The 57,671-nt window shown below is 41.3% G+C and carries 48 protein-coding genes and 5 pseudogenes (2 of these 53 cut by a window edge); 25 read left to right on the top strand and 28 right to left on the bottom strand.

Annotation, left to right across the window (positions count from 1 at the left end; all coding sequences use genetic code 11):
- From ACX27_RS07010 to ACX27_RS06990, 5 genes are all read right to left on the bottom strand, one after another.
- Window positions 1-692, bottom strand: partial view of a ribulose bisphosphate carboxylase small subunit gene (locus tag ACX27_RS07010; protein WP_062290171.1) — the 5' portion only. 559 nt of this gene lie to the left of the window's left edge; the window shows 692 of its 1,251 coding nt (coding positions 1-692); its start codon is at window positions 690-692; its stop codon lies beyond the left edge, outside the window.
- 87 nt (window positions 693-779) lie between these two features.
- A complete protein-coding gene (locus ACX27_RS07005; protein ID WP_062290168.1) occupies window positions 780-1,166 on the bottom strand; it encodes a type II toxin-antitoxin system VapC family toxin in 387 nt (128 codons plus the stop codon).
- Window positions 1,166-1,390 carry a type II toxin-antitoxin system Phd/YefM family antitoxin gene (locus ACX27_RS07000; protein WP_062290165.1) on the bottom strand — a complete coding sequence of 75 codons (225 nt, stop codon included), beginning with the start codon at window positions 1,388-1,390 and terminating at the stop codon, window positions 1,166-1,168. The genes ACX27_RS07005 and ACX27_RS07000 overlap by 1 nt, the downstream gene beginning before the upstream one ends.
- 45 nt (window positions 1,391-1,435) lie before the next feature.
- Window positions 1,436-2,116, bottom strand: a complete 681-nt coding sequence (locus tag ACX27_RS06995; RefSeq protein WP_062290162.1) for a Uma2 family endonuclease — start codon at window positions 2,114-2,116, stop codon at window positions 1,436-1,438.
- Between the two features lie 47 nt (window positions 2,117-2,163).
- Complete coding sequence (locus ACX27_RS06990; protein ID WP_235526536.1) at window positions 2,164-2,736, bottom strand: GDSL-type esterase/lipase family protein; 573 nt, start codon at window positions 2,734-2,736, stop codon at window positions 2,164-2,166.
- 303 nt (window positions 2,737-3,039) lie between these two features.
- Between ACX27_RS06990 and ACX27_RS06985 the strand changes: the two genes are divergently transcribed.
- Together ACX27_RS06985 and ACX27_RS33465 are read left to right on the top strand one after the other, a co-directional pair.
- Window positions 3,040-3,888 (top strand): FAD-dependent oxidoreductase, encoded by an 849-nt coding sequence (locus tag ACX27_RS06985; protein WP_235526535.1) that lies wholly within the window; start codon window positions 3,040-3,042, stop codon window positions 3,886-3,888.
- Window positions 3,854-4,336 carry an FAD-dependent oxidoreductase gene (locus ACX27_RS33465; protein WP_235526534.1) on the top strand — a complete coding sequence of 161 codons (483 nt, stop codon included), beginning with the start codon at window positions 3,854-3,856 and terminating at the stop codon, window positions 4,334-4,336. Before ACX27_RS06985 ends, ACX27_RS33465 begins: the two co-directional genes overlap by 35 nt.
- 45 nt (window positions 4,337-4,381) lie before the next feature.
- Here the strand turns inward: ACX27_RS33465 and ACX27_RS06980 are convergent, their stop codons facing one another.
- The gene (locus ACX27_RS06980) at window positions 4,382-4,918 is read right to left on the bottom strand and encodes an MgtC/SapB family protein (protein ID WP_062290156.1); all 537 of its coding nucleotides are present in this window, start codon (window positions 4,916-4,918) and stop codon (window positions 4,382-4,384) included.
- Between the two features lie 421 nt (window positions 4,919-5,339).
- Here ACX27_RS06980 and ssuD point away from each other — a divergent pair, with 421 nt between their 5' ends.
- The 3 genes from ssuD to ssuE are packed head-to-tail and all read left to right on the top strand — an operon-like array spanning window position 5,340 to window position 7,730.
- Window positions 5,340-6,500, top strand: a complete 1,161-nt coding sequence (gene ssuD / locus ACX27_RS06975) for an FMNH2-dependent alkanesulfonate monooxygenase (RefSeq protein WP_062290153.1) — start codon at window positions 5,340-5,342, stop codon at window positions 6,498-6,500.
- A 28-nt stretch (window positions 6,501-6,528) separates the two neighbouring features.
- A complete protein-coding gene (locus ACX27_RS06970; protein WP_062290150.1) occupies window positions 6,529-7,134 on the top strand; it encodes a beta-class carbonic anhydrase in 606 nt (201 codons plus the stop codon).
- A 29-nt stretch (window positions 7,135-7,163) separates the two neighbouring features.
- Window positions 7,164-7,730 carry an NADPH-dependent FMN reductase gene (gene ssuE, locus ACX27_RS06965; protein ID WP_062290146.1) on the top strand — a complete coding sequence of 189 codons (567 nt, stop codon included), beginning with the start codon at window positions 7,164-7,166 and terminating at the stop codon, window positions 7,728-7,730.
- 232 nt (window positions 7,731-7,962) lie between these two features.
- On the opposite strand, the gene mgtE is transcribed toward ssuE, so the two are convergent.
- Entirely contained in the window at window positions 7,963-9,363 is a 1,401-nt protein-coding gene (gene mgtE, locus ACX27_RS06960) for a magnesium transporter (protein ID WP_062290143.1), read from the bottom strand.
- A gap of 459 nt (window positions 9,364-9,822) precedes the next feature.
- Here mgtE and ACX27_RS06955 point away from each other — a divergent pair, with 459 nt between their 5' ends.
- Entirely contained in the window at window positions 9,823-15,342 is a 5,520-nt protein-coding gene (locus tag ACX27_RS06955) for a translocation/assembly module TamB domain-containing protein (RefSeq protein WP_062290140.1), read from the top strand.
- A 195-nt stretch (window positions 15,343-15,537) separates the two neighbouring features.
- On the opposite strand, the gene ACX27_RS06950 is transcribed toward ACX27_RS06955, so the two are convergent.
- From ACX27_RS06950 to ACX27_RS06930, 5 genes are all read right to left on the bottom strand, one after another.
- Window positions 15,538-16,407: a hypothetical protein gene (locus tag ACX27_RS06950; protein WP_062290137.1), complete on the bottom strand. Its 870-nt coding sequence runs from the start codon at window positions 16,405-16,407 to the stop codon at window positions 15,538-15,540.
- 211 nt (window positions 16,408-16,618) lie between these two features.
- Window positions 16,619-16,939, bottom strand: a complete 321-nt coding sequence (locus ACX27_RS06945; protein ID WP_144427412.1) for an NAD(P)-binding protein — start codon at window positions 16,937-16,939, stop codon at window positions 16,619-16,621.
- 25 nt (window positions 16,940-16,964) lie between these two features.
- Window positions 16,965-17,666 (bottom strand): DUF3473 domain-containing protein, encoded by a 702-nt coding sequence (locus ACX27_RS06940; protein ID WP_235526653.1) that lies wholly within the window; start codon window positions 17,664-17,666, stop codon window positions 16,965-16,967.
- The gene (locus ACX27_RS06935) at window positions 17,644-17,865 is read right to left on the bottom strand and encodes a hypothetical protein (RefSeq protein WP_062290128.1); all 222 of its coding nucleotides are present in this window, start codon (window positions 17,863-17,865) and stop codon (window positions 17,644-17,646) included. The genes ACX27_RS06940 and ACX27_RS06935 overlap by 23 nt, the downstream gene beginning before the upstream one ends.
- 125 nt (window positions 17,866-17,990) lie before the next feature.
- Window positions 17,991-18,839 carry a WecB/TagA/CpsF family glycosyltransferase gene (locus ACX27_RS06930; RefSeq protein WP_235526533.1) on the bottom strand — a complete coding sequence of 283 codons (849 nt, stop codon included), beginning with the start codon at window positions 18,837-18,839 and terminating at the stop codon, window positions 17,991-17,993.
- Between the two features lie 696 nt (window positions 18,840-19,535).
- On the opposite strand from ACX27_RS06930, the gene ACX27_RS06925 reads away from it, so the two are divergent.
- The 4 genes and pseudogenes from ACX27_RS06925 (at window position 19,536) to ACX27_RS06910 (ending at window position 22,627) form a co-directional block, all read left to right on the top strand.
- Window positions 19,536-20,294 carry an ATP-binding cassette domain-containing protein gene (locus ACX27_RS06925; RefSeq protein WP_062290125.1) on the top strand — a complete coding sequence of 253 codons (759 nt, stop codon included), beginning with the start codon at window positions 19,536-19,538 and terminating at the stop codon, window positions 20,292-20,294.
- Window positions 20,291-20,920: an ABC transporter permease gene (locus tag ACX27_RS06920; RefSeq protein ID WP_062290122.1), complete on the top strand. Its 630-nt coding sequence runs from the start codon at window positions 20,291-20,293 to the stop codon at window positions 20,918-20,920. Before ACX27_RS06925 ends, ACX27_RS06920 begins: the two co-directional genes overlap by 4 nt.
- 3 nt (window positions 20,921-20,923) lie before the next feature.
- The gene (locus tag ACX27_RS06915; protein WP_062290119.1) at window positions 20,924-21,883 is read left to right on the top strand and encodes a glycine betaine ABC transporter substrate-binding protein; all 960 of its coding nucleotides are present in this window, start codon (window positions 20,924-20,926) and stop codon (window positions 21,881-21,883) included.
- 26 nt (window positions 21,884-21,909) lie between these two features.
- Window positions 21,910-22,627: pseudogene (locus ACX27_RS06910) on the top strand (phytochelatin synthase family protein).
- Between the two features lie 162 nt (window positions 22,628-22,789).
- Here the strand turns inward: ACX27_RS06910 and ACX27_RS06905 are convergent.
- The 4 genes from ACX27_RS06905 to ACX27_RS06890 all read right to left on the bottom strand — a co-directional run bounded on the left by ACX27_RS06905 (window position 22,790) and on the right by ACX27_RS06890 (window position 27,625).
- The gene (locus ACX27_RS06905; protein ID WP_062290116.1) at window positions 22,790-23,221 is read right to left on the bottom strand and encodes a DUF6006 family protein; all 432 of its coding nucleotides are present in this window, start codon (window positions 23,219-23,221) and stop codon (window positions 22,790-22,792) included.
- A gap of 283 nt (window positions 23,222-23,504) precedes the next feature.
- Window positions 23,505-25,517 carry a transketolase gene (tkt, locus tag ACX27_RS06900; protein ID WP_062290114.1) on the bottom strand — a complete coding sequence of 671 codons (2,013 nt, stop codon included), beginning with the start codon at window positions 25,515-25,517 and terminating at the stop codon, window positions 23,505-23,507.
- Window positions 25,518-25,892: 375 nt separating this feature from the next.
- Entirely contained in the window at window positions 25,893-27,140 is a 1,248-nt protein-coding gene (fabF, locus tag ACX27_RS06895; RefSeq protein ID WP_062290111.1) for a beta-ketoacyl-ACP synthase II, read from the bottom strand.
- A 233-nt stretch (window positions 27,141-27,373) separates the two neighbouring features.
- Window positions 27,374-27,625, bottom strand: coding sequence for an acyl carrier protein (locus ACX27_RS06890; protein WP_062290108.1), 252 nt, complete (start codon window positions 27,623-27,625; stop codon window positions 27,374-27,376).
- Between the two features lie 325 nt (window positions 27,626-27,950).
- Between ACX27_RS06890 and ACX27_RS06885 the strand changes: the two genes are divergently transcribed.
- Window positions 27,951-28,907, top strand: coding sequence for a CoB--CoM heterodisulfide reductase iron-sulfur subunit B family protein (locus tag ACX27_RS06885; RefSeq protein WP_062290105.1), 957 nt, complete (start codon window positions 27,951-27,953; stop codon window positions 28,905-28,907).
- A gap of 97 nt (window positions 28,908-29,004) precedes the next feature.
- Here the strand turns inward: ACX27_RS06885 and lpxD are convergent, their stop codons facing one another.
- The 5 genes from lpxD to ACX27_RS06860 all read right to left on the bottom strand — a co-directional run bounded on the left by lpxD (window position 29,005) and on the right by ACX27_RS06860 (window position 33,402).
- Window positions 29,005-30,039 (bottom strand): UDP-3-O-(3-hydroxymyristoyl)glucosamine N-acyltransferase, encoded by a 1,035-nt coding sequence (gene lpxD / locus ACX27_RS06880; RefSeq protein ID WP_062290101.1) that lies wholly within the window; start codon window positions 30,037-30,039, stop codon window positions 29,005-29,007.
- A gap of 182 nt (window positions 30,040-30,221) precedes the next feature.
- A complete protein-coding gene (locus ACX27_RS06875) occupies window positions 30,222-31,292 on the bottom strand; it encodes a hypothetical protein (RefSeq protein WP_062290098.1) in 1,071 nt (356 codons plus the stop codon).
- Between the two features lie 203 nt (window positions 31,293-31,495).
- A complete protein-coding gene (locus ACX27_RS06870) occupies window positions 31,496-32,728 on the bottom strand; it encodes a BaiN/RdsA family NAD(P)/FAD-dependent oxidoreductase (protein WP_062298197.1) in 1,233 nt (410 codons plus the stop codon).
- A gap of 111 nt (window positions 32,729-32,839) precedes the next feature.
- Window positions 32,840-33,004, bottom strand: coding sequence for a rubredoxin (rd, locus tag ACX27_RS06865; RefSeq protein WP_062290095.1), 165 nt, complete (start codon window positions 33,002-33,004; stop codon window positions 32,840-32,842).
- A gap of 203 nt (window positions 33,005-33,207) precedes the next feature.
- The gene (locus ACX27_RS06860) at window positions 33,208-33,402 is read right to left on the bottom strand and encodes a hypothetical protein (protein ID WP_062290092.1); all 195 of its coding nucleotides are present in this window, start codon (window positions 33,400-33,402) and stop codon (window positions 33,208-33,210) included.
- 269 nt (window positions 33,403-33,671) lie between these two features.
- On the opposite strand from ACX27_RS06860, the gene ACX27_RS06855 reads away from it, so the two are divergent.
- Entirely contained in the window at window positions 33,672-34,226 is a 555-nt protein-coding gene (locus ACX27_RS06855; protein ID WP_062290089.1) for an SRPBCC family protein, read from the top strand.
- Window positions 34,227-34,685: 459 nt separating this feature from the next.
- Window positions 34,686-35,384: a hypothetical protein gene (locus tag ACX27_RS06850; RefSeq protein WP_062290086.1), complete on the top strand. Its 699-nt coding sequence runs from the start codon at window positions 34,686-34,688 to the stop codon at window positions 35,382-35,384.
- Window positions 35,385-35,625: 241 nt separating this feature from the next.
- Here the strand turns inward: ACX27_RS06850 and crtO are convergent, their stop codons facing one another.
- From crtO to ACX27_RS06835, 3 genes and pseudogenes are all read right to left on the bottom strand, one after another.
- A complete protein-coding gene (gene crtO / locus ACX27_RS06845) occupies window positions 35,626-37,320 on the bottom strand; it encodes a beta-carotene ketolase CrtO (RefSeq protein WP_062290083.1) in 1,695 nt (564 codons plus the stop codon).
- Between the two features lie 104 nt (window positions 37,321-37,424).
- Window positions 37,425-38,183, bottom strand: coding sequence for an LmeA family phospholipid-binding protein (locus ACX27_RS06840; protein ID WP_062290080.1), 759 nt, complete (start codon window positions 38,181-38,183; stop codon window positions 37,425-37,427).
- A gap of 314 nt (window positions 38,184-38,497) precedes the next feature.
- Window positions 38,498-39,884, bottom strand: a pseudogene (locus ACX27_RS06835) (cytochrome P450).
- Between the two features lie 232 nt (window positions 39,885-40,116).
- Between ACX27_RS06835 and ACX27_RS06830 the strand changes: the two are divergent.
- Both ACX27_RS06830 and ACX27_RS06825 read left to right on the top strand, forming a co-directional pair.
- On the top strand, window positions 40,117-42,330 hold the full coding sequence (locus ACX27_RS06830) for a phosphoketolase family protein (protein WP_062290077.1): 2,214 nt from the start codon (window positions 40,117-40,119) through the stop codon (window positions 42,328-42,330).
- Window positions 42,331-42,408: 78 nt separating this feature from the next.
- Complete coding sequence (locus ACX27_RS06825) at window positions 42,409-43,866, top strand: hypothetical protein (protein WP_062290074.1); 1,458 nt, start codon at window positions 42,409-42,411, stop codon at window positions 43,864-43,866.
- Between the two features lie 16 nt (window positions 43,867-43,882).
- On the opposite strand, the gene ACX27_RS32275 is transcribed toward ACX27_RS06825, so the two are convergent.
- Complete coding sequence (locus tag ACX27_RS32275) at window positions 43,883-44,035, bottom strand: hypothetical protein (protein WP_158507351.1); 153 nt, start codon at window positions 44,033-44,035, stop codon at window positions 43,883-43,885.
- Window positions 44,036-44,210: 175 nt separating this feature from the next.
- Between ACX27_RS32275 and ACX27_RS06820 the strand changes: the two genes are divergently transcribed.
- Complete coding sequence (locus ACX27_RS06820; RefSeq protein WP_062290071.1) at window positions 44,211-45,092, top strand: SDH family Clp fold serine proteinase; 882 nt, start codon at window positions 44,211-44,213, stop codon at window positions 45,090-45,092.
- A gap of 95 nt (window positions 45,093-45,187) precedes the next feature.
- Here ACX27_RS06820 and ACX27_RS06815 read toward each other — a convergent pair whose 3' ends face one another.
- Complete coding sequence (locus tag ACX27_RS06815; RefSeq protein ID WP_062290067.1) at window positions 45,188-45,838, bottom strand: peptidoglycan-binding domain-containing protein; 651 nt, start codon at window positions 45,836-45,838, stop codon at window positions 45,188-45,190.
- 239 nt (window positions 45,839-46,077) lie between these two features.
- Between ACX27_RS06815 and ACX27_RS06810 the strand changes: the two are divergent.
- The 9 genes and pseudogenes from ACX27_RS06810 (at window position 46,078) to ACX27_RS06780 (ending at window position 55,189) form a co-directional block, all read left to right on the top strand.
- Window positions 46,078-47,533 (top strand): annotated as a pseudogene (locus ACX27_RS06810) (hypothetical protein).
- A gap of 403 nt (window positions 47,534-47,936) precedes the next feature.
- On the top strand, window positions 47,937-48,398 hold the full coding sequence (gene rimP / locus ACX27_RS06805; protein ID WP_062290064.1) for a ribosome maturation factor RimP: 462 nt from the start codon (window positions 47,937-47,939) through the stop codon (window positions 48,396-48,398).
- A gap of 177 nt (window positions 48,399-48,575) precedes the next feature.
- Window positions 48,576-49,889 (top strand): annotated as a pseudogene (gene nusA / locus ACX27_RS06800) (transcription termination factor NusA).
- Between the two features lie 321 nt (window positions 49,890-50,210).
- Window positions 50,211-50,487, top strand: a pseudogene (locus ACX27_RS30710) (YlxR family protein).
- Window positions 50,488-50,601: 114 nt separating this feature from the next.
- A complete protein-coding gene (locus tag ACX27_RS32685) occupies window positions 50,602-50,829 on the top strand; it encodes a hypothetical protein (RefSeq protein WP_162491112.1) in 228 nt (75 codons plus the stop codon).
- Window positions 50,830-50,963: 134 nt separating this feature from the next.
- Window positions 50,964-51,152, top strand: a complete 189-nt coding sequence (locus ACX27_RS35650; protein ID WP_418006778.1) for a translation initiation factor IF-2 N-terminal domain-containing protein — start codon at window positions 50,964-50,966, stop codon at window positions 51,150-51,152.
- Window positions 51,127-54,078 carry a translation initiation factor IF-2 gene (gene infB / locus ACX27_RS06790; protein ID WP_418006777.1) on the top strand — a complete coding sequence of 984 codons (2,952 nt, stop codon included), beginning with the start codon at window positions 51,127-51,129 and terminating at the stop codon, window positions 54,076-54,078. Before ACX27_RS35650 ends, infB begins: the two co-directional genes overlap by 26 nt.
- Window positions 54,079-54,249: 171 nt before the next feature.
- A complete protein-coding gene (locus ACX27_RS06785) occupies window positions 54,250-54,879 on the top strand; it encodes a low-complexity tail membrane protein (RefSeq protein ID WP_062290058.1) in 630 nt (209 codons plus the stop codon).
- Between the two features lie 112 nt (window positions 54,880-54,991).
- Window positions 54,992-55,189, top strand: coding sequence for a hypothetical protein (locus tag ACX27_RS06780; protein ID WP_062298195.1), 198 nt, complete (start codon window positions 54,992-54,994; stop codon window positions 55,187-55,189).
- A gap of 130 nt (window positions 55,190-55,319) precedes the next feature.
- Here ACX27_RS06780 and ACX27_RS06775 read toward each other — a convergent pair whose 3' ends face one another.
- Together ACX27_RS06775 and ACX27_RS06770 are read right to left on the bottom strand one after the other, a co-directional pair.
- Window positions 55,320-57,500 carry a GumC family protein gene (locus ACX27_RS06775; protein ID WP_062290056.1) on the bottom strand — a complete coding sequence of 727 codons (2,181 nt, stop codon included), beginning with the start codon at window positions 57,498-57,500 and terminating at the stop codon, window positions 55,320-55,322.
- 66 nt (window positions 57,501-57,566) lie between these two features.
- Window positions 57,567-57,671, bottom strand: partial view of a polysaccharide biosynthesis/export family protein gene (locus ACX27_RS06770; protein ID WP_062290053.1) — the 3' portion only. Its footprint extends 1,305 nt past the window's final position; the window shows 105 of its 1,410 coding nt (coding positions 1,306-1,410); its start codon lies beyond the right edge, outside the window — the gene reads right to left on this strand; the stop codon is at window positions 57,567-57,569.

Genomic DNA, 57,671 nt, shown 5'->3' with positions numbered 1-57,671 from the left:
CGGATTTGTTCATCATAAATTCGAGAACGCAACGCACTAAAAAAATCAATTGATTGATTAGGAAAAGTATCAACTAACTTTTCCACATCTCGGTTAGAGAGTCCATCTGGTGCAAAAATTCCGCCGACAATTCCAACTTTGTCATCACGGTTAGGTTCCCAATAAAACTTTTCCATTCGTCCGTCTCGAATTAACGGCGCATACAAAGTGGAAAAATCATTACCTGTAACAATAATTGGTACACGTCTGATGGGATTTGCATCATAGCTTCCCGGTAACTGCACATCTGTGGGATTGTCCGCAATATTCATCAATGTGGCATTTACCAACTGTGTGTTTACAGTATATTGAGTTCCTTCATCAAAGCGGCCTGCACCTGCATCTAAATCGTTAATCATCAGCACGCACATTTTACCGCGCACTTTAATCAGTTCTGCTGTTTCTCGATAGCGTAGCCGAATCAACCGCGCTGGGTCTCCTGCGTCTGGACTTTCTAATTCGCCACCAGAGATGAGTGTCACTTCCACACCCATTTTTTCAAAAGCTAATTCACACTGAAAGGTTTTCCCTTCACCTTTGCGTCCATGAATGCCTAAAATCAAAGGAACCCTCACACCAGGAAGATTTAAGAAGTTCTTAGTGATGTGAACAGCAATTTTATCCAAAAATCGAGGAGCAATATAATAACTCATAACCATCCCTGGTGAAGACTGATTAAATAATGCTAAGTTTTTTTGGTAACTAATGTTTACTAATCTTGCGGTAGAATTTCAGCATCGCTACCACAAACGCTTGATGAGATAAGCATCAAAAATTGTATCAGCACTTAATATAGGTAAATTTTCTACTATTGCCTGAGCAATTAACATTCGGTCAAAAGGGTCACGATGGTATAATGGCAGTTGGGAAACAGTACTAACGTGACTAATTTTGATATCTAATACACTGAAGTCATTAACACTAATTTGCTGAGTAATTAACATTTCTAATGGGAGATTGAAAGTTAACTTTCCTATGCCCTGCTTAATTCCCATTTCCCAAATACTAGCAATGCTGAGAAAAACTTTATTATCATCATCATTAATTAGTTCTAGTACTTGATTACTGAGCCTTACATTATCTGTGACATACCAGATAAAAGTATGTGTATCCATCAACAAAAGCACTACATATACTCCTGAAAATCTTCTAAAGGCGCGTCAAAGTCATCAGCCATAGTGATTAAACCCTTTGCACTTCCTGGTTGACGACGGCGTTTAACTGGTAAGATAGGCATTAATTTCACGGCTGGCAGATTATCTTTTGTGATAATGATTTCTTCACCATCAAGCGCCGCTTCGATTAATTCTGATAAGTGTTGAGATGCTTCAGCTAAATTAATTTGCTGCATAAAAAATACCTTTTGCTAATAAAACTATAGCGTTGAATGAATAATTTAAGATTTACTTGCTAATTGTTGTATAAATATTTGATGTTCTTGTGAGTTTAAACCTCTTTGCAGTACTGCTAAAACTTGGGTCATTTCTCCAGTTAACAGTGCATTTACATCCAACCATAAACCAGGAAAGACATAACTATTGATAATCCCATCTATATCAGGATTTAACGCTTTATATTCACCATTTTCTAACATGAACCAATCAAATTTATTCTCAAAAACTTGCCAAACAATATACTCTTTTACACCATTGCGTCGGTATACTCGCTTTTTATCATACAAGTCATTAGCAGCACTACTCGCAGCAACTTCGGCAATTAATTCTGGTGCGCCTTCAATATAGTCATCTTCACTAATACTTGCTTGTCCACCCAGTTGTTCATCAATTAACAGCACAACATCCGGCTGTAGTTCATTATCTAAATCTAAGCGGACTGTAGAATTATCACCCAACTCTACACCAGGGGTCGCAACTTTGTAAGTTCCTAGCCAAATTATCAAGTTTCCATGTGGTTTTCCATGACTTTTAAAACGTAAGGGTGAAGCCACGTATACAACTCCTTCTATTAGTTCTGCTTTTTTAGTATGAGGCATGGCATAATAACGACGTTCAAATTCTTGGCGAGTTAGGCGATCGCCACTTTCTAAAGGTGGTATTTTGATATTTGATGCTGTCATAGTTCGATTCTTCACAGGAGTTTTACTGCATCTAGTATAAGCAATTCTTAATTAAACCAATTTAACCAAGCATCCCAATTATTCACAATTTGAGCCAATTCTGTATACCCCGCTGCTTGTGGATGAGCGCCATCATAATTCTTGGCTTCTTCTATCCAAGTATGCGATTTAATTAATGTCGGGAAAACATTAAGATAAGGCACATCTAATTGCTGACAAACTAAAGCAAACTCTTGTGCTAAATTACCAATTCTGTGATTTTGTTCTGCGTCTGTACATGGCGGTGGACTAATCATCAAAACAGGATATAACTGTTTGGCTACGCTCAAAATCTCACGTATATTATTGAGTGAATCTGCAACAGCAACACGAGGTTGACCATTTTCGATAGTCGTGTCATTCACTCCAAAACAAAATACAACTCTCCCGTTATATTCTTTTGGTAGACGATAAGTTACTTCTCTTAGCCAACGATTTTTGAGTTCAGTACTGGTTTCTCTGCGTACACCTAAATTGTAGTAGGTGATATCATACCCTTTTTGATAAGCATTTACGCAAATTCTCCCTGTCCAACCAAGAAATTCTGGGTCGCCTATACCGTTGACAAATGATTCACCCAAAAAGCAAATTCTCACTTCTGACAGAGTTTTTTTTATCCATGTTTTGTATTACCATATAAGTTTAGTTACTGATGATATAAAGTTTCATCAAAAATATTCTAAATTAATTTAAGGATTAAATAGAGTTATTCAAATTATGATTATTTCATAGACGTAAGAATCTAGAATTGCTCAGAGTTTTATAATCAGTAGTATAAGATTATGAAAATTTCTATTTAGTAGAATGCTATTTATTAATTATTCTGAATTTTGATTGGTAAACTTGCAGATCGTCATCATTATCTGTGTGTCAATTCTAAATTTATGCTAAAAAAAGTAGTGATTATTGGTGCTGGCCCAAGTGGACTGTTATTGGCTCAATATTTGTTACGTCGTGGTGATAATTATCAAGTAGATATTTATGAACGTCGCAGTGACCCCAGAATTATAGCTTTTTCTAAATCTAGAACTTATCCCATCTCTCTCAACGAGAGAGGGATGTATGCTTTAAGACAAATTGAGGGATTAGAAGCAGCAGTCAAAGACATAAGTTTAGTCATGAATGGCACGATTTTTCATCAAAGTAATGGCAAAACTAGATATACTCCACGACAAAATCCTTTATTCACTCTTGATAGAACAAATTTAGCGATCGCCATTTTATCAGACTTAACTAATAAGTATCATCATCGCTTAAATATCCACTTTGATTGTCAATGTCAGCAAGTTGATTTTGCGACTAAAACCTTAATAGTAATTAATACATCTAAAGCATCAGAAGAAGTGGCTACTGTGCATTACGATTTTTTAATTGGTGCAGATGGAGCCTATTCGGCGGTTAGAGAAAGTTTGAAATTGAAGGCAAATTTTATCTGTGAACAAAAATATATTCCCACAGATTATAAATCATTTTTCTTACCTGCTCCTGAAGCTCAATCTAATATCAATTTATCCACAGATAAAATCCATTCTTGGATGCTGAAAGATGGCACGGTTGTCTTATTACTCCATCAATTAGGCAAAACCATGAGTGGAATTATTCATTTTCCTCGCCAACAAAATCAAGTAGCTAATCTTTCCACCCAGGCAGAAGTATTAAATTTTTTTTCAAGCAAATTTTCCAGATATTGGTCAATTAATGCCAGCATCAGAGGCGGAAGCTTTCTGCACTAAACAGCCATCAACAGTGTTAACAGTTCGCTGTCAAAGTTACCATTATGGTGATAGTGTATTGCTCATAGGTGATGCGGCTCACGCTGTATCTCCATCCATTGGTCAAGGTTGCAATGCTGCTCTGGAAGATGTATTGATATTTGACAAGCTTTTAGATGAATATTCTGATAATATCCCAGAGGCGATCGCACAATTTACTGTGCGCCGTCAGCCAGATGGTTATGCTTTAGTAGAACTGGGTAATAACGCATTTCCTTTATCACAATGGTTATTTATTGAGTATATTATTAGAGACATTTTTGCAAAAATTCTCCACAAACTATTTCCTAACAATTTTGCCCAGCCACTATTTTATTTAATTTCAGAAACTACTGTTCCTTATGCAGAGATTCTGAATTTATATAAAGGTTGGATTGCTAAAGTCAAAAAATCTCATACTAAGTTATAAAAATGTTTGTTAAAGTAGCGATCGCTCTTGGGCAACATTTTAAATTTAATCATTCTCATCGGACTCAAAGAGATTAACTTTCTCTTGAGTTTGTATTGTCCTACTCTGCTCAAACTTAAATTTCACTGACTGATTAATGCGTTTCACTCCACTTAGAGTAATCAACGTCAGCAGTCCACCTATTAATCCCATTTGCCACAAACCACAGCCAATAGCAGCACCTAATCCGGCGGCTGTCCATACACAAGCAGCTGTAGTTAAATTCCGCACTTTAGGAACAGCACTCTTTCTGGGGGATTCTTGTAAAATTAATCCTGCTCCGAGAAATCCTACCCCAGTAGCAACACCTTGAATTGTTCGACTTAAGGCATTAGTCGCTGCATAAGGACTATCACCTTCAGCTTGTAATGGTATCATAACAAACAAGGCTGCTCCCATACTGACTAACATAAATGTTCTCATTCCGGCTGGCCTACCACCTTGCTGACGGTTAAATCCAATCATGCAACCAACTACCAACGCCATTACTAGCCTAAATCCTATATGTGGCCAATCATCAGCATTAATAAACATCGGCCCCATTTTTCTATCTCCTTACGTGTATAGCTAAATATCAGTACTTGTTCCCAATAGTTAGTTGAATGGCTACTTATTGATGAGTGTTAAATAAAATACGGCAACACTATTGACTTTATGTAATTTAAAGTTAGTTTAACAAAAATATAATCATAAGTAAATTAATACACACTGGAAAAAAAGAATGGGACGTAGGCAATAAAAGATTTTTACCTGTATAGCTAACTTGAAAATAGGACAAACAATACTAAGTCACTGCTTTCTATTTCTAATTTCACGAGTATTCTGACTTTTGCTATATCAAACGCCTGTGGCTACCTAGTTGAAAAAAACCCTTGCTTCCCTGAGTTCAATGTGTGATACTCTTAATCCAAGACTAAAATACGGTAAATCGATATATTTACCGTATTTAATAAGGATAGGACTCATGCAGCTACTCTGGTTCATCCCTACCCACGGCGATGGGCGTTACTTAGGAACAGCTACTGGCGGGAGGTCTGTAAGCTTTCCGTACTTTCGACAAATTGCACAGGCAGTAGATGACCTGGGTTACACAGGGGCATTATTACCTACCGGGAAATCTTGTGAAGATGCCTGGGTTGTGGCATCAACTTTAGTATCCTTAACCCAACAGATGCGTTTTTTGGTGGCGATACGTCCAGGTTTGATGTCGCCAACGTTAGCCGCGAGGATGGCGGCGACATTTGACCGTCTGTCTAGAGGAAGGTTGCTGATTAATGTTGTGACTGGTGGCGATCCTGTGGAGGCGGCTGGAGATGGCTTGCATTTAGCTCATGATGAGCGTTATGAATTAACAGATGAATTTTTGACGGTATGGCGATCGCTCGTCAATAGCGAAACTGTTAACCTCAAAGGTGAGTACCTAGATATTCAAGACGGTAAAATTTTGTTTGCGCCTGTGCAGAAACCCTATCCGCCGTTGTGGTTTGGTGGTTCCTCTGCGATCGCCCAAAAAATCGCCGCCAAACACGTTGATGTTTACTTAACTTGGGGTGAACCACCCGAACAAGTTGCCGAAAAAATTGCCGCAGTTCGCAGACTTGCAGAGATTGAAGGTAGAACTTTGCGGTTTGGCATTCGGCTACACGTGATTGTGCGGGAAACTGAAACTGAAGCTTGGGACGCAGCTAATCAATTGATTCGCTATGTGGATGATGAAGCCATTGCCAAAGCCCAAAAAGTTTATGCGAGGATGGATTCGGAAGGGCAACGCCGTATGAGTCAGTTACATAAAGGTAGCCGAGAAACACTCGAAATTAGTCCGAATTTATGGGCTGGTGTGGGTTTAGTGCGTGGTGGTGCAGGTACAGCACTGGTTGGTGATCCCGATAGAGTCGCCGCCAGAATGTTGGAATATGCAGACTTGGGAATTGAAACCTTTATTCTTTCTGGCTATCCCCATTTAGAAGAAGCTTATCGCGTTGCAGAATTATTATTTGGGCGTTTACCTTTAGAGAACTTGCCCAAAGTCGAAGAAAAACATATCATCAGTCCCTTTGGCGAGATTGTCGCTAATGAAGAATTCCTTAAGCAGCAGCCTCAGCAAAAAGCTGCGTCCATATCCTAAAGAGTAAAGGAATGGGAGATTAGCCGCTATGTTGCATCAACAAATTGACGAAAAACTTGCCCAAAAAGAAGCTTGGGCATTGCGGCGACAATTGGGCATACCCAACAATAAACGTTTGTGGGTATTAGCCTGCATGGATGAACGTTTACCAGTAGAAAAAGCTTTAGGAATTGCCGAGGGCGATGCACATATTTTTCGTAATGCTGGCGGGTTAGTCACAGATGATGCCATTCGGTCAGCGATGTTAACCACACAATTTTTTAACACCAAAGAAATTATTGTGATTAACCATACTGAGTGCGGCATGATGAGTGCTTCTGGAGACTTTCTCAGTGAAGTGTTACGCAGCCGAGGTATTGATGTGGATGCAGTTGCAGTTGATCCCGCCTTACCAGAGTTGAAACTACCCAAAGGTGTGTTTTCCAAATGGATTAAAACCTTTACCGATGTAGACGAAATCTGCAAACAGCAGGTGGAATTGCTACGTCAATCTCCGTTGATTCCCGATGATGTGGTGATTCATGGCTACATTTGGGAAGTTGAGACAATGAGTTTACGCCGCCCCTACGAACGTTTGAGTGAGAAGGTCAATACAGCCGAGGCTATGCAGACCAAAAAGACAAAATCACCGTGAATTAATGTATAAATTAGGAGTGTATTTACATGACTCGGATTTTAGCGATCGCAGGTAGTCCTTCCCATCCTTCCAGAACCTACGGAATTTTGGAATATGCCGCCAAACTCTTGGAAAAAGAAGGTCTACACATAGACATTATTTCTGTGCGCGATTTACCTGCGGAAGATTTAGTGTTTGGCAAGTATGACAGCCCCGCCTTAGAACAACCCAAAGCTTTATTAGCCCAAGCCGACGGCGTAATTATTGCCACACCAATCTACAAAGCTGCTTACACAGGCGTACTCAAAGCATTTTTAGACTTACTCCCGCAAAAATCCTTGACCGGAAAAGTCGTGTTACCTCTGGCGACTGGTGGCACAATTGCCCATTTGTTAGCTATTGAATATGCCCTGAAACCCATCCTTGGAGAGTTAGGCGCACGCCATATTCTCGCCACCGTATATGCAGTAGACAAACAAATTCAAAAGCAACCCGATGATAGTGTCCTGCTAGATGAAGAACTGGAACAAAGGCTAAAAGACGTGCTGCAAGAATTCGTCAAAGCTGTGAAATTCTCTGCGATTGAATCTCCACAACTAGCACACGCTAACTAACACACAAGTTTATACCTCCGCTTACTTGTTACAGATGGGTAAATTTTATCCATCTGTTTACTTTTGGGGGGGGGTGGAAGAGTGTTAGTGTTTTTACAAGACTTTCCCTGTCTCCTGCCTCAACCGCATAACGGTAAGTCACAAGGCAAAAGTTAAAAGTCAAAAATCAAGAATACTTTTGACTTTTGGTTTTTTACTTTTGACTTCTCCGGCTTTGCCGGAGTGCCTTCTGCTATAGCTGTAAAATTACTCTTGCCAAATTGAAATAAATCAAAACTCCTACGACATCGACGGCTGTGGTGATAAATGGTGCAGACATCAAAGCAGGATCTAAACGTAACATCCGAAATAAAAATGGCAGTGTGGAACCAGAAACCGAAGCTAAAACCGAAATCGCGACTAAACTAGTACCAACAGCGATCGCAACTTCAATTCTTCCTTGTAAAAAATATGCCCAAATTGTAGCGATTATCCCCAGCATACCACCCAAGAGTAAACCTGCGATCGCTTCTCTGCCAATTACTTGCCATGTACCGAGAGAACGAATTTCTTCAGTATTCATCCCCCGAATTACCACTGTCGAAGATTGAGCGCCTACGTTACCGCCAGTTCCTGTTAATAAAGGAATAAATGCTGTTAGGGTGACTACTTTGGTTAAAATATCTTCTTGGGATTTAATTATTGTGCCTGTAACAGTATTAGTAATTAATAAAACAAATAACCATACCACTCGTTTACGTGCGACTTCCATCAAGTTCATCTGGAAATAATTATCGCCACTCGACTGTACACCACCACCTAACGCATAAATATCTTTAGTGGTTTCTTCTTGTAAAATATCAATTACATCATCAACCGTAACAATACCTACCAAAAGCTGTTGTTTATCTACCACAGGTACAGCTAAAAAGTCATATCTTTGGATGGCTCTTGCGACTTCTTCTTGGTCTGTATCTGTGCGAACAAATATCACATCACGGGTCATAATTTCCCCAATGATTTGTTCTGGTTGAGATGTTACCAAATCTCGCAGAGATACAATCCCTGTCAAGCGTCGTTCTGCGTCTGTGACGTAGAGATAGTAAATGATTTCGCTGGCATTAGCTAACCGACGAATCCGCTCTAGAGCCTGAATAACTGTAATATTTTCCTTGAGAGAAATAAACTCTAAAGTCATAATTCGCCCGGCTGTATTAGGTTCATAACCTAACAGCAAAGCCGTAGCTTGACGTTCTACCGGACTTAATTGTTCTAGCAACCGATTGACAACTTTGGCAGGCAATTCATCAAATAACCTCGCTCTGTCATCCGAAGACATTTGATCGACAATATCACGAACTTCTTGACTTTTTAATTCTTCAATTAATCGTTCTTGTACACTATAGTCAAGATACTCGTAGACTTCGATCGCTTCATCTTTAGAAAGCAAACGAAAAGCTAAAGCGTGCATCGCTTCTGGTAAACCTTCAATTGCTTCGGCAATATCCGCAGGTTGTACGGGTACTAAAATTGATTTTGCCGCTTGTAAATCTGCTGCTTCTAACAGCATTTGCAATTGCGTCCTGACTAAATCTCGCAATTCTCTACGGGACACATCTTGAAAGGTAGAGTTTAAGTTGTTTGTCTCAGTCAATTTCCACTTTCCTCAGCCAGTTTTAATAAGGTTGCTGCCCCTAGTCTATGAGACAATGCCGGAAGATGAAACCTTAAACGATGTATTTTTTTTTACTTCAGGTTAACTTTTCTTGAATTTCTCCTGTTAACGTAGCAAATAGACTGTTAATTAATGCTTGAAACTTAGTTAGGAAGATGAGGGTGTAGGGGTGTCAGGGTGTGGGGTATGAGGGTGTCAGGGTGCGGGGGTTATGAGGGTGTCAGGGTTTGGGGGTATGAGGGTGTAAAAAAGTGTGTCTTCCCCTACACCCCTAAACCCTTACCCCCCTACACCCAAATAAGTACTATCAGTCTGTCATCTCTCAAGAGAAGGAACTACTAATCTATCTAGAACAAGTTTTGAGAAGTTAGGTAAAACAACTATGTTGTTTTCGGGTAATAATAACTTTGTTACTCGATAGCGTTGCTGGTAACGAAAATGACGCGCCCTCCCAATTCAGGAAATGATCAGGAGCCGACAAACCGTCGTTTATTACATCTTCTCCTTTTAAGACGTACTAGCCTAGTTATAGGAATTTTCTTGCTTGCTGGCATTGCATCAGGAATTTGGTGGGTAAGAAATTATGTTTATAACGAATTAGCACCGTTAGTAGAAACAAATCTGGAACAATTACTAGGGCGACCAATTAATTTAGGTCAAGTAGAGTCTTTTTCTCTTTCTAGCTTGAGATTTAGTTCTTTATCAATACCAGCAACGCCTACGGATGCTGACCAATTGACAGCAAAGGCTGTTGAGGTAAAGTTTTCACTGTTACCAGTCCTGTTCACCCGCACACTACCGTTAAATGTCACCTTGGTTCAACCCGATGTTTACATTCAGCAAAACCAGGATGGGCGTTGGGTAACAACTGAGGTCAAGTCTCAAGAAGGAAAAGGTATTGTTCAAACTCAATTACAAACACTTCAGATTGTTAATGGCAATGTAGAATTATCACCAGCTTCTGCACCAACCAAACCTAAAGGTTCTGTAGTGATTAATCAATTTGGTGGTGTGGCGCGATTTTTACCAGAAAATAAAGGAGCTAGTTATGAAATAACAGGTCAATTTGCTAGAGGCGGCACAGTTAAAATTTCTGGTGATACACAATTTCAACCGCAACAAACTAATCTTCAGGTTGCAGCAGATAATTTATCAGCATCAAATGTTAGTAGATTACTGGAATTACCCCTTGTTTTGCAAGCCGGAAGGGTAGATGCTGATTTAAAAGTGACAATTCCCGCAGATGCTTCAGATATAGCAATTACCGGGACTGCTATTCCTCATCAAGTCACAGCGCAAATTCAAAATGTTCCCCAGAAGTTTGTTAATTCTAATGGCAGATTAGTATTTCAAGGTGAGGCGATCGCATTAGATAATCTCACCACCAATTTGGGCAAAGTTCCTCTCTTAGCCAATGGTACAGTCAATCTAAAAACAGGTTTTGACCTTTCCGCCCTTGTCAAACCCGTCAATGCAAAAAATCTCTTAGACACCTTCAACGTTAAATCTCCCGTCGTCGCCACGGGGGAAGTCCAAGCCAAGGTTAAAGTGCAAGGTTCTCTGCAACAGCCAGTTCTTAGCGGTACAGTCAGCAACACCAAACCTGTTCAAGTTGACCGTGTGCAGTTCCAAACTGTTAATACTGACTTTCGCCTCAATGTCAATAAAAATGCTTCTCAAATCACTGTCTCAAATCTTAAACTCGTCCCCGCAGCAGGTGGAATCATTACAGGCGGTGGTCAAGCAATACTAGGCGGTCAAGTAAAATTTGACCTGCAAGCCGGAGGTATTTCAGGAGATATACTGGCGCAGAAATACGGGATTACACCACCAATTAGCATCGGTAATGTCTCAGCTAATACACAAATTACTGGTTCTCTCGGCAAGCAACCTTTAGTACTCAACATTGCCAGAATCTTGGTGCAACCACCAGCCGGAGGGCAAATCGTCGGCGGTGGTCAAGTGCAACTAGCGCCCCAAGGCAGAGTATTGTTGAATGTTCTCGCCCAAAATTTACCAGGGGATGTCATCGCCAAAACCAACAACTCTGCATCTAGCATCAAAGTCGGGAACGTCTCAGCCAATGCTAGGGTTTTTGGCTATCTGGGGAATTTGCGGACAGTCGCCCAAGTGCAAGCGCCGAATGCTACCTACCCAACCATCGGTGCAGCAGTCATTGAGCAACAAGGGCAGAATTTTGTTTTGCCAACGGCTGTGTTTAATGTAGCGGGTAATACCATCACTGCTAAAGGTCAAGTTGCCCAAAACCGTTGGCAAGCTGTTGTTAATACAGAAAAAGTTGAGTTAAGCCGATTTAAAGAAATTCCTGCCCAATTTCAGGGAGTATTAACTAGTGCTTCGGTGAGTTTGGCGGGTAGTACCAAATCTTTTCAAGCTTCAGGAGAAGCAAACTTGAGTCTGGCGGGGGGTCGAGTTAATGTCAGGGATATTAACTTGAATAATAATCGCTGGGAAGCAGTGGCGAATGCTTCCCAAATTCAACTCAGCCGTTTTTCGCAGATTCCCGCACAATTCCAAGGAGTATTAAGTAGTGCCTCTGTGAATTTATCAGGCAGCACAAAATCTTTCCAACCGGAAACCATTCAAGCGTCAGGACAAGCAAACTTGAGTGTGGCGGGGGGTAGAGTCAATGTCAGGGATATTAGCTTGAATAATGGTCGCTGGCAAGCAGTGGCGAATGCTTCTCAAATTCAACTCAGCCGTTTTTCACCCCAACTACGGGGTAGGCTGAATGGTAATGTGCAGGTGGCTGGGAATACAAAATCTTTTGCCTTAGCAGATATCCGCGCCGCCGGACAACTTCGCGCCAACCAAGGAATAGCGCAGTTAGCACAACCATTGTCAGCCGAATTTCGTTGGAATGGTCAGCAAATTATTGTGCCACGGGCGACGACACCGGGGGTTAGTGCGAGTGGTGCGATCGCTGTACAATTACCAGCAACAGGTACACCGAAAATCACCGGCTTTAATTTTGATGTCCTGGCGCAGAATTTCAACCTCAATAATACTGGTGTGCAAGTTCCCGGAGATATCGCCCTATCAGGTTTTGTTGATTTTAATGGGCGAGTGACAGGTACTCCAGAAGTTCCCCAAGCTACGGGTAGTCTGCGGCTACGGAATTTCAATGTCGGAAACGTAGCATTTGACCCCGTTTTAACTGGTAATGTGAATTTTCAAGGCGGACAAGGGGCAAGTCTGCGCCTCGCAGGTACACAAGATAGGATAGCCCTCAACCTCGATGGCAACTATCGCCCAACTTCCTTTTTAGTCCGGCGTGATGGCGCTATTACTACAGGTAGAACCGAGGGAGATAATTTAATTATCAACGCCCAACAATTTCCCATCGCCTTGGTTGGCGGCTTTTTACCTAACAATAACTTGAAACCCTTGGGCGGGCAATTATCAGGAAATTTAGTAGTTAATCTGAATAATTATGCTTTAGCGGGAGATGTGGCAATTTCTCAGCCCCGTGTTGCCAGAGTTTCCGCCGCAGAATTTCGTGGTAGTTTTAATTATGCCAATGGTGCGGCTAACTTAACTAACGGTCTCTTGCGTCTGGGAGAAAGTAGCATTGCCCTCAGTGGAAGTGTGCAAACTGGCAATAATCCCCAATTTCAAGTCCAAGCGAATTTAGCCCAAACGCGAATACAAGAACTTTTACAAGCGTTTAATATCTACGATTTTAAAGATTTCAGCACAGGTACAGAACCACCCACACTAGCAGGCGCAACCGCACTTGATACCACATCTGTGCGCTTACCCAATGCAGACTTGCTCACACAACTAGAATACTTCTCTAAAATTGCCACAGCCACAGAACAGCAACAACAGCAAGAGAAAAAACAAGCACCGCCTTTACCCAGCTTGGCAGAATTAACAGGTGCTTTGAATGGAACAGTAGTAGCCAGTGGTTCTTTAAAATCTGGGTTGAATGCTGGGTTTAATCTTCAAGGGAATAACTGGCAATGGGGACAATATACGATTAATCAAGTTATTGCTCAAGGTAATTTTGCCAATGGTGTGGTTACTCTTTCACCCTTGAGCATTGGCATCAATCAAGGACAGGTAGCTTTTGCCGGCAAGTTAGGCTTGAACCAACTTACTGGACAGTTGAATGTGGCTAGTTTACCGTTATCCCTATTTCAGCCGTTTATTGCCCAATATCCGCTAGATGTCACAGGTGAAGTGAATGCTGTGGCTAATTTGCAAGGCAGTTTCCTCGACCCCAGCGTGAATGGCGAAGTGTCACTGGCGAATGCAACTCTGAATAACCAACCAGTGCAGACAGGACAGGTAAAATTTGCCTACGAAAATGCCCGCTTAAATTTTGACAGTGCTTTACTGCTGACAGGAACCCAACCCATCACAGCTACAGGTAGTATTCCAGCACCCTTACCCTTTGTCGCTGCCAAACCAGCTAGTAATCAAATCAGTGTTAACGCTAATGTGAGTAACGAAGGTTTAACACTGTTAAATCTGCTGACTAACAATCAAGTTTCATGGATAGATGGACAAGGACAAGTGGCTGTGAATGTTGGTGGTACTTTAAACCAGCCGATTATTAATGGCAATGCCACATTGAATAATGCTACTATTCGCGCTCAAGCTTTATCGGAACCGCTCACAAATGTTACGGGAACAGCCCAATTTAACGGCAATATAGTAAATATAGAAGGTATTCAAGCTAATTACAATCAAGGGTTAGTCACGGCATCAGGAATTTTGCCAATTTTTACACCCCAGGCAAATACAACCAATCCTTTGACAGTATTAATAGAAAAACCGCTAGATTTTCAAGTCCCTGGTTTGTATGAAGGTGGTGTGAGTGGTAATGCGGTGATTCAAGGAACAGCACTCAAACCCCAAATTGGCGGCGAAATAGAACTGAGTGATGGACAGGTAATTATTGGCAACTCCACCACCGCTAACGCCCAACCAACCACGACTGATAGTAGTGACATCAATATTAGTGCCGTCACACCCCCAGACACTAACCCCAGCCCTACAAATACTACTACTACTGCAACTAGACCTAATTTACCTGTAGCGTTTGACAACTTACGCTTGACTTTGGGTAATGATGTGCGGGTAACAAGTCAACCTTTACTCAGTTTTGTACCGGGAGTAGGAGGATTTAGTCAACCGATACTCAGCTTTAATGCCAAAGGTGACTTAACAATTAACGGCACATTAGCCAAACCTCTCCCCCAAGGAGAAATTCGGTTAACAGGGGGAAGAGTCAGTTTATTTAGCACCGAGTTCACCTTAGAACGCGGCTATGAACAAACAGCCACCTTTACCCCCAGTCAAGGACTTGATCCTACCTTGAATGTGCGACTGTTAGCGATCGTCCCTGAAACCTCCGCGACCAATAATCGGATTGTAAGATCCCCTTCATCAGCAGAAATCAGCGATGCTTCTGCGATCAATTTTGGTACTTTACGCACCGTGCGCGTACAAGCAAGGGTGACAGGACGCGCTAGTAGATTAAACGAAAATTTAGAATTGACAAGTCAACCCCGCCGCAGTCAAGGAGAAATTGTGGCTTTACTAGGTGGCTCAATTTTGAATAATTTTGCTCAAACCGGAGATGTCACCCAAGGATTAACTAATTTTGCCGGCACGACAGTTTTAGGTAGTTTACAAGGTACGATTACTGCGATCGGTCAAGCAATTGGTTTTAGTGAATTTCGCATCTTTCCTACTCCCATTACTGATCAAACAGCAAGACGTTCATCAGTTCTCGATTTATCAGCCGAAGGTGTATTCAACCTAAATCGAGATTTTTCTGTTTCCTTATCACGACCTTTATTTAGTAGTGATGCGTCGTTCCGTTACAACGTCCTCTATCGGCTCAATGACGAAATTTTAGTACGCGGCGCAACCGATTTGGGCAATGAAAATCTACTGTTCTTTGAATATGAAACTCGATTTTAACAATCCTACACTTTTTTTGTTTCCATAATAAATTTAAACAACTCTCAAAATAGACTACTCTCGTGTATTTTCAGTATTAACTCTTTTTTGAAAGTATTTATTTTAATTAACTACTTAAGTACATGATTTAGCGATCGCTCGTTTTTTACCCGACTTCAGAAAATCGCGTTGCTCCCACCTGGGCTTTCTTGCTTTTCAAAGAGCTTTTAAGGAATTTAGCAAATCTTTTGCAGATGACATTCCCATTAACAACACCATATCCTGATCAAAGTAACTAAAAGAGCCTCCACGACCTACTATTTGTAGGTTTTGAAACTGTTTAAGATAATCTTGAATTTCTAATAAAGCTGTTTGATAATTGACAGTATAAATTGGATGAGTACGCGCTAACCTAACAACAAAGCCGCTAGAAACTGTCTGTTGAGCTAACAATCCAATTTCTCTAAGTTCTTGTTCAGCTTGAACTAAAATTTCTTGATCCGAAAGTTGCCAAATTGATTCATTAAAATCACACCAGTACTCACAACAAAGAGGCGTTTGGTAACAATTGGGCAGGATATCAGGTGACCAATTAGCAAAATTAGTGACCCGCACAACCTGCACACTCTTATCATTAATATATAAACTATGCTCAGGAAAAATTTGATTACCTTCAATAATTAAATACGCAAGAATAGTATTACGAAATTTTAAATATTTCACCAAATTTAGAATTCTTTCTGGAGGAGAAGGAGAAAGTTTTTGTAGCAATAAATTTATGGGTATCGATGAAATTACCCCTCTACACTTATGAGCTTCTTCTTGCCCGGTATGAAGATTTTTCAAAACAAGTTCGTTGATCAAAAAGGAATTATGTTTAACTTGAACTACCTCTGTATCTAATAATACTTGTTGATTTTGTGAACAGATGTAATGTGCAATTCCTTTATAAAATTGTCCGGAGCCTTTTTTAGGATACAAAACTTGATTGCTACTAACATTACTAGTAAAGCTTTTGCTAGTGAACCAGTTATGAATTATTTGTATAAATATGTTGAGATATTTTTCAAAAAGATTAGTTGTCACTCTTGCTACAGCATTAGCACTTATTTGTTTTCCAGAAATACCCCAAACTTTTTCTATATAATCTTTAAAAAAGATTTCAAATAAATATTTACCAAATCTAGAACTTAATTGTTCATGATAATTTTCAATACTAGCATTTGGATAAATTTTAGCTTGGAGATAAGAACTTATAACTTTGATTATTTCTTCCCCTGAAAGAACTGATAATAATTCATGAATTTTCGGAGGGTAACTTAAGAATTTTTTTTCGCCAGTATACCCTAATTAAGGTATTAATATTTACTTTATTAGAGCCTAATATTTCGTTAAAAAGTTCTAATACAGGCTGAGGACTTGTACATAAATAATGCGCTCCATAATCTAAAATGAAACCTTGATAAACAATACTTTTAGACAGTCCTCCAACCTGAGAATCTTTATCTACAACAACTACAGACTCATCTTGTTTTGTCAATGTATAGGCAGATGCTAAACCTGCTGGGCCTGCTCCCAAAATATAAATATGTTTTGAATTGCTCTGTTTGATATTCATTAATTTACGATTTTGAAATATAGTTTTAATCGAAACCAATTAATGCTTTTGATTGATGATGATTGCTCAAATGATTATTTAAAACTTCACTTAAAGTCACAAAGGAAAAATCAAGCAATAATTGTTGTAGTTTAATGTTTGTAGAGCGAAGATTAATGTTATGCGTGAGTTGTTCTTTCCAAGAGAGTGAGACTGGTGGGTGATCCGGATCTAATTCCCACGGATGAATGTAAAATATTACAGAACAATTGTTACGCTCTGCTCTCAAAAAATTAGATTTTGTTAGAGCATACGGATAAAGACGAAAGTAAGCTCCGCCACTTATTGGGATATTGTGTCCCAGTATTGGTCGAATGGAAAGTGGTATTTCATAAATTGAACCTGCGGGCGTGTGAATTTCTTGTATTTTGGGTTCATAATCTGGTATTCCGTAGCGCCAATTGTTGGTGGGAAAAATACTGGAGTCGTAATGAAATCCCAGTTCCGCAAGAATATCCAACGCCCAAAGTGATTTGCGGGTAATTGAGAAATAAGGTGCGCGGTAAGCAATTATGGGTTTTCCCGTCAAGTCGGCTAGAAATTCCTGGGCGCGTTTAGTATCTTTTCTGAATTTTTGAGGAGACATACTGTACACATATTCGTGGAACCAGCCGTGGCAAGCAATTTCATGGCCTGATTGTGCTACTTGCTTAACAAGATGTCGGTTATCGAATGCTGCCTGTCCCAGCCAAAAAAAAAGTTCCTCTGATTTTATACTCTGCCAAAAGTTCTAATAAACTACCTAAGCCATAATGCAAACGGCGTTCAGCAGTGATTTTGATTTCTTCATCAATTGCACCGTGATACCAGTCCTCAACATCTACTGTAAAAGCGTGCTGTAGCCGCTGAGTTTTGTTTGTAACTTGTTGGGCAAATGAGATATTCATATTATTTAAATTCAATAATTATTTATAGGTAATTAGCAAATAGTACTTAATTATTAACAATAGATTTTGAGTCTATGCTAATTCTTATATTTTTTTGTCAAAAGATTTACTGCTTTATTTCCTATCTATAATTTTTTATGTTGCATTATTTTTAAGGGTGATTCTTGTAATTTCAAATCAACTTCTGGCGCAAGTATACATAAAGATAGTAATAGTAATTTCAATATTTCTAAAGCAAAAAATATTACAAATCTAGGGCTATGTCTAAAGTTTCTATACCACAATCGTCGAGGTTCCAAACACAGCCGAAAAAGCCACTCTAAACCCAACTTTTGCATCCAACCAGGAACCTGCGGTTTAGCTCCTGCAAGGACATCAAAGGCTGCTCCAATTCCTAACATAACCGCAGGAACTTGATTTTTATGCTGAGCCATCCAACGCTCTTGTTTAGGACATCCTAATCCGACAAACAGAATTCGTGTTCCTGAAGCCTTAATCTCTTCAATTACGACATTCTTCTCTTCTAAAGTAAGAGGATAGTAAGGGGGTGAATAAGCATAGGCAATATCTAAATCTGGATAACGCTGTTGCATCTTTGTTATCAAAGCCTTCAAAACTTCTTTACTGCTCCCATAGAAACCGATAGGTATTCTGCTGAATGATGCTGCTTTACATATATGCAGTGTAAGTTCTCTACCACAAACTTGTTGCTGATTGATTACACCTAAAGCTTGTAGACTCCAACTTAATGGTTTACCATCTGGAGCTACCAAATCTGCGGAATTCACAAGCTGACGAAATTTAGCAGAGTCGTAAGCTTCCATTACCATATGTACATTAGCTAGACATATATATCTTGACTGCCTTGCTTTAGCCCATTTGATGACTAACTGAGTAACATATTCATAATTAGATACAGATAGCTTCATTCCGAGAATATAGTACTGCTTGTCTATATCTGTGACTTGTAGCATTGGCATTCGTTTAGCAAAATTTTTTTAGTATTACTCGCTATGAGTGACACAACAAAACAACCTTATTTGAGATAAGGAATAATCTCTCAGCCTGATTGAATAAGGTGTTTACTAAAAACCTCATTTTAAGGGTTTATGTTAAGACATAAACTCTCAAATTTCTACTCGGTCTATATTTGAATATTTAGCAATTCGCTTATTTTTATTTTTTGAGGGTGATTAAACAGAGTTAATTTTTATAGATCAAAAAATATTGACAAACTATAATTTGCACTTTTATTTTAACGATTTTTAAATTAAAGTTGTAACTTATATATTGAACTATTAATAAAAAAAAACACAATATTTGTTTACGTATATTTACATTCAATAGCCCTAACTGAATAATGCTTTGGGGATTTGCTTTAAAGCTCCCTCACAATGACATCTTACTGTTTGCGCCTTTGCGCCTTTGCGTGAGACAAAAATCATCCTAATAATCCTTACGCAGAATTATGAAAAAACGCAGACGCGCAAGCGGCTTCCCGAAGGGTACCGCAAAGGGCGCATAGACGCGATAGCGGCTTCCCGCAGGGTAGGACACAAAGTTAGAAGAGTTTGAGATATCTATTTTCTGAATACTACATCTAAAACTCTATATTTACTTATCAGCAAAATCAGTAATAATAGCTTCAAGTTAATAACCAACAGTCAACCATGTCGCAAAATCGCTCAATTGCTGTTGAATTCCGCGATGTCAGCTTTAGCCGTAACCGTCGCAATTTAGTATCAAATCTTAATTTTTCGATTCATCAAGGAGAAGCATTAATATTACTTGGACGCAGTGGTAGCGGTAAAACTACCACTATGAAATTAATTAACCGTCTGTTTACGCCAACAACAGGTGAAGTCGTATTTGATGGAACTCCGACAAGTCAATGGGATGAAATTAAACTGCGCCGCAAAATTGGTTATGTAATTCAAGAAACTGGTTTATTTCCTCATTTCACTGTAGAACGTAATGTTGGTTTAGTTCCTAGTTTAGAAGGTTGGAAACCGAAACAAATTAAAACAAGAGTTTATGAATTGTTGCAATTGGTAGGTTTAGATCCTGTGCAGTTTGCAGGGCGTTATCCCCATCAACTTTCAGGGGGACAAAGACAAAGGGTAGGGGTAGCCAGGGCGTTAGCCGCAGATCCTCCAGTTTTGTTGATGGATGAGCCTTTTGGCGCACTCGACCCCATTACGCGCTTAGAATTGCAACAGGAGTTTCGGCGGTTACAGCAAGAACTCGGTAAGACGGTGGTGTTTGTGACCCATGATATCCAAGAAGCGTTTGTCTTAGCTTCTCGAATTGGATTAATGTATGACGGAGAACTGGTAGTATTAGGTACAAAGGAGGAGTTTCTGCGATCGCAACATCCAGAAAGCCTAGCGTTTCTTCAATGTCTGCGTTCTCTGCAAGACAGTTTATGAAAGACTTTTTCTTGATTAAGTATGCCCCAGAAATTTTACAGCACACGCTGGAACATTTATTTTTGGTAGGCATTGCCATTACAATTGCCACACTTGTTGGCATTCCGTTAGGTATTTTAATTACCCGTCAAACTCATTTGCGTCAACCCATTCTGGGTATTGCTAATGTACTGCAAACCATTCCAAGTTTGGCATTATTTGGTTTACTAATTCCTGTCCCAATTATTGGTGGAATTGGTGTTATTCCAGCTATTGTTGCGTTGACTTTATATTCGTTCCTCCCAATAATTCGCAATACTTACACAGGCATTACCAGTGTAGATCCAGCAATTATCGAAGCTGGGAGAGGTATGGGAATGACTGACCAAGAATTATTATTACAAGTCGAAATTCCCTTAGCAATGAGTGTAATTTTAGCAGGTGTGAGAGTTGCCGCAGTGATAGGTATTGGTATTGCCACAATTGCGGCTGCTATTGGTGCTGGTGGTTTAGGCGTGTTTATTTTTCGCGGCATTGCGGTAGTAAATAATGATTTAATTTTAGCTGGGGCAGTACCAGCAGCCGTGATTGCTTTACTGGCAGATTTGTTAATTGGGTTGTTGGAAACCAGATTAAAAGTTAAATAAGTAATGAAAAGATTTTTAATATTTTTTATTTTAACTTTTACTTTAGTAGTGGCGATCGCAGCTTGTAACCCTAGTGCGAATAATACCACGGGCGATATTGTTGTTGCTTCTAAAGATTTTACCGAACAAGATATTTTAGGTGAATTATTAGCCCAACAAATTGAAGCAACAACTAAGCTTAAAGTTGTCCGTCGTCCCCGTTTAGGCGGTTCTTTTGTTTGTCATAATGCTATCCTGGCGGGGAAAATAGACGCTTATATTGAATACACTGGTACAGCTTTTACTGGTATTTTAAAACAAAAAGCTGTCAATGACCCGAAAGTAGTTTATGAGAAATTAAAACAAGCATACTCCCAACAATTTAAGCTGGAAGTAATGCCTAGTTTGGGTTTTGAAAATACTTTTGCAATGGTAATTCGGGGTGAAGATGCCAAGAAATATAATATTCAAACTTTATCTCAAGCTGCACAATATACACCCCAATGGCGCGGCGGTTTTGGCTATGAATTTTTAGAACGTGACGATGGTTTTCCTGGGTTAGCTAAAACTTACGATTTGCGTTTTTCTAAATCACCGCAAATTATGGACTTGGGTTTAATATATCGCGCCTTAATACAAAAACAAGTAGATATGGTAGCGGGAAATTCTACTGATGGACAAATTACTCGTTTGGGTTTGGCTGTGTTAAAGGATGATAAACAATACTTTCCCCCTTACGAAGCTACGCCAATTATCAGACAAGAAACGTTAAATAAATACCCGGAATTAAGAAGTGCGATCGCTCAACTTTCTGGTAAAATTTCCGCAGATGAAATGCGGCAGTTAAATTATTTAGTTGAAGGCGAATTACAAAATATTAAAGAGGTTGTGCGTGAGTTTCTTAAATCTAAGGGTTTAGGTTCACGCACAGACGCGGTAGCGTCTACTCTTACGAGAACGTCTAACGGCAAACCCGCAGGATAGGCGCAAAGTTTTTAAGTGGAGAGTTTATGAAGTTAAATACAACTTTGAAAGCTGCAATTATCTGGTTTTGTGTTTCTAGTGGAACTGTTATTGCTCAAACATTACCCCTCTCCAATAACTTGATTGCATTTAATTCTAAGGAGGGAGAGAAGTTATTAATTCAAAGTCACTCAAGAGAAGATTTCTTTCCTTTGACTATGCAGTTTGTCACGCAAAATAATCAAGCTTTTTGTGGTGTGGCTAGTAGTGTGATGGTGTTAAATAGTTTAGGAATTGTCGCACCAGAAGCACCACAATATTCTCCTTACAGAGTGTTCACCCAAGAAAACTTTTTTAGCAATGAAAAAACTAAAAAAAGTGCTGACACCCGAAGTTGTCGCCCGTCAAGGAATGACTTTAGCAGAATTGGGAGGATTAATTGCTAGTTATGATGTCCAAGTCAAAGTTTATCATGCAGCCGATACCAATTTAGAACAGTTTCGTCAGCTAGTTTCAACAAACTTAAAACAATCTAATAACTTTGTGATAGTTAACTATTTACGTAAGGAAATTGGTCAAGAAAAAGGTGGGCATATTTCCCCCATCGCGGCTTACAATGAGCAGACAGATAGATTTTTAATTATGGATGTTTCTCGTTATAAATATCCGCCAGTGTGGGTAAAAGCCGCAGATTTATGGAAGGCGATGAACACTACAGATACAACTTCCGGTAAGACACGCGGCTTTGTTTTAGTGAATAGATAAACATTATAGTTTTTAAATGCTTCGACTTGTGCTTTTAAATCTACATAACAACGAGCAACATCTTAATAAGTAGATGGACAAAAATATTTACAGTTATTGCAAGCGAAATGAAGCAATAACTGTGTGTAATTAATTCTGTCCGACTACTTATTGGTCTCCTACTTATCTGCGTTTGCGACATTGTAGTGGATAGCGATTACCCCGCCAGGTTGTCCAACCCTCTGCGCGTCGAGCCTGACTGTTGTATTTCAGATACCAATTATCTTGTTCTGCGCCTAAATAACGAATACCTAAATCTTGTCTGCGGCTGCTAGAAAAACGTTTTGCTAGAGGAACCCACGCACTACCGTTATCACTGAACCGCCCAATTAAACGCACGCCAGAAGTAGTAGAGCAAATATTCCCATTGCAATTAGTTTGGGGGTCATCTACTACTTTCCATTCCATTCGGGCTGGTCTACCGTCAATGTTACAATCCCAGAAACCAAAGAACCACTCACCGACAACTTGACTGGCTTGAGTGTGACTAGATATTAACAATAAACCAGCAGGAGCGATCGCCAAGCCCAAAAGCCACTTTGTGATGTTTTTCATGATGCTTCACCAATACGGAAATTTAATCTGTACTTTCCATTTAATCTATAGGTATTGGTCTTAGCGTTTATGCAAAATAATTAGGACTTACGCACAAAGATTTTCGTGGAGAGAGGGTGTCAGGGTGAAAGGGTATGGGGTGTCAGGGTTTTAGATAAATACACCCCTTCACCCTCTCTCTAAGCCTGGATTATTCGTTTTTATATGAGTCCTATAAAAAACAAAAAAAGGGCGGGTAAATTACCCACCCTAACAAGTTAAGAGAATATGTTGGCTGTTGCAATTAACCCAACAATTGTTTAGCCTTAGCTAACACGTTATCAACGCTAAAGCCGAATTTCTCTAAACAAACGCCACCAGGCGCGGAAGCACCAAAGCGGTCAATGGTGACAGTATCACCTTCAGTACCAATATACTTGTGCCAGCCAAAGCTAGAAGCAGCTTCTACAGCTAAACGCTTGGTGACAGCTTTGGGCAGCACAGATTCTTTATAAGCTGCGTCTTGTGCTTCAAATAAATCCCAAGCAGGTAAGGAGACAACACGTACTTTCTTACCTTCGGCTGTGAGTTTTTCCGCAGCAGTAACACAAAGGCTCAATTCTGAACCAGTACCAATGATGATTAATTCTGGTGTACCTTCAGAATCGACAACAGTGTATCCACCCTTAGCTACACCCTCAATAGATGTACCTGCCAAGTTGGGAACGTTTTGACGAGTCAACGCCAACAAAGTAGGATCATTTTGTTTTGCTCTTTCAATCGCTACTTTGTAAGCACCAGAGGTTTCGTTACCATCGGCGGGACGAATCACTGTCAAGTTAGGAATAGCACGCAAGGAAGCGAGGGTTTCGATTGGTTGGTGGGTGGGGCCGTCTTCACCTTGACCGATGGAGTCATGAGTCATTACCCAAATCGATCCTGCTAAAGACAGGGCAGATAAGCGAATAGCCGCCCGCATATAGTCGGTGAAGATCAGGAAGGTAGCACCGTAAGGAATTAACCCTGAACTATGCAAGGCAATACCGTTACAAATTGCGCCCATTGCATGTTCCCGCACACCAAAGTGAATGTTGGGGTTTTGGTATTGTCCTTTTTGGAAGTCGCCTTTACCTTTGATTTCGGTCAAGTTGGAGTGGGTTAAGTCGGCGGAACCACCAATTAATTCTGGTACAACCGCAGCCAATTTGTTAAGACAGGTTTCGGAATGTTTACGGGTGGGAAGACCTTTATCTTCAGGGGTGTAGGTGGGGAGTACTTTATCCCAACCATCAGCCAGTTTGCCACTGAGATAACGCTCAAATTCAGCCGCTTCCTGGGGATACTTAGCTTTGTAGTCAGCAAATGCTTTGTTCCAGTCAGCTTCGTAACCTGCACCACGTTCTACTGCTTTGCGGGTATGGTTGAGAACATCTTGAGGAATAACAAATGGCTCGTTTTCCCAACCCAAATTTTTCCGGGTTAATTCTACTTCATCTCCACCTAAAGCTGCGCCGTGAATCCCAGCGGTGTTGGCTTTGTTAGGAGAACCATAACCAATAGTTGTTGTCACCTTAATCATTGATGGTTTGTCGGTGACAGCTTTTGCTGCTTCAATGGCTTTGTGGATGGCTTCTAAGTCGGTGTTGCCATCTTTGACATGAAGCACATGCCAGCCATAAGCTTCAAAACGTTTAGAAACATCTTCTGTGAAGGCTACATCTGTAGAACCATCAATAGAGATGTGGTTGTCATCATAAAGGGCGATGAGTTTACCTAATCCCAGGTGTCCAGCCAGGGAAGCTGCTTCACCAGAAACACCTTCCATGTTGCAACCATCACCGAGAATCACATAAGTATAATGGTCAACAATTTTGGCATCGGGTTTGTTGAATTTAGCTGCCAGATGTGCTTCAGCTATGGCCAAACCGACTGCGTTGGCAATACCTTGTCCTAAAGGGCCAGTAGTAACTTCTACACCAGCAGTAACAAAGTTTTCTGGGTGTCCAGGGGTTTTAGATTCCCACTGACGAAATTGCTTGATATCTTCGATACTTACACTGTCATAGCCTGCTAAGTACAGCAGCGCATACTGTAGCATCGAGCCATGACCAGCAGACAAAACAAAGCGATCGCGGTTGAACCACTTAGGATTTTTGGGGTTATACCGCATAAAGCGATCCCATAGCACAAATGCCATTGGAGCAGCGCCCATCGGCAGCCCTGGGTGTCCCGATTTTGCCTTTTCTATAGCATCGACAGCCAAGAAGCGGATTGAGTTAATGCACAGTTCTTCGAGGGATTGGGTTGCAACAGCCATAATAAGATTGTTTTTAACGACGGGTTAGCACTCTGCGATCTTCTCATTTACCGGGGTTGTTAGAACAGTTAAAAGTTAACAGTTATCAAGATAGAATTTACTACTGCTCTTAACTGATTACTGATAACTGATAGGTATTCCCCTACCGTATCCTCATCATCCCATTCCCGATTGGCGATGGACAAGCGGGATATCCTGAGTTTATGGTAATTAATCAACCTGAGAATATTGGTCATGCTGAACCCTTGGTTCAGCTGGGAATGATATCTATGATACTTTTGTCTGGCGAATCTGAGGAGAAGTATGAAGTGTGAAGTGTGAATCCTACACTCAGCATTCGCACTTCGACTTCGCTTACTGTACAGCACTCAGCACTCAGTACTTTTTAAAGACTAGGGTGACATTATGGCCACCAAAGCCAAAGGAATTGGATAGAGCCACTTCAATTGTTTGGGCGCGGCTAGTGTGAGGAACATAATCCAAGTCACACTCAGCGTCAGGATTTTCGAGATTAATGGTTGGGGGAATTTTTTCGTTGGCGATCGCTAGTACGGTTGCAACGGCTTCAATACCACCAGAACCACCCAACAAATGACCTGTCATCGACTTAGTAGAGCTGACTGCTACTTGATAAGCATGGTTGCCCAAGGCTGTTTTTATGGCTTTGGTTTCGTTGGAGTCGTTAGCTGGAGTGCTAGTACCATGTGCGTTGATGTAGGTTACTTGTTCTGGGGTAATACCTGCATCCTTGAGTGCTAGTTGAATGGCTCTAGCTGCACCTTCACCACCGGGAACTGGGGAGGTCATGTGATAAGCATCACAAGTCATCGCATAACCAATGATTTCCCCATAAATGCGTGCGCCACGACTGAGAGCGTGTTGCAGTTCTTCTAAAATTAAAATTCCCGCACCTTCACCCATGACAAATCCATCGCGATCGCGGTCAAAGGGACGGCAAGCATGAGTCGGATCATCATTGCGGAAGGACAAGGCTTTACAGGCGGCAAATCCAGCTACAGATAAAGGTGTAATTGCTGCTTCACAGCCACCGCAAATCATGGCTTGGGCGTACCCTCCTTGAATCAGGCGAAAAGCATCCCCAATGGCGTTAGAACCAGCAGCGCAAGCAGTTACAGTACAGTTGTTTGGCCCTTTCGCCCCAGTGTGAATGGCTGTCAATCCGGCTGCCATATTAGCAATCATCATTGGGATCATGAAGGGACTACAGCGATCAGGGCCACGATTTAGATAAACCGTTTGCTGGTCTTCTAATACCTTAATCCCGCCTACGCCAGAACCAATAATTACCCCTATCTGTTCAGCGTTTAGCTCATTAATTACTAGGTTTGCGTCAGCCAATGCCTGTTTTGCTGCTGAAACCCCAAACTGCGAAAATCGATCCATGCGCTTGACTTCTTTGCGCTCTAAATATTCATGAGGATCGAAGTTTTTTACTTCACCAGCAATCCGACAATCATGGCTGGACGCATCAAAATGTGTGATGTAGTCGATACCATTGCGTCCGTTGACTAATCCTTCCCAATATTCCGCCGATGTGTTGCCAATAGGTGTAATCGCGCCAACACCAGTTACCACAACACGTTTACGTATATAATCTGTCATGACTCAGTTAAAGGTAGCGAGAAAGCTGCAAATTAGAGTGCTGAGGAGCCACTGCGTTGAGGAGACAGTGCTGTGGACGGGTTTACCGACTTGAAGCGACTGTCGTCAGCAGAGTAGCTAGTGGCGTTGCTGAGTGCTGAGTTTTTAGGTAGAAAGACTAAGTGATAAAGATAGGAAAACAACTTCTTTACTCTTGAGTACTCAGCACTTACTACTCAGCACTCAGCACTTTCTTAAGCGGATGCGGCAACTTGATTTTCAATGTAATCAACCGCATCTTGGACTGTCAAAATCTTCTCGGCGGCTTCATCAGGAATTTCAATCTCGAATTCTTCTTCAAAAGCCATAACTAGCTCGACGAGATCCAGGGAATCAGCACCTAGATCATCGATAAAATTAGATTGGGCAGTAATCTTTTCTTCGTCAACACTTAGTTGATCAGCGACGCTTTTTTTGACCTTTTCAAAAGTTTCGTTTTGGCTCATACAATAAAATTCCTTGACCAGTTGCTATTAGCCGCTCTTGATGAGTGACATGGTTTTTGAGCATATACATCTTATCGGAAAGCGCGATCGCCCGTATACTACCGAAGTATTTTCTTCTCGAAAACCTTTTCCCTAGCCCCCCAGGGTTACCCAAGGTAGTATGGCAATTTTGGCGATCGCATACACTGTATAAATGCTCCTACTTATTAATTGTTACTATTTTTTTGACTAATGTCCAAATAAATTCCTACTGCTGAGTCTGAGTGCTGAATGGTCAGTAACAAGACTAGTCTATAGTCCCTAACCCCTAGTCACTTTTATTTTTATGATTACTCAAACGCTGAAATACGCTTATTTTCCAGGTTGTGTAGCCCAAGGTGCTTGTCGAGAACTGTATCAATCAACCCAAGCCCTCACACAAGCTTTAGGTATTGAATTGATTGAACTCAAAAAGGCTGCTTGCTGTGGTTCCGGTACATTTAAAGAAGACTCTCAATTATTGGAAGATACTGTTAACGCCAGAAATATTGCCTTAGCAGAATCCTTAAATCTTCCACTACTCACTCATTGCAGTACCTGTCAAGGTGTAATTGGTCATGTTAATGAACGTTTAAAAGATTGTCAAAATAGCAATCCGACTTACATTAACCAAGTGAATGGCTTACTCAAAAAAGAAGGTTGTTCACCTTATCAGGGCAGTACAGAAGTAACACATTTGCTTTATGCTTTGGTTAAAGATTATGGCTTAGAAGAAATTAGCCAGCGTGTCACCCACAAGTTAACTAATTTAAAATGCGGTGCTTTTTACGGCTGCTATCTGCTCCGTGGACAAAAAACCATGCTATTCGATGATCCTTTCCAACCAGAAGCAATGGAAAATGTGTTTCGGGCTGTGGGTGCAACACCAATTTATTATCGGGGTCGTACCCAATGTTGTGGTTGGCCATTAGCTAGTTACGCCACTAATGAATCTTTTAAAATGGCAGGAATGCACATTCAAGAAGCTTTGGCAAATGGCGCTGATTGTTTGGTGACACCTTGTCCTTTATGCCATTTGAATTTAGATTCTCGTCAACCAGAAGTTGAGAAAGTGATTGGTAAAAAGTTAGGTTTGCCAGTGCTACATTTACCACAATTAATTGCTTTAGCACTGGGGATTAGTCCGCAAGAACTTGGTTTAGAAAGACATATTGTTTCGACAAAACCAGTGTTAAAAAAAATTAGGCTTGTAATTAGAAAGCGAAAATCGAACCACAGAGGCGCAGAGTTCACGGAAAAATGAGAGTTTGAGAGGTATTTTCCCTAATTATTAATTAAAGCAAAAATAAAAAGGTAAAATGCTTTTTTTACTTTTACCTTTTTATTTTTTACTTTTAATTTTATTGTCGTTGCGATCGCTTGAATGCTTGATACATATCTGGCAAACGACTAGTAATCGCACTGACTTTGAGATAAATTTTGTGAGGTATGGCTGGAGTACCAGAAACAATTTCTTTGGGTGGGACATCGCTGTGAATACCAGTTTGGGCAGAGGCGATCGCCCCATCACCGATTTTGACTTGGTTGGCGACTCCCACTTGTCCTGCTAAAATTACACGATTACCAACTTGGACACCACCAGCCATCCCGGCTTGACCAGCAATCGCACAACCCATCCCAATTTGGCAACCATGACCAATTTGTACTAAGTTATCAATTTTGGTATATTTACCAATTCTCGTCTCACCAACTGCTGGACGGTCAACAGCACTGTTACAGCCAATTTCTACACCATCTTCTAAAACTGTGTAGCCTGATTGTTCCATTTTGAACCAACCAGTGCGGGTAGGCACAAAGCCAAAACCTTCTGCACCAATCACAGCGCCACTGTGAACTACGCAATCTGCACCGATTTGGCTACGTTCGTGAATTGTACAATTAGCGTGTAAGGTAGTGCGATCGCCAATTTTGACATCAGGATAAATTACGACATTGGGATGAATAATCGCATAGTTACCGATTTCCACCCGTTCTTGCACCACTGCGTGAGGGCCAATGTAAACATCATTACCAATTTTTGCGGTGGGATGAATCACAGCCGTCGGATGAATTTCTGGGCTGGGGCGATATGGTTGATAAAACAGAGTCAAGACTTGGGCAAATAAAAGTTTTGGTTCTTTTGTACTTACCCAAGCAATCCCACGTTCTTGGGCTTGAGTTTGTAAAGTTGGATCTTCGGGCAGAATTAAAGCACTTGCGTTTGTTTTATTAATTAAAGATACAAATTTACTACCTTCGACATAACTGATAGTCCCAGTTATGGCTTCATCAATAGCAGCAACCCCTGTGATGTCTATATCTTGGGCTGGGTTAGTTATCAGGCTATTACTAGTAGTAATATCCCCAAATTGATGGATGATTTCGCTGAATTTCATTTTGAGATTGATTGAAAATTCGTTCCAAGCAAAATTATTGTCCCTCTTTTAATAGGATTTAGGCAGTGAAATGAAAAATCAAAGGTAAAGACAAAGGGTGTAAGGATTTGCTTCCTTACACCCAATCTCAACAATGAATTTTTTTATAAGTCCTGTTTATTTTCTGGCTTTTAGGTCGTTTACTAGCACTCTTCTGCTGATGGGACTTTGCTGGGGAGATTTTGCCTGAGTAAGACTTTTAGCTGTTGATTATCTTCAGCAGCGATGGTTTCACCGTAGTGATGGAGTTGAAACAGTTGGCAATAACGATTTTGTTTAGCACACATCAAACAGCCGTAAGCATGATTGCCATTTGTACCACAGAGTCGATGTCCCATAACTGGGCCAAGGGAAATATTGTGTTCACTCGCCACTGTGCTGAGAATAGAACGCAGTTGTGACTCAAATTTTGCTGATAAAAGTTGTTTGCGTCCTGGTTGTGTACGATCCCATTGGGGTACTATCAAACCTTGTTTTAATAAACTCTCTTCGATTTCTTCTGACATGACAATCCCAGACAAAATTACATGGTGGGCTACGTAGGGTAGCAGTTGATGTGCCAATTGCCACATCAAAGCTTCATCAAACCACTGTTCCACTAGAGGGCGGAGATACCAGCAGCAAGGAATACCAAGTTGAACTAAATCTTGTAACAGTCTAACTCTTCCTGGAATTGAGGCTTGTTCATAACCAGGTTTTAAAGGTGGTAAACTCACAAAAACTGTGACTCGCAGTGCATTTGGTCTGGCTAAGGTAGCTTTCAAACGTTCAAGAAATGCTTGACCTGGATGAACTTTAGTGGTTATGTAGACCATATTGGCGGCTTGACGGTCAATCAGTGCATTGAGGATTGACAATACACGTTCCCGATGCGCCGGAATGAATGGGTCAGAATAGTCGCATAAGGAAATGGGATAGCCTTTTTCTCCTTCTGGGGTGGCAAAAATCCGGTCTAATAAACGATCAATTAGGTCAGTAGGGGTGACATTATTCTCAAAGCTTTCTGGATGATGATGCCATCCCCGGTCTTGGTGACAGACACAATAAGCACATGCAACGGGACAACGATTCTGGGCATCTGGGAGAAATGGATTCAGACTGAAGTATTTAACGGCACGTTCTTGAGAGGGCATTCCTAACACGGGAAAGCCATGCAGCATATATTGACTGCCCTGCAATGTAATTTCAGACAGAGTAGATTGGTAGTTTGACATACACCCTTCAACAAAAAATGCGAAAAATCGCTTACTCTAGGGTGGCTGCTGCAAATGTGGAGTGACAATGAGAGAAATGCTTGAAAATAAGTATTATTTGTTACGTTTGATGTAGTTTTACTGAAGTATTATTCCCATTTCTTCACAGTAGAACAAAGGATACAGTACTTAGATAGCTGACATTCGGAATTCTGTAGTTTTTATTAATTTTCTGCCATTGCTAAACCTGCTAAATAAGCTGTTGTCCAGGCACTTTGGAAGTTAAATCCACCTGTAATGCCATCAATATCTAAAATCTCTCCCGCAAAGTAAAGGTCAGTAATTAATTTGCTCTCCATTGTTTTAAAATTTACTTCTTTAAGGCTAACTCCACCACAGGTAACAAATTCTTCTTTGAAAGCACCTTTGCCATTAATTAAGTATTTTCCCTGGGAAATTTCCTGCACTAACTGATTTAGGGTTTTGTTAGAGATTTCTGCCCAGCGAACTTCCGTATTAATACTGGCTCGGTTAATCAAGTATTGCCAAAGACGATGAGGTAAATCAATTCCACGATGTAAGGCGATCGCTTTTTTTCCCCATTCATTTTTAACTGCTACAATTTTTTCCCGGACTTCTTCTTGTGATAAATCGGGTAGCCAGTTGATTATTAAAGTGGCTTGATAGCGGTTGTCATACAAAATTCTCGCCCCCCAAGCCGAAAGTTTCAACACCGCCGGACCACTCACACCCCAATGGGTAATCAGCAAAGGCCCCATTTGTTCTAAGGTTGGTTGTTGGGGAACAGAAAGCCGCAAACGCACCGGATTCATACTCACGCCACTTAAAGCCCGCAAATTGGGGTCAGCAATGTTAAAGGTAAATAGTGAAGGAACTGGTGGTTCAATTTGATGGCCAAATTCTTGGGCGATTTTATAGCCTATGGAGTTACTACCAGTGGCTAATAGTAGGCGATCGCATTTTAAAGTTTCACCCGATTTCAAATAAACTTCAAACTGATTGTTGGGTAGTCGTTTCACTGAGACAACTGGTGTACCCGTCCGCAGTTCTACGTCCATGTCTTCAGCCGCATTCATCAAACACTGCACAATTGTTTCCGAACTGTCTGTCACTGGAAACATTCGCCCATCAGCTTCTTTTTTCAGTGGTACTCCGTGGTTAGCAAACCAAGAAATAGTATCTTTCGCTTGAAAGCGACTAAAAGCACCCCGCAAAGCTTTTCCGCCTCTGGGGTAATTCGCCACTAAGGCGGCTGGTTCAAAACAAGCATGAGTGACATTGCAGCGTCCACCACCAGAAATTCTCACCTTGGCTAGTGGTTGACGGCTGGCTTCGAGTAAAATAACACGGGCATAAGGGTTGGCATTAGCACAAGCGATCGCACCAAAAAATCCCGCAGCCCCACCCCCGATAACGATAATTTGTAACGGTTGCAATTTTAAAGAATCTCGTTGATGAGTCAATGGTCAATAGTCATTAGTTGTTTTATCTTAGAGCTTACTCCTATACTTTCTTCTCCCTTGTCTCCCCGCTCCCTACGCGCTAAATTACACTTCTACTGGTTTAAATTGATCCTTTGTCGCGCCGCAAACGGGACACACCCAATCTTCTGGGATATCTTCAAATGGTGTTCCAGGGGGAATTCCCCCATCAGGATCACCTACTTCTGGATCATACACGTAGCCACAAATAGTGCATTCGTAAGTTTCCATTGTTTATCCCTGAATTTATTCAATGATTTTTGAAGGATGATTGAAGTTTTTCTTTAGCACTCAGTACTCAAATCTCAGCATTTTGTCTGTATGGTGTTTATTCCTAAAATAACTAGGATTTAATATGTTAGAAAAGTTGTATTTCTACCAAATTAAACAAACTTATTTCAGTAATATCACACAATTTACTGATTAGTTCTAGATTAGAAACGCCACCATGTTCTTTGAGCGAAATTGATCATTGCCACTGCGATCGCGCCTAAAATAAACAACCAAATTATTCCTCCTGGGAGAAATGTCAGAATCCCAAAACCCCTGAGAATCCAAATGGCAATCCCAATGCCTAGTAGCATTCCAAAGACTTGAGTTAGCCAACGATTTAAGGAAGATTGATTCATTGAATGTGCCTTTGATTCAAAATTTATTACACTTCTATATTAGAAGTAGTGCTATTGTTAAAGCTGCCGAAATTTAGATTTGATTAAATGTAATCAGCAATACGATTTTATAAGTGATTTCACAGAAAAATAACATGAGATGATCTTAATTCCGGAAAATAGTGCTTGAAAAGTGGAACTAAATTTAAGTGAGTTGATCTTAAAGTCTAATAGACGTTGATTAACTTTAACTCTGGAAGTGTGGCAAAGTGAGGAGTGAGTGACTTAATATGGCTGCGTCTCATATTTCCGACCCAATTATTGCAGGTTTAGATATGCCTTGGAGCGATGACAAGCGAAGATTGTTAATGCAGGGCGAAATTTTGGTAGAAGCGCGATCGCATACGGCGTGGGGCGGTGCAGTTACTGCATGGATGTATGTACCCATGATGCGATCGCAAGTATGGCAGCAACTCACTGACTACCCTCGTTGGGTGCAATATTTTCCTGATATCACCAGAAGCGAAGTTCTGCAAAGAGGTGAAGTTAAGCGCCTGTACCAAGCAGCACAAAAAGCCTTTTTATTTTTCACAGCCCAAGTTGAAATTTATCTCAGCGTTGCGGAAGTAATTGGACAACAAATTCACTTCCGTATGGAAAAAGGCACTTTTGAAGACTTTAGTGCCTGTGTCGATTTAAAAGATTTTGGTAACGGCACTTTACTTGCTTATAATGTGCAAGCTACACCCAATATCCCCATCCCTTCAGTTTTTATTCAGCAAGCTATGAACTTTGAACTACCTGCAAATATGCGGAAAATGCGTCAGGTTTTGTGTAAGCAGTAATCCCAATATTGCCAATAAAATTAACTTATCCTTCTGCATATAGCCCAGACCATACAAACGTCTGGGCTAAATTTTTTATTAGTACAATTTATTGTATGATAACAAGCCCTAATTATTGAGCAGCAGAGACAGTTAATAGAGACGTTCGTAAGTCCTTGCTAATGGCTATGTGTGCTTGTACCTAATTTATCGCATAGATTTATAGTGCTGAAAATGCTTACACTACAAGCGTTTTAATTAATTTTTTGGACATAGGTCACCCAAGATAATTGTAAAGAAATATTAAAGAGTCAGAAGTTTTGCGTAAATACAAGATTTAAGTCTGTGGAATAATTAGCAGACAAAAAAATATTTCTCAGTCTGCAATTCCACTCTAATTTTGTGATTTTGCTATTTATAAATCTGGCAATAATTATCATAATTTTAGAGGCATAAACTAAATTACATGGAGAATTAATTATGCCATTAGTTTCAACATTTGAATTACTTGTTAATCCTATTGCTCCTACAGATAATTTAGGTAATTTACCACCAGATGTTGTCCAAAAACTAGGAAAAGTTGCTCGTAGAGTTGTGCAAGGTTACTTTTTAACTATTGCTAACACTACTGATGCACCTGCTCGTTTGAGACTAGAATTTACAGCGACAACACCTGAATTAAATCTAGTAGATACAGTCACAATTCGTGATGTTTTAGGAAACAATGAATTTTCTGAGTTAATTCCAGTTCCGGGTAATCCTAAACGCTTTACTTTTAATGTTGGTATTCCAGCGAATGATACCGCACTAATTACTTTATTACCTGATCTACAAAACGTAGACTTGTTTACAGGAGCCAAAAATTTAGAGATTCGTGGGTATGTGAGCATCTCTAGAGCTACCATCGCCGGGCCAGCTTATGAATTGCTAGTTACTCCAGAACATCGCGGAACTTTCTTACCCAAAAACATTGATGATTCTGTTCCTGACTTTGATCAAATTGCCTACGCTCTGCCTACAGCAAGCGGTGGTAGCTTAGTCAGATTACCATCTCTTGTGCGTCCGCCTGTTGTGACATCTCAACCCGGCGAACCTAATACTGTAGAAGATAGCCAAGAGGTACTCAGCCTAATGGCTCAACGCATTGAAGAGTTGGAACAACGCCTCGCAAATGTTTAGTTTTTGTAACCTAAAATAGCCTGAATTGAACGAAGTTGATGTGTTTTAAATAACTAGAGTCACCGTAATTCACAAAACAACCCCACTAAAATTTGTGGGGTTTTTATTTTGTGATATGGCAGTCCTAAATCATTTGTGAACAACAAGATCCCCGACTTCTTTGAGAAATCGGGGATCTGAGCCTCTCAATTTTTACAACTCACGTAGGATAGATTTCCATTTTGAGGGGTTTATTTCTACTCTAAACAATCCCAAATACAGATTCGACTGTCGATTTAATCGAATCTCTAGCATCTTTCAAAGTCTGAGTAATGGGATGCTTCGATTGTAAAAATACCCGCGCACAGTTGCGTCCTGGCATTCCAGAAATTGAACCACCTGGATGAGTACCCGCGCCAGTTAAGAATAAATTGTCAATAGGGGTTTTGTAGTTGGCGATTTCTGGTAAGGGTCGGAAAAACACCATCTGATCTAAAGTCATATCGACGTGATAGTAATTTCCTTTGTATGCGCCTAATCTTTCTCCCAATTCTGCGGGACTTTCCACCCGACGAGCAATAGTCGCAGTTTTGACATTAGGTGCGTAAGTAGCTAACTTATCAACTACCTTGTCAGCAACTTGATTTTTCAATTCATCAGTCCAACCAGTACCTTTTAAGCCTGTACCTTCTGCACCAGCAATTTGATAAGGGGCAAAAAATTCAATCCAGACAGTATGTTTTCCTGGTGGTGCTAAGGTGGGGTCAAGGAAACTCGGCATGACCACATACATTGATGGATCAGAATCAGGGATTTCGCCCAAGGTACACTTACTATGAGCCTGTTCCACATGGGCAACTGAATCTGCAATTAAGATAGAACCAACCAGATACTCATCTTTGTGCGCGTGGAAAGGAAAGCGCAGAGGTTCATCTAAAGCCAAATCTATTTTCAGGATGGTTTCGTTATTGTTAACAATGCGGCGTTCTAATCTTTCCCACAAATCAGGATCGGCTGAGTCAATATCGCTTTTATCGGTCATTTGCAAAAACAACCGCTTGGCATCAATATTAGAAATTACGCCGTATTTTGCCCGATATTCTGTACCACCAGCAACGCGCACACCAACAGCTTTACCATTATCAATCAACACTTTTTCAACATGCTGATCTGTGAGAATAGTGCCGCCTTTACTGGTGACTAAATTCACCAAAGCTTTGACTAATGCACCAGTGCCGCCACGTGGTCTTGCCATGCCAGGATTATGACGCATTGCCATCATAATTGCACCGATCGCAATGGTTTTTTGTGATGGTGGCGCACCTAATTCTGATGCTAATCTGGCTAGTGGTGCTTTTAAAAATTCTGAATCAAACCACTCATTAAGTAAATCTTCAGCACTGGTCATCATGTTGCGAATAAAATCCAATGTTTTATTTGGTGAACCAATGACTGAAAATAAATCTTTGATTTTTGTGATGTCGTAGTTACCCGCAATATCAATAATTGACTTTGGCGGTGCATTAAACATTGGAATCATTGCTCCTAATGCCCGTTGCCAATATTCAGTAAATTCGGCATATTTTTTGGCATCACGTTCGCTATAACGGGCAATTTCGGCACAAGTTTTCTCTAATGATTTATGTCCTAAAAAATACTTGCCGTCGGGATGAGGACAGAAAACTACTGGATCACATTCCAAATATTCTAAGCCATATTTTTTCAGTTCTAATTCTTCAACTACTGGCCCCAAGTGAATAAATTCATGGTCAATGGCACACAAATTAAATTTAAATCCGGGGGCTTCTTTAGGTAAACATTCTTCAGTTGTTGCTGCACCGCCAGGGACAGAACGTTTTTCTAAAAGTAGGACACTATAGCCAGCTTTGAGCAAATATGCTGCACAAACTAGTCCGTTATGTCCTGCACCGATAATTACAACATCATACTCTTGCATATTTGTAGTTTAGAATAGAGTGGCTTGTTAATATTACAAAGGGTAAGCAACTATGACAACCTTGAATGTATTTAATTGCCTTTATTCAAGTTTATGTAAGTTTCTTAATTAGAAATTTCCGATACCGAATGAGGTATTTGGCGCATTTTGGTTTCAAGTAAAAGTATCAAATTATGCTTGATTATCTCCATATTTAAAATTTTAAATTTTGTGCCATCCCAAGTAAAATCAGGTAGATGAATTAATTCTTTAACTTTCTGCATCAGTGCTAAAACTACTTCAAAGTTAACGCCTTCTCCCTGATAACAGTCAAAACTTTCTAAAATGATCGGGTTGGCATGAGTGCGAGGGCGAAATCTAGCTGTAAACCCAAGTAGACGCGTATTACTTTTTTCTTTTATTTGAGTTAATCCCTGGAATTGAATTTTGCCATCTCCAGGAAATGTTAATTGCATGTTTTGCATTGTAAAGCTGACATTTTCACCTTCTACATTCAAGTTATAATTTTTGGCGTAATTCTGCACAAGTTCGGAATTTAATGCTTGATTAATATCCGATTCTGTCATGACAATGCGGGCGATCGCATTTACTGGTGCATTTAATTCAATCTGCCCAAAAATTGCACTTAAAGGATTTACAGCAATACTATCTGTTTGGAGTTTGATGTCTTGAACCCGGATATTTTCTTTAAAAACTAATCCTTTCCCACTCAGAGAAACTCCATCTGCTTGTCCTTGAACTATCTTGAACAAATCAGTCTGCACATCAACATCAATTTGTTCAGCTTCATCTAGTTGGTTGGATAGCCGACGTTCGGCTTCTTGGGAGATTAATTGTTCTTCCAACCTGCGTTCTTCAGGCATGAATTTTTATCTCATAGCGTCCCATAATGGTTACTTTAGACTTTATATACCTCAAAATGGATCTATAAGATGGTATATGCAGGTAGGAGTATAAATGGTGAAAAAAGAACAAGACCATCCTCTCGATAAATTCAGGATGTTTGTATTATTGAGTTGATAAAATTCTGACAGCAGATTTTAAGTTATTAAAACACAAAATTTAAATATCAAAGCACATAGCCCTCAGACTGAAGTCTGGGGCTACACAAACTAAACTCGCATTTCGGCAAGCTCAATGACCTCCTGCGCGGGTTTTAAGATGCCTCTTGTCTCCTTCAACCTATAGTGGTAGTTTCTAAACTGCGAGACTTGATTTGACGCTGACTTTTAACCATCATTTGAATAGGACGATTCGGCCCGGTGACTAAACCACGACGTTGGGGTTTAATTTCTGTGCGGTCTACTAAATCTAAGTCTCGCATGGTTAACATTTTAGCGATCGCTAGTTTCATTTCCCATTGAGCAAAGGCTAGACCAATACAGCGTCTTGCACCAGCCCCAAAAGGTATATATTCATAAGGTGAAAACTGTTTTTCTAAAAAGCGTTCTGGTCTAAACTGTTTGGGTTGTGGGTAAATATCTTCCCGGTGGTGAGTTAAGTAAATTGCACCCATCACTGGTGTACCTGGTGGAAGTTCATACCCACTGACAGTAATAGGCATTTTGACTCTTCTAGGAAAAGTTAGCATTCCCACTGGGTAAATTCGCAAAGTTTCTGAGCAAACAGCACTCAGGTAAGGTAGCTTGTAAATTGCATTTGGGTCTGGATTATCACCCAAACTATCTAGTTCTTGGATCAGTTTTTCCTTGACTTGTGGTAACTTATGAATCCAGTACATAGCCCAGGCTATAGCTGTGGCTGTGGTTTCGTGACCTGCTACCAACAAAGTCATTAGCTGGTCGCGTAATTCAACATCGGTCATTCCTTGACCTTCCGCGTCCCTAGCATCCATGAGTAAGCTGAGGATATCTGTGCGTGATGAGTCTGGATATTCCCGCCGTTCTTGGATTTCATCATAGATGAGTTGGTCGGCTTGCTGCTGAATTTCTTCTAGCCTTCCCCAGATTTTAATCGGCCCAAAATCTCTTTGTAATGCCGGGAAATATAGCAAAGCTACACGCCATACAGAACTGGTATTTTCTAAAATTACCTTTAACTTTTGTTGGAGTTGTTCGGCGCGGAGTCCCTCATCTAAACCAAACACAGCCTGCATAATTACACGCAGAGTAATATCTTGGCTGACAGTACGAATATTAAAAGGTTGTCCGGCTGGGTATTGGCTGATGACTTTGGCAGTAATATCATTAATAATCTGGCTGTAGCCGCGCATTCTTTCACCATGCAAAGGCGGCATCATTAATTGTCGTTGGTTTTGATGTTCTTCACCAGACATAGAAATTAAAGAACGCTTACCAAGTAAGCCTTCAAACAAACTATTTAAATCTCCAGGTGCTTCTAATTCTTTAGTATCATGAGTCAAAATCTGTTGTTGGTCTTGAGGATGACTGACAAAGACTATAGGAGGAATATTTTTTTTGTAGTTTCAGTGCAAAAACGTCACCATAACGTTGAGTACATTCCTCCATGTAGGACATAGGACGGAATACCCAGTTCAGTAGTTGCAAAACGACTGGGGTATTTGGTGTTTTTGGTAGCTGCATAAAAATAGATTGAGTAGATAACGTTATTTTTACTTAAATTAGGTGTTAATTGCTGAGTCAAAATTCCAGCCTTTAGCCTCTGACTTTTAGCTTTTAGTGTTCCTAGCTATTTAAACTATTTATCTTGAGCATCATGAAACACTGATATTTCTTCACATCCCTAAAGATGTAAAATTTCTGTTAAATTCAACGGGCATCTACAGTTTTCCTTCATCGTTATAAGGTACTCAGCATGACAGCAATTACACCAAAGGCATCTTCCGCGCTTCCTGATTTTTGCGAGGGAATTCAATATTTTGGCGAGGCTTTACCAGATTTTGCCACTTATGGTGCCACACCTGCGATAGATTCAGATAAAGTAGCGATCGCGTCTCCTACAGATACCGCAGCCGTATATCAAACTTTACTTGCTGCTGATGCCTTGCGTTACCTAACATTGCAAATCACTGGTAGTAAAGCCTCAGGACATCCAGGTGGGTTTGCCAGCCAAGCGGAAGCATATGCAGCATTAGTCATGCTGGGCTACAAAAATATTATTACGGAAGTCGGACACCACGCCCCTGGATTTTATAGTGCCATGTTTTTGGATCGTTCCTTAGAAGACATGGGCATTTTTACAGTACAACAATTGCGCGATCGCTTCCGCGAAAAACACGGACTTTTAGGACACCTCTCCGGTTACATTCCCGGCATTCTCGCACCCGCCGGGCCTTTGGGACAAGGGCAACACTTTGCAATGGCGGCTGCACTCCTCCACCGTGACAAACTTTTCCCCTTCACCCTCGGCGATGGTGGATTAGGCGAACCCTACATTATGAGTTCAATGGCACACTTCAACACCGCCTATCCCAGCGTCACCAACTTCTTACCCGTGCTGGTGTGGAATGGTTACAGCCAAGAACATCACAGTATGGTTTCCCTCAAAACCAACGAAGAGATGAAAGCCTACTGGCAAGGTAACGGTTTTGAGGAAGTCATTCTCGTAGATGCCAAAGAATTTGACGACCAAAATCAACCAGGAGACTACGTTGATAGTACCGCCTTTTCCTTTGAGAAACGCCTCGCTTTTACCCAAGCCGTACTCGTAGCCGTTGATAAAGCCGCACGTTCCGCACTTAGCGGTAAACTCACCGTATTCATTATTAAGCAACTAAAAGGCGCAGGAGTCCACGCCAGAGGTGCAAAATCTCACAACTTATATCCTAAAGACACTTTAGATGCACCGCACATTATCAGTGCTTTGCAAGAACGCGCCTTATCACCAGAGGCTTGGCAAACAGTCAGAACTAATGCTGAACGCGCTGGTGGTGGCCCGGCTGCGAAAACTGTAGTAACAGAATTTGAATTAGAATTACCAGACTTAGGCGAATTGCCATTAGAAGAATATACAGTTGGTGGCGAACCCAAAGTTTCGACAACCGCAATGGGAAGATTAGTTGGGATCGTCGGACAAAAAGATAAAAATTTCCTCGTCACCAACGCCGACGGTAACGAAGCATCAGGAATTGGCAATATAAACCAAGCATTAAAAATTATTCACCCCACAACCGACGACTTATATAACCAAGCACCAAACGGCCAAGTTTATGAACCATTAAGTGAAGATGCTTGTGCAGGTTTAGCCGTTGGTTTATCACTAATGGGTGCGCGAAGTTTGTGGTGTTCTTATGAATCTTTTGCCATCAACGGTTTACCAATTTGGCAAACAGTCACCCAAGCAATGGCAGAATTACGCCGCCAAACTCCCTCAACAATTACCTTATTTACTGCTGGCGCATTAGAACAAGGTCGTAACGGTTGGACACACCAACGTCCAGAAATTGAAGCTTACTTTGCTTCGATGATGCGGAATGGAAATGTATTTCCTGTATTCCCGCCCGATGCTAATAGTATCCAAGCTTGTTATGACTGGGCATTGCAAACCAAAAATAAGGGAATTGTGATTACTGCCAGTAAGTCACCATTGCCAATTCGTACAACATTAAAACAAACTCAGCAAGGCTTAGAAGATGGTGCAATAGTATTACATGAAATTGCTGGCGGCAAGCAAGTTGTCTTTGCTGTTATTGGCGATATGACATTAATTCCTGTCTTTGAAGCGGCAGCATTTTTAGAAACAGAAGGTATCGGGGTAAAGATAGTTTCTATTATTAACCCCCGGCGTTTATATCGTCCTAGTGATGTGGCTTGGGATACCTGTTCTGAAGCCGATGGTGGCTTTATTGATGATGCTAAATTCACTGAATTATTTGGTGGTGATGCACTAATTGGTGTGACTGGCGGTGTGGCTTCGATGTTAGAACCAATTATGTTAAGAAGCAACAGCAAGCGCGATACCTTCGCCTGGAAGCGTGGAGAAACTACAGCCAGTGCTGGTGAGTTGATGGCGTTTAATGGTTTGACTGCTGAGGCTTTAACAAAGCGAGCAATTGAGTTAGCGCATTAAAGCTAAATAGATATAATGTAACGAGATACCCCCATCTAGGTGTTTTCCTGGGTGGGGTTGAATATATTCAGATAGACTATGAATTGTAAAATATTTTATTCTTGGCAATCAGACTTACCTAACAAAACGAATCGTGGATTTATCGAGACTGCGCTTGAGGCTGCGGCCAAATCCATACGTAATGATGATTCTATAAAAGTAGAGCCAGTGATTGACCGTGACACAAAAGATGTACCTGGTTCACCCGATATTGCTCATACAATATTTGGCAAAATTGAACAGGCTCAAGTGTTTGTCTGTGACGTTTCAATCATTAACCAAAATGCTTCCTCTCGCCTCACTCCAAATCCTAATGTCTTACTTGAACTTGGATATGCAATCAAGGCTCTGGGATGGAATAACGTCATTATGGTACTCAATTCTGCTTTTGCAAAGCCAGAAGAACTACCATTTGATCTGCGGATGCGGCGGGTAATTACATATTTTATGCCTGAAGAAAGCGAGGATCGTTCCACAGAGCGTAAGAAGCTTCAATCAAAATTAGAAGGTGCGCTTCGGAATATTTTAGAAGAAATTGACTTACAAAATACTGGAGAAATTATTCAACCAATAACCATAGGAGAACAGGCAAGAATAGCAGTTGAAAAGTTCCAGCCGAATCAAACCATCTTAATCCGTCGATTCATGACATGGCTAAGAGATGAGCTTGACACACTTAAGCCAGATTTTACAAAAGGAGGTATACACGATGAATTACTAGTACAATCTATTGAGCAAACGACAGAACTTACGATAGAGTTTGCACATCTTGCAGAAGTAGTTGCAACAGTAAATAACTTAGATGCTGCGCGTGAAATATACAAGCAATTTGAACTGATTTTAGAACGTTATAATCTTCCACGCGATTTCTCAGGTAGCTATCAAGATATTGATTTCGATTTTTACAAATTTATAGGTCATGAACTTTTTGTATCTTTTTTCTCGTTTCTAATTCGAGAAACCCGATGGGAATTAATTGCGGAGTTATTGGAAGGGGGTGGTATTTACGTTGACAATCCTTCAAGATATAGTAGAGAATCGGGTTTAGTTTCTTTCATCTATGTTTCTCAATATGTCAAGTTATTAGACAATCGTAACAGACGCTTAAACTCTAATAGAATATTAATTCATGCTGATTTATTAAATGACCGCCATCAACAAGGAAAACTTGCGCCAATTGTCCCAATGCAACAATTTATGGACGCAGATTGTTTCTTATTTATGCGAGCAGAAGTACAGTATTCACAAGCAAGTAAATGGGATAAATGGATACCTTGGAGTAATTTATATTTAGATAAAGCACCAAGGTACTTATTAGAGGCTTCTAGTGCTAAATATGCAGAAAAATTATTGCGTCCTTTAGGGGTACACAGTGTTGAAAAGCTGAGAGTTAAAATAAGCGAAGTAGAAGCTGAACTTCAACAGGTATTTAAGGCAGCTTTCCCTTTTTATAATCCTTTTGGAAATTTTAATCCACAGATTATTGGCACAAAATGATTTCTTATAGTTAGATTTATGCGTAGGTTGTATGGAGGCGCAAGCTTGCATATTTGTAGCATAACGAGTTAATCTTTGTGCCGTAACCCAACACCGAATCACCTTGATTTCCACCAGATAGATTTTTGTTGTGAATTGAGATAATTTGTTGGGTTTCACTTCGTTCCACCCAACCTACAAGGAAATATTTGCTTACCCATCAGCCTTTTCTCCCTTGTCCTCCCTGTCTCTTTTTCCTCCCCTACACCCCTTGTTAATAGAGATAAACCCCTAGATAGACCTGCTATTAATCAAAAATTGTCACAATAAATGACGATAACCGTTATTTTTGGACAATCAAACCTATGGGATTCGGTATTGGTGATTTATTCTGGATTTTTCTACTGCTTTCTTCCCTACAGCCTCTCTGGCAAAAGCGCCAAGTAGAATATCGACGTTTTCGCGCCTTACAAGAATTTCAACAGGAACGCAAAACGCGGGTGATTTTACTAATACACCGTCAAGAATCCATCAGTTTACTCGGCATTCCTCTATCACGCTACATAACCATTGAAGATTCAGAACAAATCTTGCGGGCAATTCGCCTCACACCCCCTGATGTTCCCATTGATTTGATTCTGCACACTCCTGGCGGTTTGGTACTCGCTACCGAACAAATTGCCAGGGCGTTAATTCGTCACCCTTCCAAGGTGACAGTTTTTGTCCCACACTACGCTATGAGTGGTGGCACAATGCTGGCTTTGGCTGCTGATGAAATTGTTATGGATGCGAACGCTGTTTTAGGGCCTGTTGATCCCCAATTAGGAAACCTCCCCGCAGCCAGTATTATAAAGGTAGTCAAAGATAAACCCGTCAGCGAGATTGATGACCAGACTTTAATTATGGCTGACCAAGCAGAAAAAGCCATTCAACAAGTACAACGCTTTGTGCGGACGCTGCTAAAAGATAACATTCCTAAACAAAAGGTTCAGCCAGAAAATATTGAACCGATTATCGATGCTTTGACAACTGGACGTGTGACTCATGATTATCCTGTCACGGTGGAAGAAGCTACAGAAATGGGCTTACCTGTCACAGTGGGATTACCCCGTTCCATTTACGACTTGATGGATTTGTATCCCCAACCCCAGGGAGGACGGCCAACTGTCCAGTATATTCCTATGCCTTATGATGACCGTCGTCCAATTTTACCAACACCCAAAGGTAGACCTTTAGAAGAAGCTTAGATTAAGTGCTGGGTGTTGAGTGCTGAGTTCACACTCAGTCTATCAAGCTGTAGCCATCAGCAATTTCTTAATTTATCTGACTACAGCCATAACATTTAAGGTGTTGGTGTTCCTGTCGGTGTTGGTGTCTGTGTTGGTGTTAGCGTCGGTGTGGGAGTTGGTGACGCGGTTGGTGTTGCTGTTGGCGTAGCTGTCGGTGTTGGCGTTGAGGTTGTATTTGGTTGAACTGTCGGTTTAGCCGTTGGTTTAGCCGTTGGCTGGGGTTTAGGTTTACCTATAACTTCCCTTGCTTCTGCATTTAGCTTCTGACGGAGTGCTAAATCAGCAATTCCGGTTTCTGAAAGCTGATTTTTTTTCTGATATTCCTTAATTAACTCTTCTGTGCGTGGGCCAAAGAATTGATCGCGGGGAAGAGGTGGATTGGGCTTGAGAACTGCATTTAAATTGGCTTGTAGAATCTGCACAATATTGGCAGCAAAGTCTTGAGTTTTTGGCCCTGCTATCCCATCAACACCAAGCTTGTAGCCTTTTTGAAAATCACGGATTGCTTTTTTGGTTTCCTCATCTGTTAAAGGTGTATTGGAGACTTTAACTTTGTAACCTAGCCCATGCAACACAGCCCTAAACTCTTGGGGCGTATAGTTACGTTGACGGGCAGCAAAGGAACTGTCAGAAATGATGACACCGGCGCTTACAAGGCAAGTAGCCGCAATAATCGCGCTGGATTTATTAAACCCACACCACATATCTCAAACTCCTTGCAGTTAAATCAGCATTATATAGAGATTAACAGGTGCATTTTACGTTTCTTGAAGACTTTTGTCTCAATGTTTAATCATTTGTGATTAATTAAAATTAACTAAAACTAATATAAATTTTTGGCAATCTTGCTAGAGAAGTATTTAGATTTTCTATGTCTACTTCTCAACTCTTTAATTGGGTTATAACTAAATACTTAAAGCTTGTATAATCGAAAACAAAAAAAATGGTTAATCAAACCTTGCCAAAACACAAAAACCTTTTGTTTGAAAGGTTGATGGCACTGGTGGCCACAGTCAACTTAGGTTTAGTTGTGTTTGATTTGACTTATGTACAATGGCGGGATTTTTATCTGCGGAGATTACCGCAAATAACTCAAATTTATGATCCAATTAAAGGTATCGCCGCCCATAGAGAAACTCAAAGTTATTTAAAAGCAGTAGATGCCCTCAAAGAACAAGTGAGCCAGACAGGTTTAACATCTCCACAGGCGAAGGCGAAACTTGACGAACTCAGCCATCTGAGTGTGGAGATGATTGATAGTAACCCATTTGCTGGGGTTGGCAAGAGTGGGACTCTGGAAAAAATTAAAAACCGAATGCGCGATCGCATCGGTAAAGATTCCGCCAAGCAGTCCTTTGCTACTTTCTGGAGTCAAGCCTACCTCTCCCAAAAAGGCTGGAATCAAGAAATTACCTTTTTCAACCAAAAAATTAGTCCTTTAATCGCCAGCAACTATTACCGCCAAATCGGTGAAAATAGCGAATATCTCGACTATTTTTGGCTGATTGACCTACCATTTGTCACCATCTTTGCGATTGAGTTTCTCGCACGCATCTTTTACATCAAGCGTCGCCACCCCGGTTCTAGTTGGTTAAATGCAGTATTTGACCGTTGGTATGATTTATTTCTGCTGATGCCGTTTTGTCGATGGTTGCGAGTTATACCTGTAATTGTGCGTCTCGACCAAGCGCAACTATTAAATTTGCAACCATTGCAGCACCAAATGAGTCAAACAGTTGTAGCTAATTTTGCCGAAGAACTCACGGAAATTGTAGTGGTACGGGTGATCAACCAAATTCAAATTTCGATTAAACAAGGAGATTTTACCCGTTGGATATCCCAACAAGAAAACTTACGTCCTTATATTGATATTAATAATGTTAATGAAATCGAAGCGATCGCAGGAATTTTAACCCAAACTGTCGTCTATGAAGTTTTTCCCAAAATTCAGCCCGACATAGCGGCAATTTTGCGCCACAACATCGACACAGTACTCAATCAAGTTCCCCTGTACCGCAATCTTCAAACATTCCCAGGCATTGGACAAGCCCAAACCCAACTCAGCGAACAATTAGCAACTCAAATCACCACCAGCTTATACAGCGTTTTAGTCAGTGCTATCCAAGATCCCGTAGGTGCAAAATTAACAACCCAACTCGCCCAAAGCTTCACCAACGCTTTAGGCGCAGAAGTACAGCAAAAAAAAAGTAACAGCCGAAATTCAAAGCTTGTTATTTGATTTCTTAGAAGAAATCAAGCTCAACTACGTGCAACGTCTATCCCAAGAAGACATAGAAAGCATCGTTGAGCAAACCAGACAGCTAAGAACACAAGCATACATTCAGCCCATCGTTGAGCAAAGTACTGCGATCGTCGAAATCAGAGATAAAAAAGTATAGGACTTACGCAATAAATCTCTCAAATTCTTATAACTTTGTGTCCTACCCTGCGGGAAGCCACTATCGCCTCTATGCGTCCTTTGCAGTTAGTTTCTTCATAATTTTGCGTAAGTCCTTAAGTATGAAGTTGGCTGTCTTAAAAGTGCTGAGTGCTGAGTGCTGAGTTTTAAGTGCTGAGTAAAAATACCAGTCCCACTTTCATACTTAGCTAGAAAATCGGTTTCATCGGAACTGCCTTTTGACCACTGACTAATAACAAATGACCATTTAACTATTGACTCTTAGAGAAATGCGCTACACTCAATTTAGGGCGAACTATCATCAGTTCGTTACAAGACTTCTTGGAAGATATCCCTATCGCAGGAAGTGGGTCGAAGCCCACTTTTTTTTATTGAAATTTCGCATGACTCATCCGTTAGTCCCACAAATTATCGACTTGGCGACACCAGTAGCAGAACAACTGGGATTAGAAGTCGTTGGCGCAGTTTTTCACACTAACCAACGTCCACCAGTATTGCGGGTAGACATCCGTAATCCCCAGCAAGATACTGGTTTAGATGATTGTGAAAGGATGAGCCGCGCTTTAGAAGCCTGCTTAGATGCAGAGGAAATCATTCCAGATGCCTATGTCTTGGAGGTGTCTAGTCCAGGTATTTCGCGCCAATTGGTAACTGACCGGGAATTTATCTCCTTTAAAGGATTTCCTGTGATTGTTTCCACTTCGCCACCCCATGAAGGACAAACAGAGTGGAATGGTCAGTTGATTCGCCGAGATGAAACCAACATTTATTTAAATCAAAAAGGTCGGGTAGTGGAGATTCCTCGTTCTCTCATTACTAGGGTGCAACTAGACGAACGCCGATAAACGAGGGATCAAGGTCTAGAGATTAGAGGCTAGGGACTAGGGACTAGAGTCAATCTTTTCTCTAATCCCTGTTCCTTAATGCTTTTTCCTACTCCCTGCTACGCCAGGCGCCTCAACTGAGGAAACCTCCACACGGCGCTGGCTCCCATATTTCCTCACTTTTAAAGGAGATTGCTTATGTCAATGGTTAGTCTACCAGGATTAAAAGAATTAATTGAAAGTATTAGTCGGGAGCGAAATTTACCACGGTTAGCAGTGCAATCAGCCATTAGAGAAGCACTGCTCAAAGGTTATGAACGTTATCGCCGCGCTCAAAATTTAGAACGCAGGCAATTTGATGAAGATTACTTTGACAATTTTGAAGTGGAACTCGATATTGATGAAGAAGGATTTCGCGTCCTCTCCACAAAAACCATCGTTGAAGAAGTTAACAATACCGACCATCAAATTTCTTTAGACGAAGTGCAGCAAGTCGCGCCCGAAGCTCAATTAGGTGATTCTGTAGTTTTGGATGTCACCCCCGATCAAGGCGAATTTGGTCGGATGGCCGCCATGCAAACTAAACAAGTCCTGGCGCAAAAATTACGGGATCAACAACGCCAAATGGTGCAAGAAGAGTTCCAAGATTTAGAAGGAACTGTATTGCAAGCCAGAGTTCTGCGTTTTGAAAGACAGTCTGTAATTTTAGCAGTTAGCAGCACTTTTGGTCAGCCAGAAGTAGAAGCCGAATTACCCAAGCGAGAACAGCTACCAAACGATAATTATCGCGCCAATGCCACCTTCAAGGTCTACCTCAAGAAAGTTTCCCAAGGGCAACAACGGGGGCCACAACTTTTAGTATCCCGCGCTGATGCTGGTTGGTGGTTTATTTGTTTGCCAACGAAGTTCCAGAAATCGAAGATGAAGTAGTGCGGATAGTTGCTGTAGCACGGGAAGCAAATCCACCATCGCGTTATGTCGGCCCCCGGACTAAAATCGCAGTAGACACCTTAGATCGAGATGTTGACCCAGTAGGTGCTTGCATTGGCGCACGGGGATCACGCATTCAAGTAGTAGTGAATGAATTACGCGGCGAAAAAAATTGATGTAATTCGTTGGTCGCCCGACCCAGCCACATACATTGCCAACGCCTTAAGTCCAGCCAGAGTTGATGAAGTCCGCTTGATGGACCCGGAAACGCGGCAAACTCACGTCTTAGTAGCCGAAGACCAACTGAGCTTGGCAATTGGGAAAGAAGGTCAAAACGTCCGCCTCGCAGCTCGTTTAACTGGGTGGAAAATTGATATTAAAGATAAAGCCAAGTACGACCATGTAGGTGAAGATGCGAAATTTGCAGCCGCCCGCGCCCAAGCTCAACTAGAACAAGAACAAATGGAACTAGAGGAAGATGACATCGAATTAGAAGAAGATGACATCGAATTAGAAGAATTAGAGGCAGAAGATCAAGAAGAATTAGAAGATGAATCTTTTGAGCTAGATGAAACAGAATAATTTCTTAATTTTCTGGAGAAATAGCAGTCTACATAGGAATTAGCCACAAATCTCCGCCTCAACCAGCACTGGAGAAAGCAAATACGATGGCTATAGTTCTGCTAATATTTAGCTCAGTAAGAGTTTTAATAATTACTTGAGAAAACATGAGGCATTAGTAAAAGATTAGCTGTAATAGCTGAACTTTGCTATAAAACTACTGAGTCATAATTTGCTGATGGAATTAATAAAAAATTTAAAATTCCGGTTCAGCCATGATTATTTATTAGGGAGGTAAATCCAAAATCCCAAATTGTTTGATTTTATGCCTATAAAAAACTGATGAAACCGAATTATCGGCGTTGTATTAGTTGCCGCAAAGTCGGCTTGAAGCAAGACTTTTGGCGGATTGTCCGCGTCTTTCCATCGGGAAAGGTACAATTATATGAGGGCATGGGGCGTTCTGCCTATCTTTGTCCGCAAGCAACTTGTTTGCAAACGGCACAAAAAAAAGAATAGATTAGGGCGATCGCTACAAGTGTCAGTGCCAGAAACACTGTACCAAACATTGTGGCAACGTCTAGCCCCAAGTCATCACCAAAATCAAATATCAGGTTGAAAAACTTGGTGGCGGTAATCCCCAGAGGATTGTGTCTAAAGCCGAACTGCTCGCGCTCCCAACACACCCTCTGCAATTGTTGGGGTTAATGCCAAAATAGTAAAAGGGTGTAGTTTGCGAGCGGCTCTTGAAAAAAGAACCCAGCAATGCTCCCAGAAAGTTTTACTCGATTGTGTTGTGGAAGACTCAGAATCAGCAAAACAAAAAACTACAGAATGGCAACCTGGTAGCGATCAGGCGCAATTCGGCATCACCACTTCCAATAAATTTTTTTTTATTAACAAAATTTTTATGGGAGCCAGTCAACAGCCAAATTTGGCACAGATGCCAACATTAACCTGAAACATCTCTCTTTCCTGATTGGAGGCACCGGCAAAATTACCAAGGGCAACCGAAAAACAGTGATCTAAGGATGGAGATGTCGCACTCCCAGGCAACCATCCGCCAAAAAACTGTAAATTAAAGGGGAAGAGTGGATGAACAACGGCAAAGTTAGAATTTATGAATTATCAAAGGAATTGAATTTGGATAACAAAGAGCTATTAGCAATTTGCGACCAGCTCAATATTGCGGTCAAAAGCCATAGCAGCACAATTTCAGAATCAGAGGCAGAACGAATCCGGACGGCTGCCGAAAAAATTGGCAGTAACGAATGGAACACCTAAAAGAGAAATAGGAACACACCCCCCAAAACCAAATTCACATCAACCTGGCTCTCATAGCCGACCTGCACCACCACCACACAAACAACAAATTTTGGAAATTCGTAAACCCAAAATATTGAGAAATCCTAACACCAATGCCCCAGAGGCATCAGTTGCTAATCAGAATCAATCAGCTTCTTCTGAAGTCAATTCTCCAGCACCTCCACGGCCCTTCGCTACACCAGTCTCATCCATGAAGCCGACGGCACCAACCAGACCAGTACCCCGGAATCAATCTGAGAACTCACAGGTACCTGCTGTTACAGATGCACCCCAAAAAGCAAATACGCCCTTAGCAGAAAACACAGCAGCAGAAAAACCAGAAAGAGCGCCTTCGCATAAGTCCAGGCCAGAAAAACCGCAAAAACCGCAATTATCAGCGCCACCTGCCAGACCAGAAGCGGAAAAACCCGCAGTTGGTGGGTCAAGTACGGCAGAAAAACCGATACTGAAGCGCGATCGCGACCAAACTAGCAACAATAAACCAACTAAAGCTGGCAAACCATCCCAGTCTCACTCAGACTCATCCCCAGCACCCAAGCAAAGTCGCCCAGGCTCAGGGCCTGTCAAAGCCGAAGGGCGAACAAATCGACCCTCGGCTCCAGGCTCAGGAGATGTACCACGTCCCCAAAGGCCAGTGCGTCAATCAGAAACTGCGGCGACTGTATCTTTGGCGACTCCGCCTAGCCGACCGACAGGTGCAGCCACAGGCAAAGTCGCAGTTGATGATGATCCCGTCGTTCCAGAACTCTTAGACTTAAAACGTCCCACACCACCTCGTTTAGCTAAAGGTGGCAAAAAATGGCAAGAAGAAGAAATCATTGACGAAGTTAAAGAGAAATCCGGCAAAGGTGGCCCCAAAGGCAAGCGGGTCAAACCGATTCTGGATGATGACTTTGAAGATGATGATTTGCTAGACGAAGAAGGTCTAGACATTCCGGCTACCATCCAGGCAACTCTTTCTATCGCTCGTCCGCCAAAACCAAAAGCCGCGCGGCCAGCCCAAACAACAGCCACATCTGTAGCTACACCAACTGTTAGAGGTAAGAGAACTAGCTCAAATCGCGGTGAACAGAACCGTCGTCAAGAAGCAGAGCCAAAACGCGATCGCCCAGCCAAAGTCGTGGTGACAGGCCCGATGACTGTGCAGGAACTCGCCAACGAATTGGTAGTTGCAGATACAGAGATTGTGAAAATCCTGTTCCTGAAAGGTATGGCGGTGAGTATCACCCAAAATTTGGATATTCCCACCATCACCTTAGTAGGTAAAGAGTTAGAAGTAGAAGTCGAAACCGCCGAACCAGAAGCAGAAGCGCGGAAAGTCACAGAAATGATTGACGTGGCAGATTTAGAACATCTGATTCGTCGTCCGCCTGTCGTCACCATTATGGGTCACGTAGACCACGGTAAAACCACTCTACTCGACTCGATTCGCAAAACCAAAGTCGCAGCTGGAGAAGCTGGCGGTATTACCCAACACATCGGTGCATACCATGTGGACATCGAACATGACAGTAAGCTGCATCAGATTGTCTTCTTGGATACTCCGGGTCACGAAGCCTTCACCGCGATGCGGGCTAGAGGCGCGAGGGTGACAGATATCGCCATTTTGGTAGTAGCAGCCGATGATGGTGTGCGTCCCCAAACCATCGAAGCCATCAGCCACGCCCAAGCCGCCGAAGTGCCAATTGTGGTCGCTATCAACAAAATTGATAAAGAAGGTGCACAACCAGATCGGGTGAAACAAGAATTGACACAATATGGCTTAACCCCAGAAGAATGGGGCGGTGAAACCATCATGGTGCCAGTGAGTGCGATTAAAGGTGAAAACCTCGACACACTCTTGGAGATGATTCTGTTGGTGGCAGAAGTTGAAGAACTATCAGCCAACCCCGATCGCCTAGCTAAAGGTACTGTCATTGAAGCCCATCTAGATAAAGCCAAGGGTGCTGTTGCTACCTTGTTGATTCAAAACGGTAGTCTCCACGTCGGAGATATGCTCGTGGCAGGTTCAGCCTTTGGTAAAGTCAGAGCAATGGTTGATGACCGTGGGCGGAGAGTCGAAGCAGCCACACCTTCCTTTGCTGTTGAGGTGTTGGGTTTAAGCGATGTTCCCGCAGCCGGGGATGATTTCGAGGTCTTCGATAACGAAAAAGAAGCCCGGAGTATTGCAGGCGATCGCGCCGACAAACAACGTCTATCACGACTGTTGCAAGGACGTGTCACCCTCACAACCCTATCGGCACAAGCACAAGAAGGCGAGTTGAAGGAACTCAACTTAATCCTCAAAGGCGACGTGCAAGGTTCTGTAGAAGCGATTATTGGTTCGCTGAAGCAAATCCCGCAAAACGAAGTGCAGATTCGGATGCTGTTAGCATCAGCTGGGGAAATCACCCAAACAGACATTGACTTAGCTGCTGCAAGTAACGCAGTCATCATTGGCTTTAACACCACCTACGCCAGTGGCGCAAGACAAGCTGCTGATGAAGCTGGTGTGGATGTCCGGGAGTATAACATTATCTATAAACTCCTCGAAGATATCCAAGGAGCCTTGGAAGGTCTGTTGGAACCAGAGTTGGTCGAAGAAGCCCTTGGTCAGTGTGAAGTCCGTGCTGTCTTCCCAGTAGGTAAAGGAGCCGTTGCTGGCTGTTATGTGCAGTCTGGCAAGCTATTACGTAACTGCAAACTGCGCGTACGTCGTGGCGGAAAAGTCGTCTACGAAGGAGTCCTTGATTCTCTCAAACGGATCAAAGACGACGTTCGGGAAGTCAATGCCGGTTATGAATGCGGTATTAACGTCGATAAATTCCATGACTGGGTAGAAGGCGACATTATTGAAGCCTACCAGATGGTGACAAAACGCCGTACCCTGACTTTGACAAGATAGTGGTTAACACTCAGTGCTGAGTTGAAGTGAAAGTTTAAGTGTGTTGAACTGAAAATTAAGTTAGTTCCACACTCAAAACTTAAAATATAAAACTCAGCACTCAGCAACGTCAGTGAGGGAGTCGGCAAAGCCGCCCAACACACTGTCTCCTCAGCACTCAGCACTTTAACTATGTCTTCGTTTCGCTCTGACCCTATATTGTGGATTCACATTGCTGGATTAGCGACATTGCCATTTTTTTTGGTTTTGTGCTTATTGTCATTGGCGATCGGTGAGCCACTCTTCCCGGTGTGGGGAGAACTATTATTAGTCGCCACTGTCGGCGTTACTCCACTATTGTGGATGCAGCTACGCCGCCCGTTTTATATATATTCTCTTTTAGGGATCGCTCTCAAACCCGAAAATTTAACCGAGCAACAGCGCAAGATACTTTGTTTAATTAATACTAAATTAAATCGGGTGTTGTCTCTGGTGGCCGCAATAATATTAACTGTCATCTTGTGGCAGCTTTACAAAGTTGTACCCCAAATGCAACATTTAGTTAGCTTTTTGCCGCAATGGCATGGCTTAGGCTTGCTGTTAGCTGCTTTAACTTTTTTAGCAAGTAATTTATTTTTACAAGTTCCCGTGAGTGTGGCACGGATTTTAGTGACTAATGACACAGAATTTGCTGCCCTCGAACCGTTATCTTTAGAAAATATCAAGCATGATTTCACTATTTTAGGGGTGCAAGTTAATCAAATTTTACCCAGGTTGTTTCAATCCTTCATCGGGAGCAATAGAAACTCGCAGCAGCCCTAAAAATCAGAACCTAAACAATTCTTCGCAGAGTATACACTGTCTGAATCAGACAGGGTTGTATTTGCTCACAATGAAAACTGCCATAACTTTAAAAGTTGAGGAATCAGGGACTATGACTCCAACTTCTGCTGCTAGTAATCTCCAATATCCCGCAGATACCGAAATTTGGTATAGCCTTAAATGTGCGATCGCTGCCAGTTCCGGTTTCCAACGTTGGCAACTAGAACGTAATACCCAATTGCAAGGTTTGCTCCTGGAACAGCAAGTACAAAAGTATTTAAGAGAGACTTTAGAAACTTTAGCTTACTAAAATCAATTTAATTCAGCTTGTTTATTTACAAGCAATATTTTCAGGGAAGCATGATGATTATGCTTCCCTTGATTTTTAGCAAAGTGCTGAGTGGTAAAAATTTTTCCCCTGCACCCCGCGCCATACACCCTTACTTCCCTACGGAAATTTGGTCAACTTCTTCCACAATTGCTGATTCTGATTCTGGTGAAGAGGTTGGTGATGGTTCTTTACTGTCTGGTAAAGCAACTTCAATATCAGCACCGTTGATAATTACACCCAATAACCCCAGTTCAGCTTCTTGTAATTGATCAAGCGCCTCACCCAACAAACTTTCTTGTGTATAGTTCGGTCGGGCGACCATGACAATACCATCACTGTAGGGTTGAATCAACAAAGGATCGTTGGAATAACTTAAAGGGCTAGTATCTAGAATTACTAAATCGTAACGCTCACGAGCATCTTCCATCAGCCGTCGCATTTCGCTAGATTCAATGATAGCTGGTGATTGACGTACAGGGCCAGGACTAGGAATAATGTATAAATTTTCTATATCTGGTACTAAGCGAATGCAATCACTCAAGCTGGCATAATAACGCAAAGGTTCAATAGTCGCGTCGGGGTCGAGATTAACTTTTAAGGATGCAGCCCGCGAAGGCGATCGCAAATCGGTTTCAATAATCAAAGTACGTTTCCCCGCACGAGCGCAAGCCACACCCAAATTGTAAGCACTAACTGTTTTGCCTTCTTGAGCGCCAGTACTAGCAATTAGAAGTATTTTTACATCTTTACCAGCCAAGCGACGTAAATTGCTGCGGAATTTTTCATAAAACTCTAAATATGGCGAATCAGGTGAAAATACTACGGGTACTGTATCTGGAGGTAAATCTTCCACTGACATTAAAGGTATTTCGCCCAGTAACACCACTTCTCGTTCTTTGAGACTGTCGCGGATATCTTCTTTGGTCTTGAATGTTCCTTCTAAAGCACCCAGTAAAAAGATCACGCCACCACCAACCAACAAGCCCAAAAAACCACCAATCCCTAAAGTAGTTGGTACACTCTTGGCTTTCGTGGGTTCAGGAATAATCAATGGTGAGCGGGCAACTGTTAAGCTACTAACAGTTTCCGCTTCTGCGGTTTTAGAATCAGTAAGTTTGGCTTGCATTTGGTCATAAACCGCTTTTTTCAGGGCGACTTCCTGTTCCAAGCGCGATCGCTCTAATTGTTTGTTGGGTATTAAAGAATACTCCTGCCTGAGCCGGACTTCTTCGCGGATTTGCTGTGCCAACTGTTGTTGAAGTGTGTCGCGTTGGGTTTGCAAAGTCACCATTTGATTCGCTAACCCTTGTCTGGCTGGGTCTAAATTACTTTGAGCGCGAATCCCCGAAATATTTCCCGCTAAAGGTGCGGCTGCACCACCGCCACCGATCACTTCATTAGCTCGCTGTTGAATTAATTGTTCAGTGGCTTCTTTTTGGCGATACAACTGAATCATCGTTGGATGTTCAGGACGTAAATCTTTCCGCAGCAAAGCAATTTGCGATTCTGTTTGATATAGCTGTGTTCGCAAATTTCCCAGAATTGGGTCAGCACTTAAAGCCGAAGAAACATAAGCTTGATTGACATCTAAACCCAATTTGGTGCGTATACTGAGAATTTGAGCATCAATCCCAGCAATATTTAATTGAATTTGCCTCTGTTGATTTTGGCTGTTAGTAATTGCCGCCAATAAACTACCATTTTCTGCTGATAATATTGCCGGACGTTCCCGGCGATCGTATTGTTCTAATCTTTTTTCCGCCGTTTGTAATTCTGCTTTCGCCTGGGGTAGACGTTCTTCAATTTTTTGAATAATTGCTCTTAATCGCCCTGTATTAATCTCCGCGCTCAACTTGATCATTGCTTGCATCAATTCTTGAAGCACCTCTTGAGCGCGTTTTGGATCAGTATCTTTATACTTCAGATCAATAACTGTCGATACAACTTCTCCCGCTTTGGCAGTTTTTTCGGGTAACTTCAAAGCCACATTTGTGCCAATAGTTTTGGGCTTGACATTAACCTTTGTTGCGACTGCCTCAATAATTTGATCTGATAGTAAAGCCGCCTCGCTTAAGTCTTGTCCTTGCTGCTGGATTTCATTCCCCGTCAGTGAAAATGAAACCGGGGGACGATTATAAGTCAGTGCTGCATTTGCTATGTAATTTATTGGTGGATCTGGTTGTACAGCCACCACTGTTGACCCGACAACCACTAGCCCAAAACCAGCTAGTCCAATCCACTTGTACTTCTCGAATGCAATTAGATAGCGTTTAACAATTGGTGGGGTCATAGCAAAGACATATAGAATTCAGCGAGAGAATGGTGGTCAAGAATCATTTAAAAAGCCAGAGATGTTTTAATTTGAGCCACCGCCAAAAAATTGGAAGAAGCGGATAAAACTTTGAACATCAAAGAACGGTCGGGTAATTGTACTAAAGATATTGGTGATTCTCGAAATTAA

Origin of the sequence: Nostoc piscinale CENA21, assembly GCF_001298445.1 — a bacterium.
Lineage (GTDB): Bacteria > Cyanobacteriota > Cyanobacteriia > Cyanobacteriales > Nostocaceae > Nostoc_B > Nostoc_B piscinale_A.
Note: the sequence above shows the minus strand (reverse complement) of the source record. Positions and strands in the feature narration are given on the sequence as shown.

Excerpts from the sequence above, each read along its gene's own strand:
- ACX27_RS07000 (WP_062290165.1), bottom strand. The coding sequence starts at position 1,390 with ATGCAGCAAATTAATTTAGCTGAAGCATCTCAACACTTATCAGAATTA.
- ACX27_RS06995 (WP_062290162.1), bottom strand. The coding sequence starts at position 2,116 with ATGACAGCATCAAATATCAAAATACCACCTTTAGAAAGTGGCGATCGC.
- ACX27_RS06985 (WP_235526535.1), top strand. The coding sequence starts at position 3,040 with ATGCTAAAAAAAGTAGTGATTATTGGTGCTGGCCCAAGTGGACTGTTA.
- ACX27_RS33465 (WP_235526534.1), top strand. The coding sequence starts at position 3,854 with ATGCCAGCATCAGAGGCGGAAGCTTTCTGCACTAAACAGCCATCAACA.
- ACX27_RS06980 (WP_062290156.1), bottom strand. The coding sequence starts at position 4,918 with ATGGGGCCGATGTTTATTAATGCTGATGATTGGCCACATATAGGATTT.
- ssuD (WP_062290153.1), top strand. The coding sequence starts at position 5,340 with ATGCAGCTACTCTGGTTCATCCCTACCCACGGCGATGGGCGTTACTTA.
- ACX27_RS06970 (WP_062290150.1), top strand. The coding sequence starts at position 6,529 with ATGTTGCATCAACAAATTGACGAAAAACTTGCCCAAAAAGAAGCTTGG.
- ssuE (WP_062290146.1), top strand. The coding sequence starts at position 7,164 with ATGACTCGGATTTTAGCGATCGCAGGTAGTCCTTCCCATCCTTCCAGA.
- ACX27_RS06955 (WP_062290140.1), top strand. The coding sequence starts at position 9,823 with ATGACGCGCCCTCCCAATTCAGGAAATGATCAGGAGCCGACAAACCGT.
- ACX27_RS06945 (WP_144427412.1), bottom strand. The coding sequence starts at position 16,939 with ATGAATATCAAACAGAGCAATTCAAAACATATTTATATTTTGGGAGCA.
- ACX27_RS06935 (WP_062290128.1), bottom strand. The coding sequence starts at position 17,865 with ATGAATATCTCATTTGCCCAACAAGTTACAAACAAAACTCAGCGGCTA.
- ACX27_RS06930 (WP_235526533.1), bottom strand. The coding sequence starts at position 18,839 with ATGCTACAAGTCACAGATATAGACAAGCAGTACTATATTCTCGGAATG.
- ACX27_RS06925 (WP_062290125.1), top strand. The coding sequence starts at position 19,536 with ATGTCGCAAAATCGCTCAATTGCTGTTGAATTCCGCGATGTCAGCTTT.
- ACX27_RS06920 (WP_062290122.1), top strand. The coding sequence starts at position 20,291 with ATGAAAGACTTTTTCTTGATTAAGTATGCCCCAGAAATTTTACAGCAC.
- ACX27_RS06915 (WP_062290119.1), top strand. The coding sequence starts at position 20,924 with ATGAAAAGATTTTTAATATTTTTTATTTTAACTTTTACTTTAGTAGTG.
- ACX27_RS06905 (WP_062290116.1), bottom strand. The coding sequence starts at position 23,221 with ATGAAAAACATCACAAAGTGGCTTTTGGGCTTGGCGATCGCTCCTGCT.
- tkt (WP_062290114.1), bottom strand. The coding sequence starts at position 25,517 with ATGGCTGTTGCAACCCAATCCCTCGAAGAACTGTGCATTAACTCAATC.
- fabF (WP_062290111.1), bottom strand. The coding sequence starts at position 27,140 with ATGACAGATTATATACGTAAACGTGTTGTGGTAACTGGTGTTGGCGCG.
- ACX27_RS06890 (WP_062290108.1), bottom strand. The coding sequence starts at position 27,625 with ATGAGCCAAAACGAAACTTTTGAAAAGGTCAAAAAAAGCGTCGCTGAT.
- ACX27_RS06885 (WP_062290105.1), top strand. The coding sequence starts at position 27,951 with ATGATTACTCAAACGCTGAAATACGCTTATTTTCCAGGTTGTGTAGCC.
- lpxD (WP_062290101.1), bottom strand. The coding sequence starts at position 30,039 with ATGAAATTCAGCGAAATCATCCATCAATTTGGGGATATTACTACTAGT.
- ACX27_RS06875 (WP_062290098.1), bottom strand. The coding sequence starts at position 31,292 with ATGTCAAACTACCAATCTACTCTGTCTGAAATTACATTGCAGGGCAGT.
- rd (WP_062290095.1), bottom strand. The coding sequence starts at position 33,004 with ATGGAAACTTACGAATGCACTATTTGTGGCTACGTGTATGATCCAGAA.
- ACX27_RS06860 (WP_062290092.1), bottom strand. The coding sequence starts at position 33,402 with ATGAATCAATCTTCCTTAAATCGTTGGCTAACTCAAGTCTTTGGAATG.
- ACX27_RS06855 (WP_062290089.1), top strand. The coding sequence starts at position 33,672 with ATGGCTGCGTCTCATATTTCCGACCCAATTATTGCAGGTTTAGATATG.
- ACX27_RS06850 (WP_062290086.1), top strand. The coding sequence starts at position 34,686 with ATGCCATTAGTTTCAACATTTGAATTACTTGTTAATCCTATTGCTCCT.
- crtO (WP_062290083.1), bottom strand. The coding sequence starts at position 37,320 with ATGCAAGAGTATGATGTTGTAATTATCGGTGCAGGACATAACGGACTA.
- ACX27_RS06840 (WP_062290080.1), bottom strand. The coding sequence starts at position 38,183 with ATGCCTGAAGAACGCAGGTTGGAAGAACAATTAATCTCCCAAGAAGCC.
- ACX27_RS06830 (WP_062290077.1), top strand. The coding sequence starts at position 40,117 with ATGACAGCAATTACACCAAAGGCATCTTCCGCGCTTCCTGATTTTTGC.
- ACX27_RS06825 (WP_062290074.1), top strand. The coding sequence starts at position 42,409 with ATGAATTGTAAAATATTTTATTCTTGGCAATCAGACTTACCTAACAAA.
- ACX27_RS06820 (WP_062290071.1), top strand. The coding sequence starts at position 44,211 with ATGGGATTCGGTATTGGTGATTTATTCTGGATTTTTCTACTGCTTTCT.
- ACX27_RS06815 (WP_062290067.1), bottom strand. The coding sequence starts at position 45,838 with ATGTGGTGTGGGTTTAATAAATCCAGCGCGATTATTGCGGCTACTTGC.
- rimP (WP_062290064.1), top strand. The coding sequence starts at position 47,937 with ATGACTCATCCGTTAGTCCCACAAATTATCGACTTGGCGACACCAGTA.
- ACX27_RS35650 (WP_418006778.1), top strand. The coding sequence starts at position 50,964 with ATGAACAACGGCAAAGTTAGAATTTATGAATTATCAAAGGAATTGAAT.
- ACX27_RS06785 (WP_062290058.1), top strand. The coding sequence starts at position 54,250 with ATGTCTTCGTTTCGCTCTGACCCTATATTGTGGATTCACATTGCTGGA.
- ACX27_RS06780 (WP_062298195.1), top strand. The coding sequence starts at position 54,992 with ATGACTCCAACTTCTGCTGCTAGTAATCTCCAATATCCCGCAGATACC.
- ACX27_RS06775 (WP_062290056.1), bottom strand. The coding sequence starts at position 57,500 with ATGACCCCACCAATTGTTAAACGCTATCTAATTGCATTCGAGAAGTAC.